Here is a 57,671-nt window from a genome sequence, read left to right as displayed (position 1 = left end):
AGACCCAGAACGACCGTTACCTGGAACGCTACGACACGATCATCGTCGACGAGGCCCACGAACGCAGCCTCAACATCGATTTCCTGCTGGGCTACCTGAAGACCCTGCTGCCGCGCCGTCCGGACCTGAAGGTCATCATCACGTCGGCGACCATCGACCTGGAGCGTTTCTCCAAGCACTTCGACGATGCGCCGATCGTGGAAGTCTCCGGGCGCACGTTCCCGGTGGAGACCTGGTACCGCCCGCTGACCCTGGAGCAGGACGAAGAGGGCAACCGGGTCGAAGACGACTTGACCGTGGACCAGGCGATCCTCGCCACCCTCGACGAAATCGCCGCCTACGAGCGCAGCGAGCGCCGCAGTCCCGGCGATGTGCTGGTGTTCCTGCCGGGCGAGCGGGAGATCCGTGACGCCGCTGAAATGCTGCGCAAGGCCCAGCTCAAGCACACCGAAATCCTGCCGCTGTACGCGCGCCTGTCGCCGGCCGAGCAGCAGCGGATCTTCCAGTCCCACCCGGGCCGGCGTGTGGTGCTGGCGACCAACGTCGCCGAAACCTCGCTGACCGTGCCGGGCATCCGTTACGTGATCGACAGCGGCACCGCGCGCATCAGCCGCTACAGCTACCGCGCCAAAGTGCAGCGCCTGCCCGTCGAAGCGGTCTCCCAGGCCAGCGCCAACCAGCGCAAGGGCCGTTGCGGACGGGTCGAGCCGGGCATTTGCGTGCGCCTGTACAGCGAAGAGGATTTCCTCGGCCGGCCGGAATTCACCGACCCCGAGATCCTGCGCACCAACCTGGCGGCGGTGATTCTGCAGATGCTCCATCTGCGCCTCGGCGACATCACCGCGTTCCCGTTCATCGAGCCGCCGGACGGCAAGGCGATCAGCGACGGCTTCAACCTGCTGCAAGAACTGTCGGCGGTGGACCGCAACAATCAGCTGACCCCCGTCGGCCGCCAGCTGGCGCGCCTGCCGGTGGATCCGCGCATGGGCCGCATGCTGCTGGAAGCGGCGCGCCTGGGCAGCCTTCAGGAAGTGCTGATCGTGGCCAGCGCCATGTCGGTGCAGGATCCGCGCGAACGTCCGCCGGAGCGCCAGCAGGCCGCCGACCAGGCCCACGCGCAGTGGAAGGACGCCGATTCGGACTTCGCCGCGCTGGTCAACCTGTGGCGCGGCTTCGAGGAGCAGCGCCAGGCGCTGACCGCGAGCCCGCTGCGCAACTGGTGCCGCAAGAACTTCCTCAATTACCTGCGCCTGCGCGAATGGCGCGACGCCCATCGGCAACTGAGCCTGATCTGCCGCGACCTCCAGCTGAGCCTGAACAAGGAGCCGGCGGACTTCGCCAAGTTCCACAAAGCGGTGCTGGTGGGCCTGCTCAGCCAGATCGGCCAGAAGACCGAAGAGGGCGATTACCTCGGCGCCCGGCAGCGGCGGTTCTGGATTCACCCGTCGTCCGGGATCGGCAAGAAGCGTCCGCAGTGGGTGATGGCCGCCGAACTGGTGGAGACCACCAAGCTCTACGCGCGCATGGTCGCCAAGATCGACGCCGACTGGATCGAGCCGCTGGCCGGGCACCTGATCAAGAAGAACCACTTCGAACCGCACTGGGAGAAGAAGCGCGGCCAGGTGATCGCGTTCGAGCAGATCACCCTGTTCGGCCTGATCGTGGTCGGCCGCCGCCCGGTGCATTACGGCCCGGTGGATCCGGTGGTCTCGCGGGAGCTGTTCATCCGCGAAGGGCTGGTGCGCGGTGAGATCCAGTCCCGGGCCAAGTGCCTGACGGCGAACAAGCAGTTGCTGGAGCAGCTCGACGAACTGGAGGCCAAGGCCCGGCGCCGCGACATCCTGGCCGACGAAGAGACCCTGTACGCCTTCTACGACGCACGGCTGCCGGCGGAGATCCACCAGACCGCCACGTTCGACAGCTGGTACCGGGTCAACAGCCAGAAGGATCCGCAGCTGCTGATCATGCGCGAAGAGGACGTGCTGGCCCGCGAGGCCAGCGAAGTCACCGCGCGGGACTACCCGGACACCCTGCACATCGGCGACCTGGAACTGGCGCTCAGTTACCACTTCGAACCTAACCATCCCCGCGACGGCGTGACCCTGCGGGTGCCGGCGCCGCTGTTGCCGATGCTGCCGCCGGAGCGTCTGGAATGGCTGGTGCCGGGGCTGATCGAAGCCAAGTGCATCGCGCTGGTGCGCAACCTGCCCAAGGCCCTGCGCAAGAACTTCGTGCCGGTGCCGGACTTCGTCAGGGCGGCGTTGCAGCGCATGACGTTCGCCGAGGGTTCGTTGCCCCAGGCCCTGGGCCGCGAACTGCTGCGCATGACCGGTGCGCGGGTCAGCGACGAAGCCTGGGCCGAAGCCGAGCAGCAGGTCGAAGGGCATCTGCGGATGAACCTGGAAATCGTCGACGGGCAGGGCAAGTTCCTCGGCGAAGGGCGCGACCTGGCCGAGCTCACCGCGCGTTTCGCCGAAGCCAGCCAGGCGGCGCTCGCCGTGCCGCAGAGTGCCAAGAGCCAGCAGCCGGTGGAGGCCAAGGTCTTTGCGCCGGTGGCGGAAAAGACCCAGCAGAAGATCGCCGGGCTGTCGATGACGGTGTATCCGGCGCTGGTGGAAGAGGGCGGCACGGTCAAGGAAGGGCGTTTCTCGACGCCGGCCGAAGCCGAGTTCCAGCACCGCCGCGCGTTGCAGCGGCTGTTGCTGCAACAGTTGGCCGAGCCGGCCAAGTTCCTGCGCGGCAAGTTGCCGGGGCTGACCGAACTGGGCCTGCTGTACCGCGAACTGGGGCGGGTGGAGGCGCTGGTCGAAGACATTCTGTTGGCCAGCCTCGACAGCTGCATCCTCGACGGCGAAGACCCGCTGCCCCGGGACGGCGCCGGTCTGGCGGCGCTGGCCGAGCGCAAGCGCGGCGCCTGGACCGAGCATGCCGAACGGGTGGCACGCCTGGTGCTGGAGATCCTCAAGCTGTGGCACGGCCTGCAGAAACGCTTCAAGGGCAAGATCGACCTGGCCCAGGCCGTGGCGCTGAACGACATCAAGCAGCAGCTCAGCCAGTTGGTGTACCCGGGCTTCGTGCGGGAAACGCCGATGCTGTGGCTCAAGGAGCTGCCGCGCTACCTCAAGGCGGTTGAACAGCGGTTCGAGAAGCTCGGCGCCCAGGTGCAGAAAGACCGGGTGTGGAGCGGCGAGCTGGCCGGCCTCTGGACGCAGTACCAGACCCGCGCCGCCAAGCACGCCCAGGAAGGCAAGCGCGATCCGCAGCTTGAGCTGTACCGCTGGTGGCTGGAGGAATACCGGGTTTCGCTGTTCGCCCAGCAGTTGGGGACGAAGGTGCCGGTCTCCGACAAGCGCCTGAACAAACAGTGGACGCAGGTCGAGGCCTAGCCTTCGGGCGCACGGCTACTGTGCAGGAGCGAGCCTGCTCGCGATGGCGGAGCATCAGGCAACGGATTGATCGATTGTCTGACAGTCCTTCAGCGCGGGCAGGCTCGCTTCCGCAGTCAATCGTCTGTTGTGTGTGGGACAGAGGTCAAAACCTTGGGTTTATGGCACACTTCGCGACCATAAACGCCGGTTTCACGGCCTAGAGCCTCCGGCGCAGGATGCGCTGCGCAATAAAGCGTCACCCGGTTATTGCGTCTACCGGACGGGAATAGACCCTTTGCGTGTTGGCACGTCGGTGCCAGCACTTTCTGCCTGAACAGATCAGAGAAACGACCATGCATAACGTCGTCATCAGCGGCACCGGCCTGTACACCCCGGCCAACAGCATCTCCAACGAAGAACTGGTGAACTCGTTCAACACCTACGTTGCGCAGTTCAACGCCGACAACGCCGATGCCATCGCCCGCGGCGAGATCCAGGCCCTGACCGAATCCAGCGCCGCGTTCATCGAGAAAGCCTCCGGCATCAAGAGCCGCTTCGTCATGGACAAGGAGGGCATCCTCGACCCTGCGCGCATGACGCCGCGCCTGCCGGAGCGTTCCAACGACGAATGGTCGGTGCTCTGCCAGATGGCCACCGCCGCCGCCGAACAGGCCCTGCAGCGCGCCGGCAAGACCGCCGCCGACATCGACGGCGTGATCGTCGCCTGCTCCAACCTGCAGCGCGCCTATCCGGCCATCGCCATCGAAGTCCAGGAAGCGCTGGGCATCCAGGGCTTCGGCTTCGACATGAACGTGGCCTGCTCGTCCGCCACCTTCGGCATCCAGGCCGCCGCCAACAGCGTGCAGCTGGGCCAGGCCCGGGCGATCCTGATGGTCAACCCGGAAGTCTGCACCGGCCACCTGAACTTCCGTGACCGCGACAGCCACTTCATCTTCGGCGACGCCGCCACCGCCGTGGTCATCGAGCGCGCCGACCTTGCGACCTCCAAGCACCAGTTCGACGTGGTCAGCACCAAACTGCTGACCAAGTTCTCCAACAACATCCGCAACAACTTCGGCTTCCTCAACCGCGCGGCGGAAGAGGGCGTCGGCGCCCGCGACAAGCTGTTCGTGCAGGAAGGCCGCAAGGTGTTCAAGGACGTCTGCCCGATGGTGGCCGAGCTGATCGGCGAGCACCTGGAAGAGAACAAGCTCAACGTCGGCGACGTGAAGCGCTTCTGGCTGCACCAGGCCAACCTGAGCATGAATCACCTGATCGTGCGCAAGCTGCTGGGCCGCGAAGCCACCGAAGAAGAGGCGCCGGTGATTCTCGACACCTACGCCAACACCAGCTCCGCCGGTTCCGTGATCGCGTTCCACAAGCACCAGGACGACCTGGCGGCCGGTTCGCTGGCGGTACTGAGTTCGTTCGGTGCCGGCTACTCGATCGGCAGCGTGATTCTGCGCAAGCGTTAAGGGACGCTTCATTTCCTCTTAATCGCGCTGACGTTTCCTACATCCGGATCAGCGCGAGCGCTGTAATTTTCGAAAGTGGCGGCAGGAGAGATCCTGCCGCCATCATTTTCGGAACCGGGACAAGGGGATTGATGGATGGCGGTTGACGACACCCAATTGCTGGCGCGTTTGCTGGCCGGTGAGCAAAAGGCTTTCAAGGAACTGGTCACGACCTACCAGAGCGCCATGCGCGCCGTGGCCTATGCCATCGTCGGCCAGCGTCATGTCGAGGAAGTGGTGCAGGATGCCTGGCTGTCGGTGGTGCGCCATCTCGGCAGTTTCGAAGGCCGCTCCAGCCTCAAGACCTGGCTGCTGACCATCACCGCCAATTCGGCCAAGGGCCGCTACAAGCGCAATCGCCGTGAAGTGCTGCTGGACGACCTGCCGGCGCCGCACGGCACCCTCGATGACGACCGCTTCTCACCGGGCGACGGCCATTGGCGGGTGGCGCCGTTCGCCTGGCACCACGACACCCCCGAGGCCTTGCTGACCGAGAGCGAGCTGCGCGACTGCCTGGAACACACCCTGCAAAGCCTTTCGCAGCTGCAGGGCAGCGTGTTGACGTTGCGCGAGCAGCAGGGACTGGAGCTGGAGGAGATCTGTAATCTTCTGGACATCTCGCTCTCCAATGTCCGCGTGCTGCTGCATCGGGCACGTTTGAAGGTCTTTGCGACCGTGGAACATTTTGAGGAGACCGGAGAATGCTGACCTGCAAGGAGCAAGTGGCGCGATCCAGCGATTATCTCGATGGCCGGCTGAGCTTTCGCGAGAAACTGATGGTGCGTCATCACTTGATGTTCTGCCGCAATTGCCGGCGGTTCATCCGCCAGATGCGGCTGATGCAGGCGACGCTGCGGGCCATGCCGCACAAGCCTGAAGAGGACGTGGACGCGTTGGCCGAGCGCCTGGCGGCGCAACGCCGAAAGGATCGTTCCTGACAAAAAACTGTGGCGAGGGAGTTTGCTCCCTCGCCACAGATAAGTTGAACGGCGACAGTCCGGCGCGGGCGCTGCGAACGGATGATGGGGGATCGCCCCGTCCGCGCCGGACTGAAGTCGGTCAGCCGTCTTAGAACTTCGCTTCCGCGTCCAGCTGCAGGGTGTTGGTGTCTGCGTCGCGCTGGGTGCGGCTGGAGAAGTCAGCCTTGGTCAGGAAGTACGTGGCGCCGATGGCGAAGTTCTTGTCGATGTCGTAGCCGACCTTGAACTTGTGGCCGCGGGAGCCGGTGGTGCCGTTGGCGAAGTCCGAGTCGGTGAAGGCGCCGACCACGGCGTCGCGCTGCACGTCGCGGTAGTTGTAGTCCAGGTTCAGGCCGAAGACCTTCGACTTGGCGCCCACCAGCCATGCGGTGTCCGCATCGGTCACCGCATCGTTGTTCTTCACGTACTGGCCGTAGAACGACAGCGGCATCGGCAGGCCGCCGATGTCGATCTGGCTGAAGCCTTCGTACAGGCGGAACTGGTTGTTGGCCGAGTTGCCGTTGACCGACAGGGCGCACGGGGTGGAGGTGCCGGTGCAGCGGCTGTCTTCGTCGTTCTGATAGGCGTACACGCTGCCGCCCAGGGTCAGTTTCAGGTTGTCGGTGATGGCGAAGCGGCTGCCCAGTTGGCCGGCGGTCAGGCGCAGGTCGTGGCGGAACTGCACGCCTTCGCCGTCGACGTTGTCCTTGAGGGTGTAGTTGCCCAGGCTGCCGAACAGTTCGGCGCTGCTGCCCAGCGGGTATTTGTAGGTGACGGCCAGGCCTTCGGGGTTGATGTCGCTGTCCCAGATCACATCGCCCATGCTGACCCACGGCTGCAGCATCTTGCCGCCGATCACGTGCAGGTTCTTGATGGCGTCCGGGTGGTAGTCGATGTAGCCCAGGTCCAGCCAGATCTGCTTCTTGTCGAAGTAGTTGTCCATGTCCTGGTTGGTGGAGCGGGCGTCGTCGCCGCCGCCGGTGGCGATGCGGATGCCGGTGTCCACTTGCGGGTTGATTTCGCTGTAGGCGCCCAGGCGGGCACGGATGCGCTGACGGTCCTTGTCGCGGCCGCCGTTGTTCGATTCGCCGTCGATCTTCACGGTTTCCTGGCGGATGCGCACGTCACCCTTGAACTGGGTCTTGGCGGCCCAGGCCAGCTTCTGGTCGAAGGCGCTCTGTTCGTTGGCCTTCTTCGCGACGGCGGCCACTTGTTCGTTGGTCTCTTGCTGCGCCTGCTGGGCGATTTGCTGGGCCTTCTGATCCTTGGCCAGTTCGGTCTGCAGTTCGATGTACTGCGCCTGGGTGATCGAACCGTTGGCCTTGAGCATGTCGAGCAGTTTGGCGTCGACCGCGGCACTGGCCGGAACACTCATGGCCAGCAGCAGGCCACCGCACAGGGCCGCCGCAGTTTTCGTGGAAGCAAGACGCATAGCAATCTCCGAAGATGAGAGGGGATGGCGAAGCCATCCTGGGCACAACCGACGGTTTGACGGTCGGAAAACAGTGTCCGGGTAGAACCCGGCGCTCTAAAAACAGGCGCCAGTATCGCGACGGTTTATGACAGAGCAGTGGCACGGTGATGGCAGGTTCGTGACGATACAAAACCGCCCTGAACTATCGGTCTAGAGCGCTGTCGCCGATTCGGGCGTGTGCAACGGCAGGCCGATCGGCGATACTCGGCAGGCTGTCATGCCCCGAACCGGAGAGGAAAATGCCGCTGCAACGCCTGCACGAACTGTCGCAAATCGCATCCGCCGACTGGGATGCGCTGGTGCCGGAAAACCAGCCGTTCCTGCGCCACGGTTTCCTCGCTGCGCTGGAGGACAGCGGCAGCGTCGGCGCGCACACGGGCTGGCAGGCGGAGCATCTGCTGCACGTCGAAGGCGACCGGCTGATCGCGGCGCTGCCTGCCTACCGCAAGTGGCATTCCTACGGCGAATACGTGTTCGACCACGGCTGGGCCGATGCCTGCACCCGGGCTGGCATCGACTACTACCCCAAGCTGCTGGTGGCCGTGCCGTTCAGCCCGGTCAGCGGCCCGCGGCTGTTGGCGGCGTCGGTCGAGGATGGCTTCGAACTGCTCAAGAGCCTGCCGGGCTACCTGGAGATCGAAGGCCTCTCCAGCGCCCACATCAATTTCACCGACCCGTTCACCGACGCGGCCATGGCCGAACAGCCGGGCTGGCTGCAGCGCATCGGCTGCCAGTACCACTGGCAGAACCGCGGCTACCGGGATTTCCAGGACTTTCTCGACGGGCTCAGTTCGCGCAAGCGCAAGCAGATGCGCAAGGAGCGCGAGCAGGTGGCGGGGCAGGGCTTCAGCTTCCAATGGCTGGACGGGCACGAACTGGACGAGGCGCAATGGGATTTCGTCTACGCCTGCTACGCCAACACCTACGCCGTGCGGCGGCAAACGCCGTACCTGACCCGGGCGTTCTTCAGCCTGTTGGCCGAACGCATGCCCGAGGCCATCCGCGTGGTGCTGGCCAAACAGGGTTCAAGGCCGGTGGCGATGGCCTTCAGCCTGGTCGGGGGCGACAGCTTCTATGGCCGTTACTGGGGTTGCCTGGCGGAGTTCGACCGCCTGCATTTCGAAACGTGTTTCTACCAGGGCATGGACTACGCCATCGCCGAGGGCTTTCAGCGCTTCGACGCCGGCGCCCAGGGCGAGCACAAGCTGATCCGCGGATTCGAACCGGTGATCACCCGCTCCTGGCACTACCTGCGCCACCCCGGCCTGAAGGCGGCCGTGAAGGACTTCCTGCACCAGGAGCGCGCCGGGGTGTTGGCCTATGCCGAAGAGGCGCGGGCCGCCTTGCCCTACCGCCAGGCCTAGCTCCCACAGTACTGAACGAAAGGCATCACTGTGGGAGCCAGCCTGCTGGCGATGGCGTCAGCCAAGGCAGCAGGGCAGAGGCTATGTGTCTTCGCTGCCCAGCCAACGGTAGAGCCCGCCGCCGACCACCGCCCCCAGCAGCGGCGCCACCCAGAACATCCACAGCTGCGCGATGGCCCAGCCGCCCACCATCAGCGCCGGCCCCGTGCTGCGGGCCGGGTTCACCGAAGTGTTGGTGACCGGAATCGAGATCAGGTGGATCAGGGTCAGGGCCAGGCCGATGGCGATCGGCGCCAGGCCCGCCGGGGCACGCCGGTCGGTGGCGCCGAGGATGACCACCACGAACAGGGCGGTCATCACCAGTTCGGTGACGAACCCGGCGGCCATCGAGTACTTGCCGGGAGAATGCTCGCCGTAGCCGTTGGAGGCCAGGCCGCCGGCGATGTCGAAGCCTTCCTTGCCGCTGGCGATCCAGGCGATCAGGGCTGCCGCGATGATGGCGCCGATCACCTGGGCGACGATGTAGGCGGGCAGTTCCTTGGCCGGGAACCGGCCGCCGACGGTCAGTCCCACCGACACGGCCGGGTTGAGATGGCAGCCACTGATGTGGCCGATGGCGAACGCCATGGTCAGCACCGTCAGGCCGAAGGCCAGGGCCACCCCCAGCACGCCGATGCCCGTGGGCGAGGACGCGGCGATCACCGCGCTGCCGCAACCGCCCAGAACCAGCCAGAACGTACCTAACAACTCCGTGACCGAACGTTTGAACAGAGACATGGGAATGTCCTTGATAGACGTGCTATCGAAACTGAAACGGGTTGTGAGTCCTTGCAGATTTACGACAGGTTCCACGCCGGAGCCTTGGCTCAGTACAGCAGGGTTTGCGCGGATTTCCAGCGGGCGTGAAAAAACCGGCAGGCCCCGTGGTTGGCGGGCTCTGCCGGTTTTTGGCGGGGCGGAATCAAGCGATTCCCTGTGGGGGCGAGCCTGCTCGCGATGGCGGTGTGTCTGACAGCAATGAGGGTGACTGACACACCCTCATCGCGAGCAGGCTTCCTCCCACGGAACCGCAGGGCTGGCGCGGTCAGTCGATGCCGACGAACCCGCCGGTCTGATGGCGCCACAGCCGCGCATACAGGCCGCCATGGGCCAGCAGTTCGGCATGGCTGCCGCTTTCGGCGATCCTGCCGTTCTCCAGCACCACCAGCCGGTCCATCCGGGCGATGGTCGAGAGGCGGTGGGCGATGGCGATCACGGTCTTGCCCTGCATCAGGGTCTCCAGGCTTTCCTGGATCGCCGCCTCGACTTCCGAATCCAGTGCCGAGGTCGCTTCGTCCATGATCAGGATCGGCGCGTCCTTGAGCAGGACGCGGGCGATCGCGATGCGCTGGCGCTGGCCGCCGGACAGCTTGACGCCGCGCTCGCCGACATGGGCGTCGAACCCGGTGCGTCCCTCGGCGTCGGACAGCAGCGGAATGAACTCGTCGGCCCGGGCCTTGTGCACGGCTTCCCAGAGCTCTTCGTCAGTGGCGTCGGGCTTGCCGTAGAGCAGGTTGTCGCGGATCGAGCGGTGCAGCAGCGACGTGTCCTGGGTGATCATGCCGATCCGTGCGCGCAGGCTTTCCTGGCCGACTTCGGCGATGTTCTGGCCGTCGATCAGGATGCGCCCGGCCTCGACGTCGTACAGGCGCAGCAGCAGGTTGACCAGTGTCGACTTGCCCGCGCCGGACGGCCCGATCAGGCCGATCTTCTCGCCGGGCCGGATGGTCAGGTTGAGGTCGCCGATGATGCTTTTCTTCTTGCCGTAGTGGAAATCCACATGCTCGAAGCGCACTTCGCCACGGGCCACGTCCAGCGGCTTGGCCTGGGCCTGGTCGGTGACGCTGACCGGCTGCGCGATGGTCTGCAGGCCGTCCTGCACCATGCCGATGTTTTCGAAGATGCCGGTGACCACCCACATGATCCACCCGGACATGTTGACGATGCGGATCACAAGGCCGGTGGCCAGGGCGATCGCGCCGACCGTGATCAGCGACTGCGTCCACAGCCACAGGGCCAGCGCCGTGGTGCCGACGATCAGCAGGCCGTTCATGGTGGTGATGGCCACGTCCATGCTGGTGACCACGCGGCCGGCCAGCTGGGCTTTTTCGGTCTGCTCCTGGATGGCTTCGCGGGCGTAGTGCTGCTCGAAGTTGGTGTGGGCGAACAGCTTGAGGGTGGCGATGTTGGTGTAGCCGTCGACGATCCGTCCCATCAGCTTGGAGCGCGCGTCGGAGGCCGCCACCGCGCGGTCCTTGACCCTTGGCACGAAGTAGTAGAGCGCGCCGATGTAGGCGGCGATCCACGTCAGCAGCGGGATCATCAGGCGCCAGTCGGCCTCGGCGAACAGCACCAGCGAACTGATCGCGTAGATCACCACGTGCCACAGCGCGTCCACCGCCTGCACGGCGGAGTCGCGCAGCGAGTTGCCGGTCTGCATGATGCGCTGGGCGATGCGGCCGGCGAAGTCGTTCTGGAAGAAGTTCAGGCTCTGCTTGAGCACGTAGCTGTGGTTCTGCCAGCGGATCAGGCTGGTCATGCTCGGGCTCAGGGTCTGGTGCACCAGCATGTCGTGCAGGGCCAGGAACAGCGGGCGCAGGAGCAGCGCCACCACGGCCATCCAGGCCAGCTCAGCGCCGTGGATCTTGAAGAAGTCGACGTTCGGCGTGCCTTGGGCAAGGTCGATGATGCGGCTCAGGTAACTGAACAGCGCCACTTCGATCAGTGCGCCGAACAGGCCGATGATCAGCAGGGCGGCGAAGCTCGGCCAGACCTGCTTCAGGTAATAGGTGTAGAAGGGCAGGACGCGGTTCGGCGGGGCCGCCGTGGGGGCGTCGCGGAAGATGTCGATCAGTTGTTCGAAACGGCGATAGAGCATTGGATAACTCGCCCGGCGTGCGGGCTCTCCTTTTATCGGTGTGAGCGGCGCGCCGTCGGTGGCGGCCGCTCGTCATGCCCTGTACAGCTTAGTCGATGCGCTTGGCCGACTTGATGATCACAGGGTCGACCGGCACGTTCTGCATGCCTTGCTTGGTGGTGGTGCGGGAGTTGACGATGATGTCGACCACGTCCATGCCCTTGACCACTTTGGCGAACACGGCATAGCCGGCGTCGCGGCCCGGATCGAGGAAGGCGTTGTCGGCCACGTTGATGAAGAACTGGCTGGTGGCCGAGTTCGGGTCGGAGGTGCGCGCCATCGACAGGGTGCCGCGCACGTTGTGCAGGCCGTTGCTCGCCTCGTTCTTGATCGGGGCCTTGGTGTCCTTCTGCTGCATCTGCGGGGTGAAGCCGCCGCCCTGGGCCATGAAGCCCGGGATCACGCGGTGGAAGATGGTGTTGGTGTAGAAGCCGCTGTCGACGTACTCAAGGAAGTTCTTGGTGGTGACCGGCGCCTTGACCGGATCCAGCTCGATCTCGATCTGGCCGTTGGAGGTGTCCAGCAGCACGTGCGGCGCCTTGGCCGGGGTGGCCGCCATCAGGTTGGCGGCGAACAGCACGGAGCCGGCGGCGAGGGCGATTTTTTTCAGCATGGGTCAGAGGTCCTGAGGGTGGTTGTCGGCTGCGGCGAGGAACGCCAGCAGCGTTTGATTGAAGCGTTCGGGCTGATCGAGCGGGGTGGCGTGGCGCGAATCGGCGATCACGGCCAGCTGCGCGTCGGGCAGCAGTTTCACATAGGATTCTTTCAGCGAGACGGGGGTGTAGTCCCGGTCGGCGCTGACGACGAGGGTTGGACAGGTGACCTTCGACAGTCGTTCCTGAACGCCCCAGCCGACGATGGCATCGAAGCTGGCGAGATAAGCACGTTTGTCGTTCCTTGCCCAGCGTTCGGCCATCTTCTGTCGCAATTGCGCCTGCTCAGGCTTGGGGAACAGTTTGGCGCCCAGGGCCTTGCCGATGGTGGCCAGGCTCAGCACGCGCATCAGGCTCCAGCGCTTGAACCACTGCCAATAGTCGTTGCGGCTGCGCAGTTTGACCTGCGGGGCGCTGTTGACGATGGTCAGGCTTTTGAGCCGTTGCGGCTGGTCGACGGCGAACTGGAAGCCGATCATCCCGCCCATGGACAGGCCGACGTAGTGCACCGTCTCCAGGTTCAGGTGCTCGATGAGCGCCAGCAGGTCGGCGCTGAAGCCGGCGATGCTGTAGCGCTCCCGGGGTTTGTCCGAGCGGCCGTGGCCGCGCACGTCCGGGACGATCACCCGGTAGTGCGCCGACAGCACCGGGATCTGCATTTCCCAGTCCAGGGTGCTGGAACCGAGCCCGTGAACCAGCAGCAACGGCGTGCCGTGGCCGTATTCCTCGTAGTGCAGGTTGCAGCCTTCATGCTCGAAATAGGCCATCGGGGGACTCCGTGTCAGGCTTGTTCGGGAGCGGCGAACGGCGCGTCCAGCGGCAACGTGTCGAAGGTGCGCAGCAGTTCGACGAGAATCTGCGAAGCCGGGCCCAGCGGCTTTTCCTTGTTCGAATACAGATAGAAGCTCGGATTGCGGCTGCCGCCCTTGTCCAACGGTAGCAGCTTGAGCACGCCTTCCTTCAGTTCCCGTTCGATCATGTGCCGCGGCAGCCAGGCGAAGCCCAGCCCGCTGCCGACGAACGTCGCGGCGGTGGCCAGGCTGCCGACGGTCCAGCGCTGTTCGGCGCCGAGCCAGCCGACGTCCCGTGGCTGCTGGCGGCCGGAGTCGCGGATCACCACCTGCATCTGGCTTTCCAGGTCCTGGAAACTCAGTTCACGGTTGAGGCGGTGCAGCGCATGTTCCGGGTGCGCGACGGCGACGAACTCGACGTCGCTCAATTCCGTGCCCAGGTAGCCGGGAATGCTGAAGCCGGTGATGGCCAGGTCGGCCACGCCTTCGAGCAGCACTTCTTCCACGCCCGACAGCACCTCCTCGCGCAGGCGCACACGGCAGCCGCGGCTTTGCGGCATGAACGCCGTCAGTGCGCGGACCAGGCGGGCGGTGGGGTAGGCGGCGTCCACCACCAGGCGCACTTCTGCCTCCCAGCCTTGCTCCATGTGATGGGCGAGGTCTTCCAGTTGGCTGGCCTGCTTGACCAGTTGCCGCGAACGGCGCAGCAGCACGCCGCCGGCCTCGGTGAGCACGGCCTTGCGCCCGTCGATGCGCAGCAGCGGCACGCCGAGCTGGTCCTGCATGCGCGCGACGGTGTAGCTCACCGACGACTGCGAACGGTGCAGGGCCTCGGCGGCCTGGGCGAATCCGCCGTGGTCGACCACGGCCTGCAACGTGCGCCATTGATCAAGGGTCACGCGGGGCGCTTTCATCGATAGCTCCTCTTGTCCTAAGCTGGCCGTCCCCATTGGAGACTGCCGAATGAAAAAATTCTGTTGTGTGTTGCTGGCGCTGCTGCCGCTGACGGCGTTTGCGTACCCGATCGAGGTGGAAAAGAACCTCAACGGCCTGAAGATCGACTACAACACCTTCGACACCGACAACGACATCGGCTCCATTCAGGTGAACAACTACGGCGACGTCGACGCGGCCTGCAAGGTGCGCTTTATCAACGGCCCGGAAGCGCCGCGCACCCGCAACATCGACGTGGCCGCCGGCAAGCACAAGAACGCCACGGCCAAGTTCAACCGCACCATCATCAAGCTGCGCATCAATTTGAGCTGCACCCCGAAGTAACGCCGGTTCTTCTTTGCGGGAGCTTCCCTGAAGGAAGTTCCCCTGAGAAAGCTCCCCCTTGCGGGAGCTTATAAACGAATTTATCGATGCATTACAGCAGATATTTGCGCTTTTTCATCGATGCGGCACTGCTTAAGCTTCACTCCATCGACTTACAACATTCTCGGATGGAGGCTACACACCATGTCCCGCGTTCTGATCATCGAAAGCAGTGCCCGCCAGCAAGACTCGGTTTCCCGTCAACTGACCCAGACCTTCATCAACCAGTGGAAATCCGCGCACCCCAACGATCAGATCACCGTGCGCGACCTCGCCGTGAACCCGGTGCCGCACCTGGACAGCAACCTGCTGGGCGGCTGGATGAAACCCGCCGATCAGCGCAGTGACAGCGAACAGGCTTCGCTGGAGCGCTCGAACGCGCTGACCGACGAACTGCTGGCCGCCGACGTGCTGGTGATGGCTGCGCCGATGTACAACTTCGCGATCCCGAGCACCCTCAAGGCTTGGCTCGACCACGTGCTGCGCGCCGGCGTGACCTTCAAATACACCGAAACCGGCCCCCAAGGCCTGCTCAGCGGCAAGCGCGCCTTCGTCCTGACCGCCCGCGGCGGCGTCTACGCCGGCGGCCCTGCCGACCACCAGGAACCGTACCTGCGTCAGGTGATGGGCTTTATCGGCATCCACGACGTGACCTTCATCCACGCCGAAGGCATGAACCTGGGCGGCGACTTCCAGGAGAAGGGCCTGAACCAGGCCAACGCCAAACTGGCCCAGGTCGCCTGAGCCGTTAATCGCCGGATAATCCCCGGATGGTCTATTGATCCGGCGCAACCCTTCAAGGCTCCACGCGCATCGAACCTCCCTTTGCACTTGTGCTCCTGAGTGCTGTAGCCCGATTGAACGCTTTAGCGAGATCGGGCTTTTTTTTGCCTGCGGTTTTTGCGCTGCGCGGGCAGACGCCATCGCCAGCAGGCTGGCTCCTACCGGGAATCTCTGCTGAATGCAGCCTCTGTTTTCACCACAGAAACCTGTGGGTGCTTACCTGCAAGCGATGAGGCCGGCACAGTCGACATCCCTGCTGCCTGACCCACCGCCATCGCTGGCAAGCCAGCTCCCACAGGTATCGCCGGTGTCCGCAAGATCCCGGAACACCACAAACCTGTGGGAGATTGCCTGCAAGCGATGAGGCCGGAGCAGACGCCATCATCAGCAGGTTCCCACAAGGTTTTGTGCGGATTCGGGATTCGCGGCCCGGGGCAAAAACCGCTATCGTCGCCGCCATCCGAAATCGAGGCGAGCATGGGCTATCTACTTTTTGTCACGCTGATCCAGGCGTTTTCCTTCAATCTGATCGGCGAATACCTGGCCGGTCATGTCGACAGCTACTTCGCAGTGCTGGTGCGGGTGCTGCTGGCCGGGCTGGTGTTCATCCCGCTGACCCGCTGGCGTTCGGTGGCGCCGGCGTTCATGCGCGGCATGCTGCTGATCGGCGCGCTGCAGTTCGGCATCACCTACGTGTGCCTGTACCTGAGCTTTCGCGTGCTGACGGTGCCGGAGGTGCTGCTGTTCACCATCCTCACGCCGCTGCACGTGACCCTGATCGAAGACGCCCTGAACCGGCGCTTCAACCCTTGGGCGCTGATCGCGGCGCTGGTGGCGGTGGCCGGTGCGGCGGTGATCCGCTTCGACCGGATCAACCCGGACTTCTTCATGGGCTTTTTGCTGCTGCAACTGGCCAACTTCACCTATGCCGCCGGCCAGGTGCTGTACAAGCACCTGGTGGCGAAACACCCCAGCGACCTGCCGCACTATCGGCGCTTCGGCTTCTTCTACTTAGGCGCGCTGGCGGTGGTGTTGCCGGCGTTCCTGCTGTTCGGCAAAGCCGACTTCCTGCCCGAAGCGCCGCTGCAATGGGGCGTGCTGGTGTTCCTGGGCCTGGTCGCGACCGCGCTGGGGCTGTACTGGTGGAACAAGGGCGCCTGCCTGGTCAACGGCGGCACCCTGGCGGTGATGAACAACCTGCATGTGCCGGTGGGGTTGCTGCTGAACCTGCTGATCTGGAACCGGCACGAGGACCTGGGCCGCCTGTTCTTCGGTGGCGCGGTGATCCTGGGGGCGGTGTGGATCAGCCGGTTGGGCGTGCGCAGGCCGCTGGTCGCGCACTGACGTTTCCTGTGGGAGCGAGCCTGCTCGCGATGGCGGACGGTCAGGCGATGAGGGGCTGACCGACAGGCTGCAATCGCGAGCAGGCTCGCTCCCGCCCGTGTAAGGGGTCACATCACGTGCTTGTCGGCCTCGGGAAGGCTGGCCGAACCCAGCACCGCCGGCAGCAACCCCGCCCGCAGATCCCCGCCGCTCGGCTGCTGGTACAGGCTCAACCCGAACTCCGGCATCACCGCCAGCAGGTAATCGAAAATGTCCCCCTGGATCCGCTCGTAGTCGGCCCACACGGTGGTGCGGGTGAAGCAGTAGATCTCCAGCGGAATGCCGTGGGCGGTGGTCTGCATCTGGCGCACCATGCAGGTCATGTTCGGCTGCACCTCGGCATGGCTCTTTAGGTAGGCCAGCGCGTAGGCGCGGAAGGTGCCGATGTTGGTCATGCGCCGGCGGTTGGCCGACATCGCGACGTTGCCCTGGGCTTCGTTCCAGGCCTTGAGCTCGGCCTTCTTGCGGGTCATGTAGTCGGTCAGCAGGTGCACCTGGGCCAGCTTCGCCTCTTCGTCGTCACGGATGAAGCGCACGCCGCTGGCGTCGATGAACAGGCTGCGCTTGATCCGCCGTCCGCCGGACTGCTGCATGCCGCGCCAGTTGCGGAACGATTCGGACATCAACCTCCAGGTCGGGATCGAGACGATGGTCTTGTCGAAGTTCTGCACCTTGACCGTGTGCAGGGTGATGTCCACCACATCGCCGTCGGCGCCGACCTGGGGCATTTCGATCCAGTCGCCGACCCGCAGCATGTCGTTGCTGGTCAGTTGCACGCTGGCCACGAACGACAGCAGGGTGTCCTTGTAGACCAACAGGATCACCGCCGACATCGCACCCAGACCGGACAGCAGCAACAGCGGCGAACGGTCGATCAGGGTGGCGACGATGATGATCGCGCCGAACACGTACAAGACCATTTTCGCCAGTTGCACATAGCCCTTGATCGAGCGGGTGCGGGCGTGTTCGGTGCGCGCGTAGATGTCCAGCAGCGCGTTGAGCAGGGCGCTGACCGCCAGCATCAGGAACAGGATGGTGAACGCCAGGGCGACGTTGCCCAGGAACACCGTCGCGGCCTTGCTCAGTTCCGGTACCAGGTGCAGGCCGAACTGGATCACCAGCGACGGTGTCATCTGGGCCAGGCGCTGGAACACCTTGTTGTGGCGGAAATCGTTGATCCAGTGCAGCGCCGGCTGGCGCCCGAGCATGCGGCTGGCGTGCAGGATCAGGTAGCGCGCCACCCGGCCTAGCACCAGAGCGATCACCAGCAGCAGCACCAGGGCCAGGCCGGCGTGCAGGATCGGGTGCTGTTCGAGGGTGCCGAAGAGGTCTTGGGCGTTGAGCCAGAGCTGTTTGAAATCCATGGGCGGGGCGATTCTTCTGTAGGACGCGAGGGACGATTAGAGCATTCAAGACGCTGTGTATTACCGTTGGAGACAAATCAGGCAACAAAAAAGCCACTGTTTGCCACCGTTTGTACAAAGAAACTCGGCCTGAGCGCTCGAAACCGGTAACCTATGCAGCTGTTTTTTGCCCATCTTCGAGGTCGCCCCCGTGTTTTCCCAATTCGCCCTGCACGAACGTTTGCTCAAAGCCGTGGACGAGCTGAAATTTGTCGAGCCAACGCCTGTGCAAGCCGCGGCCATTCCGCTGGCGCTCCAGGGGCGTGACCTGCGGGTGACGGCGCAGACCGGCAGCGGCAAGACCGCCGCGTTCGTCCTGCCGATCCTCAACCGCCTGATCGGCCCGGCCAAGATCCGCGTCAGCATCAAGACCGTGATCCTGCTGCCGACCCGCGAACTGGCCCAGCAGACGCTGAAGGAAGTCGAGCGCTTCTCGCAGTTCACCTTCATCAAGTCCGGCCTGATCACCGGCGGCGAAGACTTCAAGGTGCAGGCCGCGATGCTGCGCAAGGTGCCGGACATCCTGATCGGCACCCCGGGTCGCCTGATCGAGCACCTGAACGCCGGCAACCTGGACCTCAAGGAAATCGAAGTGCTGGTGCTGGACGAGGCCGACCGCATGCTCGACATGGGCTTTGCCGACGACGTGCAGCGCCTGGTCAACGAATGCCCCGAGCAGCGCCAGACCCTGCTGTTCTCCGCCACCACCGGCGGTTCGGGCCTGCGCGAGATGGTCGCCAAGGTGCTGAAGAACCCTGAGCACCTGCAGCTCAACGCGGTCAGCCAACTGAACGAAACCACCCGTCAGCAGATCATCACCGCCGACCACAACCAGCATAAAGAGCAGATCGTCAACTGGCTGCTGGCAAACGAGACCTACGCCAAGGCCATCATCTTCACCAACACCCGGGTCATGGCCGACCGCATCTACGGCCGCCTCGTCGCCCAAGACTACAAAGCGTTCGTGCTGCACGGCGAGAAGGACCAGAAGGACCGCAAACTGGCGATCGACCGCCTCAAGCAGGGCAGCGTCAAGATCCTGGTGGCCACCGACGTGGCGGCCCGTGGCCTGGACGTCGACGGCCTGGACCTGGTGATCAACTTCGACATGCCGCGCAGCGGCGACGAATACGTGCACCGCATCGGCCGCACCGGCCGCGCCGGCGCCGAAGGCCTGGCGATCTCGCTGATCTGCCACGGCGACTGGAACCTGATGTCGAGCATCGAGCGCTACCTCAAGCAGAGCTTCGAGCGCCGCACCATCAAGGAAGTCAAAGGCACCTACGCAGGTCCGAAAAAGGTCAAGGCGTCGGGCAAGGCCGCCGGCACCAAGAAGAAAAAGACCGACGGCAAGGGCGACAAGAAAAAAGCCGCCGCCAAGGCGCCGAACAAGCGCAAGATCGTCAACCGGCCGAAGTCGGATTCGCTGGTGAGCAGCGACGGTCTGGCCCCGCTCAAGCGCCGCAAGCCAGCGCCTGCGGCTGAGTGAGCCACCGCGCACAGCCAACGAAAAACCCGGACAGCGTCCGGGTTTTTTTATGCCCGCCGCGGGTCAGCCTCCCAACAGCCCGGTGGTGTCCGCATCATAGTGCTGCCGCGCCTGATCGGCCGCGGGCTTGAGCCGCGCCAGCAGGGCGGCGGCGTCGTACACCTGGGCGGTCGCCAGGGTTTTGGGCGTCGGCGCGATCGGGATCAGCACGTCCTCACCGCTGCCGTGCAGCCAGATCGCCACAACGCTCAGGGCCGACACGAACAGCACCCGCAGTTCGACGGTCTTGCCCTGCAACTGCGCAGACTGCTCCGCCAGTTTCAACGCATCGACCGTGGCGGCCGCCAGGTTGCCGTGGTTCAGCGACGCGAACTCGGCATGGCCGCGCACGTCGGCCAACTGCGCATCGGCAATCGATACGCCGTCGGCGAACACCAGGTAATGCCAGTTGCCGAGCCTGGCGTCCTTCAGTCCCTTGCCTTGGCTCAGATCCTCCAGGCTCAGCGAGTAGCCGCGATAGGCCTCGCTGAGGCTGATCTGGCCCGCCGCGGCATTGGCGAACTGGCGGTTGACGCCGAAACCCTGGGTCTGCAACGCGGCCTGCAAGGCCGGGCGCAGGGTCTGCACGCCGTTGGAAGGCGCTTTCGGATAAGTCAGTTGCATGTCGAGGCCCTCCTAGTTTTTGGCCGTGAAGTAAGTGTGGGTCCAGTTGCCGCCGCCGTTGTAGGAACCGGGGAACGTGTTCAGCGCGCGGGTCGAGTAGCCGTAGATGGAATCCGCGACCAGCACATAGTTGCCGTTGGTGCCGTAGATCGTCAGGAAATGCGCACCGCCGCCGTACCAGGCGCAGCGCAGGCACACGGGACGGCCCATGTTGATCTGGTTCTGGATGGCCGCCATCTGCAGCGAGCCCTGGTTCATGCCGTTGTAGCTGCGGGTGATCCGCAGTGCCGTGTCCAGGTAGCCGTAGATGTTGCACGGCCCCGGCTGGTTGCAGCAGTTGCGGTCCAGCGCGGTGCTGGCCACGGCGCACTGGGTCCAGGAACCGGTGCCGTAGTAGTTGCCGACCGACGCGGACGCGGCGGCCCAGCACCAGTTGGTCTGGGTCTGCTGCTGCACGGTGAAGTTCAGGCTGGCGGCGAGCGGTGCCGCGAGGGCCGCCGCTTCGACCTCCTCCAGCTGCGGGTCGAGCAGACGGCCGGCCAGGCACCTTGGCAGTGCGTCGGCGTGGCGTGATGGGGTTTCTGTGTTCAACATCGTTCAATCCTCCATGAGTGAAGACAAGCCTCCGGCTTGCGTAGGCGTTGCGTTGTCGCAGAGCCCTCCGGCGCACGAGAGGTGCCATGTCCGATGGCAGGTTCCGGTGACGGGCTCAACGTAACCATAGGATGGATATGCGTTAATGCAAGAAAATAATTGCATTTATGCAAATTCGAGGGCTGCGGACGACGACCGGCTGCCGTGTCCGAAGGGGCGCGAGGTGTTTGCAGGCGACGACGGCGGGTCAGCCCTCAGCCTTTTTCTCGGCGGTGTTCAGTTCCTTCAGGCGTTGATCGATCAACTGGCACTTGTCCGGCAGGTCGGCGCTGGCGGTGCCCAGGTCCATCTTCTGCAACTCGTCGTTGATTTCCTTGGCCTTGGCCGGGTTCTGTTCGGTGAGCCGGGTGACTTGGCGGGCCAGCTCTTCGCGTTTGGCGGTGGCTTCTTCAGGGGTGCAGGCCCAGGCGGGCAGGGCGCAGGCGAGGGTGGCGGCGAGGGTCAGTTTGAGCAGGGTTTTCATCGGTCAGGCCTCACGTGGCGGTCAAGGCGGGTTAACCGGTTGAGGCGCCGTCGATGCTGAAAGTTCATTCGCATCGGCCGCCGATTGACCGTCATCGGGGCTTCACCTAGCATGCGCCACTATTTTGATATCTTTCGCGATCCAAAGGACTGCACATGCTGCATAGAGTCGTCACGGCAGGGCTGCTGCTGGCGCTGACCGGTTGCACCAACATCAAGGTCGAGCCGGTCGCGCCTCAATACAAGATCACGAAACTGTGCATCGAAGAGAACCCGCAAGTGGTGGTGGGCGATTTCGTCGCCGGGATGCAGAACCTGCTGCGCCGCCATTCGATCGAGAGTCAGCTCTACGCCGCGCCCGTTCCGGCCAGTTGCGAATACCGCATGAGCTACACCGCGATCCGTTCGTGGGACTTGTCCATGTACCTGTCAGATGCCAGCGTCCGGCTCTACAAGGGCGACCAACAGATCGGCTTCGCCCATTACTACCTGACCAATCAAGGTGGTTTCGACCTGTCGAAACTCGCCACCGTGGAAGAAAAGATGGGGCCGGTGCTCAATCAACTGCTGGGGCAAAACCAATGAACGGCTTCATCAAAGGTCTTTCGGCACTGCTGCTGATGACGGTGTTGACCGCTTGCGGCCACAACAAACCTTCAAAGCCTTATTTCGACCCGCCCCAGCCGCCCCAAGGCAAGGCGCTGGTCTACATGATGCGCACCCAGGTCCTGCAAGGCAGCCTGTACGACAGCGTGTTCAGCATCAACGACAGCGCCGTCGTCGCCCTCAACGACCGCAACTACTCCTGGGTATACGTGAGCCCGGGCCTGCACAAGGTTTCTGCCGGCCAGCAACCGAACCCACGCAATGTGCGCCTGACCTTGCCGGTCGAAGCGGGCAAGGAGTACTTCGTCGAATACACGCAAGAGCGCTCGATGGAATTCATCCGGGTGCGCAAGGCTGAAGAAGGCAAAGCCATGGTGCGTGGTTATGGGTATTTGCCGGTCGAGTGATGCGGCGGCTTAGTGGAGCAGTGGTCAAGTGATTGCTCTACCGCCCCCCAAACCGAAGAGCTTCATGGGCACAACGGGGAAGCCCTCTCCCCGTTCGCGCTCCTGTTCATTCACCGTGGCAGCACGCCGATTTCGCCCCACCCTCATAGCGGTCATGATGCCGCACCCAGTCCATGATCTCGTCCTCATTCCTGCCCTTGGGCGTGAGGTCGTGAAAGTTGTAGGCGCCCACCAACAGGTCCAGGCCCCGCGCATACGTGGAATAGGTATGGAAGATCGCGCCGGCCTCATCCCGGTAGAACACGCTCAGCCCCGGCATTTCTTCCTCGGCGCTGTCGGTCTTTTCGTAGTTGTAGGTGGCCTTGCCGGCGTCGGCGTCTTCGCTCCGGGCGCAAACGCCGAAGTCGTAGTTGAAATCGGAACCGTCTGACGACACCCAATCGAATCTCCAGCCCATCCGCCGCTTGAAGGCCTGGAACTCGGCGAACGGTGCGTGGGACACCGCCACCAGGGCGATGTCGTGATGGGCCAGGTGCAGGTCGGCGCCGTCGAAGTGGTCGGCCAGGAACGAGCAGCCCTGGCAGCCTTCTTCCCAGCCCTTGGCGAACATGAAGTGGTAGACGATCAGTTGGCTGTGCTCACCGAACAGATCGGCCAGCCTCAGTTCGCCGTCGGGGCCGTGGAAGCGGTAGTCCTTGTCGACCTTCACCCAGGGCAGGGCGCGGCGTTGGGCGCTGAGGCGGTCGCGTTCGCGGGTGAAGGCCTTTTCGTCGGCCAGGTGTCGTTGGCGGGCGGCGAGCCATTCTTCGCGCGACACCACCGGATGATTCTGCACATTCATGATGATTTCTCCTGCGGGGGTTGAAACCGTCTGTCTCAGACTAGTCGTTCACTCAGGGGGGAATTCGACAGACCGCCGGTCGGTCGGCGCCGTGAATCCGGCTGAACGGCACCGGACGCCTCCGGTCACACCTTTTGAGAGCGTTTTCACTGACGCACACCGGAGGTTGAATCGGATGACGACTTACAACTGGGATTTGATCGAGCGCTTGCTGCACGAAGCGCAGAACAGCGCCGGCCACAGCTTCACGCCACGGCCCTACGCCGAGCAGCACGCGGCGGAGAAGGCCGCCGCCGGTGAGCCGATAGACAACCTGGATCACCTGAAGACCCTGGCCTGCGAGTACGAAAAACTGCTGCTATTGCGCGGCTACATCGAGCCCCGGCCGGAAGAGGAAGGCGGCACCGGGGAGAACTTCATCCTGACCCCGCGCGGCGCGAGCCTGCTGAGCCTGATCGACAGCAGCATCCCCGGCAACGACCACCCTCGGCAGGTGCTGGACGAGCAGGAAGATGCGCTGGACGAGCGGACGTTCGACGGGGTGGCCTCCAAGGCGCAGATTGCCTGAGCCTTTCGCCAGCGTATTGCGGTGGCCTCACTGACGCCATCGCCCGCAGGCTGGCTCCTACAGGTATCGCCGGTGTCCGCAGGATCCCTGTACACCACACAAACCTGTGGTTGGGCTCAGGACCGGCGGCCACCTCAAACCACTGTGGGAGCTGGCTTGCCAGCGATTGGGCCATCACAGCCGACCTCTCCGGTGGCTGACAGGCCGCCATCGCCAGCAAGCTGGCTCCCACAGGTCTCGCGGATGGACTCAGAACCGGCGGCCACCCCAAACCACTGTGGGAGCTGGCTTGCCAGCGATTGGGCCATCACAGCCGACCTCTCCGGTGGCTGACAGGCCGCCATCGCCAGCAGGCTGGCTCCCACAGGTCTCGCGGATGGACTCAGGACCGGCGGCCACCCCAAACCACTGTGGGAGCCAGCCTGCTGGCGATGGCGCCCGCCCAGGCACCGCTGGCCTAGCTGCTTTGGGCAGCTTTCAGGCATTTGAGGTCGTTGAAGTCCTTGCGCACGCCCTCGATCTTCTTCAACAGCCGCTGACGCTGCTGCGGCGTGCTCTCGGCCATGAGGTCGACGATCAGCGAACGGGCCTGGGCCTCCGTGTTGGCGTAGGCCGTGCGGTAGTCCGGCGTCCATAAGCTCTCGCGGTTGACCAGAAGCGTCTCGATCCTTTGTGGGAACCCGGGGCTCTGCCGCTGCGCCACCGCCGCGCTGAACTGCTTTTGCCAGTGGGCACGGTTGGCGATCCACTGGGTGTTCTGGTCGCCCAGCGCCGTAGACCAGGCCATTACCCGTCGTTCTTGCGTCACGCTCAGGGGCCCGAGCCAGTCGTTCAGGCGCTTGTCCATGCGGGCGCCGCGTTCGGCGATCTGTTGGTTGAGCGGCGGCTTGAGGTATTCCTGCTCGCGTTTGCGCAGATCCTTGGCGAACGCGTCGTTCATCTCGGCGACCTGCCGGTCGTCCAGCCCTTGCAGCAGTTCGACGGCCGACGGGGTGATCTGCCGGGCGGTCTCGGCGATGGCCTGCTTGGCTTCCGCCGTGCGGGCCTGAAGGGCGTCGTCGGTGACCTGGTTGCGCTCGACCATCGTTTGCAGGCGGTCCAGCCAGTCGAGGTAACCCGGCAACTGCGTGGTGCAGTGCCAGCTCAGGTGCGCCTTGAGGCGCTCGTTGAACCAGCCTTTCTGCTCGCCGTTCATGTCCAGGTAGTCGCTGAGCGTCCACGGAATGATCACGTCGAGGTTGCGGTAGGCCAGGCCGATGCGGCTGCAGGCGCCGAGGGCGAGGATGAAGGCCAACAGGACAAAGAGGTGCTTGAACCGGCGAGACATGGGCGAATCCTTGCGAAAGCCAGTCTGATGTTCATGTGAACGCAGCATGGCCCCGCCGGTTCAGCCGATCAATAGAACGCGCGCTCGGCCTTTAGCGTGACCAGCCCGTCGCATTGGCTGTTGTGGCCGGAGTAGGCTGAGCAGTCGCTGCCGCCGAGGCTGGAGTTGCTGTAGATCAGGTTCAGGTCGATGCCCATGAACGGGCGGGAGAACTTCAGCGACCAGTCGCTGAAGGCGCTGACATAACCGCCGTCCACCGACACCGGCGTGTTCAGCCGGTGGCGGGTGTACTTCATGCTGATGCCGATGCCGAACGGCTGGTTGCCGCCGAAGTCGGCGAACAGAGTGTTGTTGCGCTTGTCCGGATCGTCACTGAAGGCCAGGCCGAAACGGCTGCCGAGCAGGGTCAGGCCGCCGAACAGTTCCTGGCTGTCGGGCGTGTCGACGCGGGGATAGCTGTAGCGGATCGTGCCGACTTCGTAGCCCAGGGTCTGGTCGAAGGGTTGCTTGAAGCCCAGGTAAGAATCGACTTCCAGGTCTTTGCCCGGCGTGATGCCCATGCTGGGCGACCATTGGCCGAAGTAGAAGCCGCTGTCGTGGCTCAGGTCGAGGCCGCCGTGGAAGGCGCCGACCGCCGAAGGCTTGACCAGGCCTTGGGCCATGCTGCGGCTGGGGCTGGTGCCGAGCTTGAGGTCGAAGTCGCCGAGTTCGCGCTGGAAGATCTGCGCAACGGCGCCGGGGCAGGCCAGCAGGCCGACAAGCAATAAACAGAAGGGTTTGAACATGCGTCACTCCTTGAACAGCGAGGGCAGGGCGGTAGGACCTGCTGAAACGCTTTATCCAGACGCGTGCAAGGATACCGGCGAATGATCGGCGCCGGGGGCCGTTCGTCGATTGTCGGTGAGGGATTAAACGCGAGAGAGGTGCAGCGAGGGGCCGGTCCAGACGCTTCGAAGCTCAAAGCGCCTGTGGACGGAGGGGTTACTTCTTGCCCAGGCTGATCTGCCGGGAAGGGGCGTAGGTCTGGCCGCTGACGCCTTTGGCGATCTGCTGGATCTCGCCGCCGGACTTGAGGAACGCGGCGATCTGGTCGTTCAGCGATTCGCTGGTTTCAACGGCTGGAGCGGGCTTGGCTTTGCTGGCGGAGGCTTTGACACGCATGGCGGGCATTGACCTGTAAAAGTGGCTCGGCCGGCCAGACTACCGTAATTCCCCGACAAAATCTGGGTGAATGTCCAGGGCAAAGACCAACCTGAAAAGTCGGATATTGTCGCCCGTAGGTTGAAACGACCCGCTAACCTCCTGTTTTGAATCAGAACGCAGGCGGGCACGGAGGCAAGCGCAGCATGCAGCAGGCCCTTTCGACAATCGGACGAACGGCACCGTTGAAAGGAAGCCCAAGCCATGGGCGAATCTGCCTCGCCGGCCGTTCGTGCCGTCAACGCACCGGACAAAACCGGGTAGAATGCCGCCCACGCAAGTGAGGGTATTGGAAATGGCTTTAGTCGGGCGTTACAACAGTTTGCAAGTGGTCAAGCACACCAGCTTCGGCCTGTACCTGGACGGCGGCGCCGACGGCGAGATTCTCTTGCCCAACCGCTACGTCCCCAAGGATGTGCCCAGCGAAGATGAAGACTGGCTCAACGTGTTCGTCTATCTGGACAGCGAAGACAAACTGCTCGCCACCACCGAGAAACCGAAAATTCAGGTCGGCGAGTTCGCCAGCCTCAAGGTGGTCGAGATCAACAGCATCGGCGTGTTCCTCGATTGGGGCCTGCCCAAGGACCTGCTGCTGCCGTACTCCGAGGAAAAGCGCCAGTTGAGCGCCGGCGACTACTGCGTGGTGCATGCGTACCTCGACAAGCGCACCCGCCGCATCACCGCCACCGCGCGGCTGGACCGCTACCTGGACAAGACCCCGGCCACCTACGCGCCTGGGCAAGAGGTCGATCTGCTGGTCGTCGAGTCCACCGACATGGGCTACAAGGCGATCATCAACAACAAGCATTGGGGCCTGATCCACAAGAACGAGATCTTCAAGTACATGCGCTCGGGCATGCGCGAGAAGGGCTTCATCAAGGAAATGCGCGCCGACGGCAAGATCAGCCTCAGCCTGCAACCGGTCGGCCAGGAAGCGGCGGGCAGCCTGAACGCGAAGATCCTCGCCAAGCTGCGCGAAAGCAACGGCACCCTGGCGGTGAGCGACAAGAGCGATCCGGTGCTGATCAGCAGCCTGTTCGGCGTCAGCAAGGGCAACTTCAAGAAGGCCATCGGGGCGTTGTACAAGAACGGCCAGATCGTCATCCATGCCGACCGCATCGAGCTGACCTGAGTTTTACCGCTGTCTGTGCTGCCCGAACCGGCCTCGTTCCCTGTGGGAGCGAGCCTGCTCGCGATGGACGGCGCAGCCGTCATCCATTTGCCCCGGATCCGTCCGGGGCTTTATTTTCAGCGTTGGGGAAATCTGCCATGACCTGTGTGTTCGAGGTGTCGCGATGAGCGCCGAGCGGCGCAACGCCGACGGTTTCGCCCTGCAAGTGATGATCGGCCTGTGCCTGGTCTGGGGCGTGCAGCAGGTGATGATCAAGTGGGCGGCGGCCGACATCGCGCCGGTGATGCAGGCGGCCGGTCGGTCGGGGATCTCGGCGTTGCTGGTGGGCCTGCTGATCTGCGTCAAGGGCGGCTGGGACCAGGTGGGCGCGACCTGGCGCGGCGGCCTGCTGGCCGGTGCCTTGTTCGGCCTCGAGTTCTTCTTCATCGCCGAGGGGCTGCAACTGACCACGGCGGCGCACATGTCGGTGTTCCTCTACACCGCGCCGATCTTCACGGCGCTGGGCGTGCATTTCCTGCTGCCCGGCGAGCGTCTGCGCGCGGTGCAGTGGTTGGGCATCTGCCTGGCGTTCGTCGGCATCGCCATCGCCTTCGCCGGCGGGGTGTCGTGGGACAACCTCGACCGGCGCATGCTGTTGGGCGATGCCCTGGGCGTGCTGGCCGGCGCCTGCTGGGGCGCGACCACGGTGGTGGTGCGCGCCTCGCGCCTGTCCGAGGCGCCGGTGACGCTGACCCTGTTCTATCAGCTGATCGTCGGTTTCCTCGGCCTGCTGGCGATTGCGCTGTTCAGCGGCCAGATCACCCATGTCAGCCTCACCGGCGTGGCGGTGGCCAGCGTGCTGTTCCAGGGCGTGGTGGTGTCGTTCTTCAGCTACCTGATCTGGTTCTGGCTGCTGCGGCGCTACCTGGCGGCCAACCTGGCGGTGTTTTCGTTCATGACGCCGCTGTTCGGCGTCACGTTCGGCGTGTTGCTGCTGGGCGAGAAGCTGAGCCTGAACTTCATCGCCGGCGCGGTGCTGGTGCTGCTCGGCATCACCTTCGTCAGCGCCGAGCAGTGGGTGCGCCGGCGCCTGCGCAAAGCTCTGGGTCAGCCCTGAGCGGTTGCAGGGCCAGGCCGCCGGCGACCAGCAGGCCGCTGCCGGCGAGCACCAGCGCCGGTTGCAGGCCGCCGCCGAAATGGCTGCTCAGCGCCGCCAGCAACGGGCCGCTGAGCTGACCGACCGCGAAGCACGCGGTCAGCAGCCCGGCGTTGCGCTGGGTGGCGTGGGGCGCCAGCTCCCGCGAGCGCTGCATCACCAGTTGCATGCAGGCCAGGAACGGCGTGCCGCACAGGATCACCCCCAGCGCCAGCCCGGCGCCGCTGCCCAACAGACAGGCGAACACCCCGGCCGCCTGCAGCCACAGGGTGGCCAGCAGCCAATGGCGGGTGGTGCCCCCATCGGGCTTGCGCAGGCTCACCAGCACGACGCCGAGGGCCGACGCCAGGCCGAAGCAGGGCCAGAACAGATCCGCCTGCCATTGCCCGTGGAACTGCGCGTTGGCCATCTGCGACAGGAACGTGGCCGGAATGATGTAACCCACCCCGTACAGTGCGTACACCGCGGCCAGCCGGGCGATGCCGCGGGTCGGCGCGCCGCTGGCCTCGGGGGCTGCGGCCGCCGGAACGGCCGGTTGCGGCAGGATCCGCACGATGCCCAGCAGCATCGCCAGCGCCACGGCGGCGTAGATCAGCCACAAGGTGGCGGACGTCTGGTTCAACAGGTGTGAGGCCAGCGCCAGCAGGCCTGTCAGAAAAATCCCCAATCCCGGCCCGGCAAACACCACCGCGCCCAGCCGTGGGCGACCGGCGGCCAACGCCAGCGGCTGGCTCAAGGCCGTGATCATCACCAGCACCCAGGCGCTGGCCACGCCGGTGCCGAAGCGCAGGATCAGGTGCGACCAGAACCCGTCGGCCCAGAACGAGGCCAGGGTCAGCAGCACGCACAGCCACAGGCCGCCGTGCAAGCGGCCGCGCACCTGCTCCGGCCGACGGGAAAACATCGCATCCACCGCGCCCAGCAGGTAGCCGAGGTAATTGGCGGCGGCGATCAGGCCGGCGGCGGTCAGGTCGACCTGGCCTTCGCTGAGCAGGTGCGGCATTTGCGGGGTGAGGGCGAAACGCCCGATGCCCATGGCCATCATCAGGGCGACAAAACTGGCGAGAAGGCGAATCAGCGGTGACATGGTCGCAGTTCCAGGAAGGTTCGATGACCGTCAGGCTAGGACTGATTGACTTTCTTTAAAATTGAATAATAGTGAGTAACTTGTTCTGTTACGGAGAATACTCGTGGAATTCAGCCAACTGCGGATCTTTCAGGCGGTGGCCGAGGAAGGTTCGATCACCCGCGCCGCCGAACGCCTGCACCGGGTGCCGTCCAACCTGTCGACCCGGCTTAAACAGCTGGAGGAGCAGTTGGGCGTCGAACTGTTCGTCCGCGAGCGTCAGCGTTTACAGCTGTCGCCTGCGGGAAAAGTCCTGCTGGACTACGCCGGCAAGCTGTTCGCCCTGCGTGACCAGGCCAGCGCGGCGGTGATGGGCGGGCAGCCGGCGGGGGACTTCGTGCTGGGCACGCTGTACAGCACGGCGGCGATCCATCTGCCGGCGCTGCTGGCCCGCTATCACAAGCGCTATCCGGCGGTGAACCTGCAAGTGCAGTCCGGGCCCAGCGGTGAGCTGCTCGAAGGACTGCTCACCGGTCGGCTCGACGCGGCGCTGGTGGACGGCCCGCCGCAGCTGGCGGGCATCGACGGCGTGCCGCTGTGCAACGAGCGGCTGGTGCTGATCAGCGAGGCCGAGCACCCGCCGGTGCGCAGCGCCAAGGATGTCGAGGGGCGCGCGGTGTTCACCTTTCGCCATGGCTGCGCCTACCGTGCGCGGCTGGAATCCTGGTTTGCCCACTACCACGCGGCCATGGGCCGGGCGATGGAGATCGAGTCGTATCAGGGCATGCTGGCCTGCGTGATCGCCGGCAGCGGGGTGGCGCTGATGTCCGAGTCGATGCTCGCCAGCCTGCCGGGGCGCGAAGGCGTGGCGGTGCACCCGCTGGCCGAGCCGTTCGCCAGCGCGACGACGTGGCTGATGTGGCGCAGAGGGATGGTCGGCGCCAACCTCAATGCCTGGATCGAACAGCAGCGGGCGCTCTATCCCGTGGCCGGTGAAGACACGCGGGAAACGGCTTGAGCGAACGGTCAGGGATTTCGTCCGATTCAGTAACAGATCATTGCGGATTTCACTGCGCATTGCGTAGGACTTCAGACTATTATCAGTGCGAAGCGGCCTCAGAATTCCGGCCGCTCGGCACCACCCTGAAGGGGGCATGACGATGAAAGAGAAAATTCAGAACTGGCTGCACGATTTGGGTGTTGCCCTCGGCTTGATCGAACCGCCTCTGCAACCCGTACCGATCCGCACCGACGACGAACAGCGCCGGCGTCAGCCGCGTCGCCGGTAACCAAGGCGCAATCCTGTGGCGAGGGCGCCTGCTCCCGCCTACGGCTCAGCCGCCACCCATCACAGGGCCGCTTGGCGGCCCGGCGGGAGCAAGCGCCCTCGCCACACAGACCTGCTCTTCGACTCAGCCGGTCTCGTCCTCAAGCACGTATCAGACAACCGTTCTCAATGCCGGCTGATTTCCATCAGGAACCGACTCAAGTCATTCGCCGTTTTCGCGCGCCTGAGCATTCGGTCTTCCTCCGCGGTGAACGCCGTCAGTCCGAATTCATCTTCCAGATGAAAGATCAGATCTTCGATGTCCGCTTTCTCCAGCCCCAATTGCGCCAGGCTGGTGTTGTCGTCGAATTCGCGGTTCTCCAGCAGGCGAAAGATGAATCGGTGCACGGCGGCGCGCACGGCGGCTCTGTTCATGGCAGTCATTCGAAGGTGTCGACCTGATGGAGTACAGCAGGCTTCACCCGTGCCGGCGCAGCCACTGGTCAATCATTCCCCGCAGATGCTCCCCGGAGAAGCTGCCGAAGTGCCCGCCATGCACCGTGCGCACCGGCAGGCCGTGCAGGCGCCGCAGGCTGGCGGCGTAGTCGTCGAGGTCGGAGTGGTAGGCGTCTTCGATCAGCGGGCCGTCGTAGATGATGTCGCCGCTGAACAGGGTTTGGGTCGCCGCTTCGTACAGGCTGATCCCGCCCGGCGAATGCCCCGGCGTGTGCAGCACCTGCAGCGTGCGGTCGCCCAGGTCCAGCACGTCGCCGTCCTCGACGAAGCCGGTGGCCGGCGCTGCCTTGACCCGGTACTCGGCATAGCACAGCGGGCAGTCCGGGTGGGCCTCGAACATGTCGTCGCCGACGAAGGCGCGGCTCAGGTCGTTGTCGCCGTCCGGCGCCGCCAGGATGTCGGCCTCGGCCGGATGCACCAGCCGCTCGGCGAATTCGTGGTGGCCGGCGATGTGGTCGAAGTGGCAATGGCTGGCCACCGCCACCAGCGGCCGCTCGGTGAGCCAGGGCAGTTGTTCGCGCAGGCTGACCAGCCCCGAGCCGCTGTCGAGCAGCAGGTCCTTGTCGCGGCCTTGGATGTGCCACAGGTTGCAGCGGTAGAACGGCCGGATGTACGGCTCGTGGATCAGGCGGATGCCGTCGCCCAGGGACTGGACTTCGAACCACCGGTCGCGGCTGACGATCTTCATCAATCATTTTCTCCAGACGAAAAAAACGGGTGTGGCAACCGACGCCACACCCGCCGAAGAAAGCATCGAGTCGTTATGTGAAGCTTAGATCGCGCTGGCCACCGGGGCAGGGCGACGGGACATCAGGCTCACCACCACGAAGCTCACCAGGCCCACGGCCAGGCTGTAGTAGATCGGGGTGTTGGCGTCCAGACCGTCCTTGACCATGAACAGCAGCGCCGTGGCGAAGCCCATGCCCATGCTGGCGATGGCGCCGGCGGTGGTCGCGCGCTTCCAGAAGATCGCGCCGATCAGCGGGATCAGCATGCCGCCCACCAACAGGTTGTAGGCCAGGGTCAGGGCGCTGATCACGTCGTTCACCACCAGGGCGATGGCCAGCACCACGGCGCCGGTCAGCAGGGTGAACAGGCGATTGATGCCCAGGCTCGACGGCTTGCCGCCGCGCAGCTTGGGCAGCAGATCTTCGGTCAGGGTGGTGGACGCAGCCAGCAGGCCGGCGCTGGCGGTGGACATCATCGCGGCCAGCGCGGCGGCGATCACCAGGCCGCGGATGCCGTCCGGCAGCGACAGTTTGACGATGGCGGCGAAGGCGTTGTTGACGTTGTCCAGGTCCGGGATCAGCACGTGGGCCGCCATGCCGATCAGGGCGCAGGCCAGGCCGTAGAGGATGCAGTAGACCCCGGCGAAGCTGCCGGCGTACTGGGCCACTTTCTCGTTCTTGACGGTGAACACCCGTTGCCAGATGTCCTGACCGATCAGGATGCCGAAGAAGTAGATCATGAAGTAGGTGATGATCGTGTCCCAGCCGATGGTGGTGAAGTTGAACGCCGCCGCCGGCAGCTTCATCACCAGGTCGTCCCAGCCGCCGACGCGGTACAGGCAGATCGGCAACAGGATGAACATCAGGCCCACGGTCTTGATGATGAACTGGACGATGTCGGTCAGGGTCAGCGACCACATGCCGCCGATGGCCGAGTAGACCACCACCACGCCGCCGCCCAGCAGCACCGAGATCCAGAACGGCAGGCCGAACAGCACCTGCAGCACGGTGCCGATGGCCAGGATCGAGGTCACGCCGATCATCAGCGCGTAGGCCAGCATGATCGCCGCGCTCGCCGAGCGGGCCATCGGGTTGTAGCGCTTCTCCAGCACCTGAGTGACGGTGTAGATCTTCAGTTTCAGCAGCGGCTTGGCCAGGAACAGGTTCAGCGCGACGATGCCGCAGCCCAGGGCCGCGCACAGCCAGAAGCCGGAGATCCCGTGCACATAGCCCAGGCGCACGGTGCCGACGGTGGACGCACCGCCCAGCACGGTCGCCGCCATGGTGCCCATGTACAGGCTCGGGCCCAGGTTGCGCCCGGCGACCAGGAAGTCTTCGTTGGTTTTGGCCTTGCGCATGCCGAAGTAGCCGAGCAAGAGCATGCCGGCCGCGTAGATGAGGACGACGAATAAATCCAAAGCCATGATGGCGTGTCTCCGATTGTCTTTTTTATGTTGAGGCCGAGTTCGATTCCCTGTGGGAGCGGGCTTGCCCGCGAAAGCGGTGCATCCGTCGCATCATTGCCGGATGTGCCGCCGTCATCGCGGGCAAGCCCGCTCCCACAGGGGTACAGCGTTTGGTCAGGCGGCTTGGCGCATGGCCGTCTTGCTCTGTGCATCTGTCTGTCGGCTCCGGGCATCCTGCGGGCCGTACACCAGCGCCGGCTCCGGGAACAGGCTCAGCAGCATCAGGTACAGCACCGAGGCCAGGCCCAGGGTCACCAGCAGGCTGATGTCGATGCCGCCGGCCAGTTCGCCCAGCGGGCCGACGAACTGCCCCGGCAGGTTGACGAAGCACAGGCCGACCGCCGCGCTGGGGATCCAGGCGCCCATGCCGCGCCAGTTCCAGCCGTGGTGGAACCAGTAGCGGCCGCCTCGCTCGCCGCGGGTGAACACTTGCAGGTCGTCCGGGCAGTAGAAGCCGCGGCGCACCACCAGGCCGATGATCATGATCACCATCCACGGGGTGGTGCAGGTGATGATCAGCACGGCGAAGGTCGACACGCTCTGCACCAGGTTGGCCGCGAAGCGCCCGATGAAGATGAAGGCGATCGACAGCACGCCGATCAGCAGCGTCGCCTTGACCCGCGACAGCACCCGCGGGAACACGCTGGACATGTCAAGGCCGGTGCCGTACAGCGACGTGGTGCCGGTGGACATGCCGCCGATCACCGCAATCAGGCACACCGGCAGGAAGAACCAGCCCGGCGACACCGCCAGCAGGCCGCCGACGTAGTTGTTGGCCGCGATGTAGTCCGGCGCCTGGATCGCCACGATAGTGGCGGTGGTCAGGCCGAACAGGAACGGGATGAAGGTGGCGATCTGCGAAAGGATCACCGCCGTCATGATCCGCTGCCGGGAGGTGTCGCGCGGGATGTAGCGGGCCCAGTCGCCGAGGAACGCGCCGAAGGAGATCGGGTTGCTCATGGCCACCAGCGCCGCACCGATGAACGCCGCCCAGAAGCCCGGCTGGCCGAGGCTGACAGTGCCGGCGTACTGCGCATCGAAGGGGCCGGCGAAGGCGAACGCACCCAGCAGGAACAGCAGGCTGGCGCTCCACACCGCGATCTTGTTGACCCACAGCAGGAAGCGGAAGCCGTAGATGCACACGGTCAGCACCAGCACCGCGAACAGGCCGTAGGCCAGGCCCAGGGTCAGGTCGGTTTCCGGCAGGCCGATCAGGCGCTTGGCGCCGCCGATCAGCGCATCCCCCGAACTCCACACCGAGAGCGAGAAGAAGGCGATGGCGGTCAGCAGCGACAGGAACGAGCCGACGATCCGTCCGTGCACGCCGAAGTGCGCACCGGACGACACGGCGTTGTTGGTGCCGTTGAGCGGGCCGAACAGGCCCATCGGCGCAAGGATCAGCGAACCCAGCAGCACGCCCGAGACAATCGCCCAGACACCGGCCTGGAAAGACAGGCCGAACAGCACCGGGAAACTGCCGAGCACGGCGGTGGCGAAGGTGTTGGCGCCGCCGAAGATCATGCGGAACAAGTCCACGGGACCTGCGGTGCGTTCGTGGTCCGGGATCTGTTCGACCCCGTGGGTTTCAATCTGCGTAAGGCTTTGGTCGTTGTTCTTGTTATTCATGATCTGCTCCGATCATCAAGGCGCGCCCATCGTGCGTGGTCGTCGCCTGTTTGGCTAAGGGGGTGGCAGCCCTTCCGGCATTGCGGACAAATGTTCATGGCAGGCCAGCCATAGGCCTTGTTGTTCTAGGCTCGACGCGTGTTTCCTGAACACAATCGTCTCGCGCTCCTGGCTGAAGTGTTGCTCCCCTTGCATGCGCAGCTCGGTGGCCACGTCATGGATGAACACCGCCACGTCACCTTGCAGGCTGACGTAGGCGTTGCTTGAGGTGCACGAGAGCACCTCGAAGCCATCCTCGGCGCGCCAGCTGTCCCACAGCGCCTGATAGGCGTCGCGCGACAGCAGGGGCTGTTCGAGGGTGTGGAACACGAAGCTGGCGTCGGCGCTGAAGGCACCGAAGTAGGCTTCGCGGTCGTTGCGGGCGAAGGCGGACACAAGGTCGGCGGCCGCCTGCAGAACCTGATCACGTTCGTTCATGGCGAACCCTCAGCGGTGGACCACGCCAGGCAGTACGCAGAGCATTTCGTACAGCAGGTTGGCGGCCAGCAGCGAGGTGTTGCCGGTGGTGTCGTAGGCGGGCGAGACTTCTACCAGATCGCAGCCGATCAGGTCGAGGCCCTGGCAGCCGCGCACGATCTCGATCGCCTGGATGGTGGTCAGGCCGCCGATTTCCGGGGTGCCGGTGCCGGGCGCCCAGGCCGGGTCGATGCCGTCGATGTCGAAGCTCAGGTACACCGGGCCGCCGCCGACCTTCTCGCGCACTTCGGCCATCAACGGCTCCAGCGACTTGTGCCAGCACTCTTCGGCCTGCACCACGCGGAAACCCTGGTCGCGGCTCCAGTTGAAGTCGTCGGCGGTGTAGCCCTGGGCCCGCAGACCAATCTGCACCACGCGGTCGCAATCCAGAAGGCCTTCTTCGACGGCGCGACGGAAGGTCGTGCCGTGGGCGATCTTCTCGCCGAACATGTGATCGTTCACATCGGCGTGAGCGTCGATGTGCACCAGGCCGACCTTGCCGTGCTTTTTATGGATGGCGCGCAGGATCGGCAGGGTGATGGTGTGGTCGCCGCCCAGGGTCAGCGGGATCACGTTGTGCTCGAGGATGTTGTCGTAGGCTTCTTCGATGATGCGCACGGCGTCGAGCAGGTTGAAGGTGTTGATCGCCACGTCGCCGATGTCGGCCACCGACAGCGAGTCGAACGGGGCGGCGCCGGTGGCCATGTTGTACGGGCGGATCATCACCGATTCGGTGCGGATGTCGCGCGGCCCGAAACGGGTGCCAGGGCGCAGGGAGGTGCCGATGTCCAGCGGCACGCCGACGAAGGCGGCGTCGAGGCCGGCGGCGGTGTCGAGGTGGGGGAGTCGGAGCATGGTGGCGATGCCGCCGAAGCGCGGCATTTCGTTGCCGCCCAGTGGTTGGTGAAGAATCTTGTCCACGGGTAGGGCCTCATCGTCTTTGTTTTAGTTGTTCGGGTACGCCGCTTACGCAAGGTTAGGGCACCGTTGTGGGCGGATTCTGCGAAATGCCGCAGGTCGGAAGAATCGCTGCGGGCAAATACTTAGTTCAGATTTTTCTGAACTAATGGCGAGGCGCGAGATAGACTTCTCGGCCATCCCCAATTGGGATGACGAATACAAAACCCGTGGGAGCGAGCCTGCTCGCGATGACGGACTGGCGGCTAGCGTCAACGTTGACTGAGCCACCGCCATCGCCAGCAGGCTCGCTCCTGCAGGGTTTTCCGTTGTGTTGAGTTGAGCGCTTTACCCGAGTCCGGAGCATTTGTATGGCCAACGCTTTACCCGACCTGAAACTTTTGCGCATCTTCGTCAGCGTGGTGCGCCATCAGGGATTCGCCAACGCCCAGCAGGAGCTCAACCTGTCGACCTCGGCGATCAGCACCTACATGAGCCAGCTGGAGGCCGCCCTCGGCCTGGTGCTGTGCCACCGCGGGCGCGGCGGGTTCAGCCTGACCAGCAAGGGCGAGCTGTTCCATCAGGAGACCCTGCGCCTGTTGGCCGAGCTCGAAGGCTTCGAGCAGTACGCCGCCGCGCTCAAGGGCGAGCTGCGCGGCACGCTCAACCTCGGGGTGATCGACTCCACCGTCAGCGACAAAGCCCTGCCGTTCGCCGAGGCCATCGGCGCCTACAGCCAGGAGCACCCGGCGGTGCACCTGCACCTGTCGGTGATGAGCCCCTACGAATTGCAGCTGGGCGTGCAGGACAACCGCCTCGACCTGGCCATCGGCGCGTTCTCCACGCGCATGAGCGGCCTGGTGTACATGCCGCTGTACCGCGAGCAGCACTGGCTGTACTGCAGCAACCGTCATCCGCTGTTCACCGAGCGGCGGATCCCCGAGCAGGTCATCACCCAGCAGCGCATGGTCGGGCGCGGCTACTGGAGCCAGGCGGAACTGGCCCGCCACGGCTTCAAGCACAGCGCCGCGACGGTGGAAAGCATGGAGGCGCAGCTGATCCTGGTGCTGTCCGGCGCCTACATCGGTTACCTGCCGGAGCATTACGCCCAAGCCTGGGCCGACAAGGGCGACCTGCGTGTGCTGCTGCCGGCGACCTTCGGCTACCAGGCGCCGTTCTCGATGATCATGCGCCGTGGCCGCAGCCGCGAGCCGCTGATCCAGACCTTCCGCGATTTGCTCAAAGCCCAGCTCAATCAGGCCTGAAAATGTCCAGACCCCAATGCTCGCGCTGCCTGCGCCCCCTAACCCATTGCCTGTGCGCGCTGATCCCCCGCCTCGACAGCCGCACGCGCGTGTTGCTGCTGCAGCACCCGAGCGAAGTCAACCATGCGCTCAACACGGCGCGGCTGGCGGCGCTGGGGCTGACCAACGCCGAGCTGATCGTCGGTGAGGTGTTCGAGGATCTGCCGGCGCTGCTGAACCGGCCGGGGTATCAGGCGCGCTTGCTGTTTCCGGCGGACGATGCGCAGCCGCTGCAGGCCTACGGCGCGTCCGACGAACCGCTGCTGCTGGTGGTGCCCGACGGCACCTGGCGCAAGGCGCGCAAGCTGCTGCACCTCAACCCGTTGCTGGCGGCGCTGCCGCGGGTGACGCTGGCCGACGGCGGGGTGTCCCGCTACCGCTTGCGCAAGGCGCCCGGGCCCGGGGCGTTGTCCACGGTCGAGGCGATCGTCCAGGCCTTGCAGACGCTGGAGGCGCCGGCGTCGTTCGAGCCGCTGCTCAAGCCGTTCGAGGCGTTGATCGAGGGGCAGATTACGGCGATGGGGGAGGAGACCTTCCAGCGCAATCATGCAGAAAAATGACCGGTGCCCTTGCTGACCCCATCGCTGGCAAGCCAGCTCCCACAGGTATCACCGGTGCCTGCAAAATCCAGGCACACCGCAAACACTTGTGGGAGCTGCGGTGCGACGACTCGACTTGCCAGCGATGATGCCGGCACTGCCGGCATTTCTGCTGCCTGACCCACCGCCATCGCCAGCAGGCTGGCTCCCACAAAGGATCCAGTCTGTCCGCAGAATCCCTGTACACCCCACAACCTGTAGGAGCTTGCCTGCAAGCGATGAGGCCAGTTCAGCCGACATCTCTGTTGCCTGGCCTACCGCTATCGCTGGCAAGCCAGCTCCTACAGTGTCCCGTCGAACACAAAGTCCGAGCCCGGCGCTGAACCTGTGGGAGCTGGCTTGCCAGCGATGAGGCCATGCCTATCAGCACAAATTCCGGATAATCACTAGCGTTCGCGCATCGCCTCGGTCCGGGCTTTGAGCACCGGCTTGAGCAGGTAGTCCAGCACGGTTTTCTCGCCGGTGATGATGTCCACCGTCGCCACCATCCCCGGGATGATCAGCAGTGGCTTCACGTCCCCGCCCAAATGGTTTTTGTCGGTGCGCACCTGGATCAGGTAGAAGCTGTTGCCCTTGTCGTCGGTGATGGTGTCGGCGCCGATCAGTTCCAGCTTGGCGCTGAGCCCGCCGTAGATCGTGTAGTCGTAGGCGCTGAACTTGACCATGGCTTTCTGGCCCGGATGCAGGAACGCCACGTCCTGCGGACGCACCTTGGCCTCGATCAGCAGGTTGTCCTCCAGCGGCACGATCTCCACCATGTCGCTGCCTGGCTGCACCACGCCGCCGATGGTGTTGACCTTCAGTTGCTTGATCACCCCGTGCACCGGCGAGGTCACGGTGGTGCGGCTGACGCGGTCGTCGATGGCGATGCTCGACGCGGTGATCTTCGACAGGTCGGTGCGTTTCTCGTTGAGCTCCTTGGCCGCTTCGGAGCGGAAGGTCTGCTCCGATTCGTCGATCTTGCTGCGGATCTCGGCGATGGCCGATTCGGCCCGGGGGATCGCCAGGGTGGTGGCGTTGAGCGAGCCGCGGATCTCCACCGCGCTGCGCTTGAGCCGCAGGATCTCCACCGGGGAGACCGCGCCGGTCTTGACCAGCGGTTCGGACATGTTCATCTCCTGATTGACCAGCGCCAGGCTTGAGCTGAACTGCCCTTGCTTGGAGCGGAACTCGGCCAGTTCCTGGGTCTTCTGCCGCAGTTGCTCGCTGAGAGTGCGCTGTTCGCTGGCCAGTCGCCGCTGCCGTTGTTCGTACAGCGAGCGTTCGTCCTCGGCCACCTGCGGGGCCTTGCCGCTGACTTCGGCGGACACCGTGAACGGCCGGCCCTCGGCCTCCGCCGACAGCCGCTCGACCTGGGCCATCAGCGCATAGCGGTCGGCCTCGCTTTCGCCCTTGTTCGACAGGAACCGGGTGTCGTCCAGGCGCAGCAGGGTGTCGCCCTTGTTCACCATCTGGCCTTCGCGCACGAAGATTTCCGTGACGATGCCGCCCTCCAGGTTCTGGATCACCTGCACCTTGCTCGACGGGATCGCCTTGCCTTCGCCCATGGTCACTTCCTGGAGCACCGCGAACCTGGCCCACACCAGCGCGCTGATCAGCAGCGCCGCCGCCAGCCACACGGTGATGCGCGAGGCCCTGGGCGAATCCTGCAGCGAGGCGCCGGCGGTTTCCGGCATGAACTCGGCCTCGGCGCTTTTGCCGAAGCTGTCGAAGTAGCCGCGCTGTTTTGAAGACGAAGAAGCAGACATGGGGCAACTCCTAGACCGCGGCCGAGCCGACCCGGCCCTTGCGCAGCGCATCGATGACCGCTTCCTTCGGACCGTCGGCGACGATCCGGCCGTTGTCCAGCACCAGCAACCGGTCCACCAGGCTCAGCATCGAGGTGCGGTGAGTGACCAGCAGCAGGGTCTTGCCTTGCACCTGTTCGTGGAGCTTCTGGCGCAGGGCGTCTTCGCTGCTGTTGTCCATGGCGCTGGTGGGTTCGTCCAGCAGCATGATCGGCGGATCCAGCAGCAGCGCCCGGGCCAGCAGCACCGCCTGGCGTTGGCCGCCGGAGAGCAGTTGCCCGCGCTCGCCCACCGGCCGGTCGAAGCCTTGCGGGTGCTGGCGGGCCAGTTCGGTGACGCCGGTCAGTTCGGCCACTTCGAGCATCCGGGCATCGCTGACGTAGCGGGCGCCGAGGGTCAGGTTGTCGCGCAGGCTGCCGGCCAGCAGCGGCAGGTCATGGGCGACGTAACCGACCTGTTGGCGCAGGTCGGCCACGTCCAGTTGGCGCAGGTCCAGGCCGTCGAGCAGCAGCTGGCCTTCGCCGGGCTCGTAGAAGCCCATCACCAGCCGTGCCAGGGTGCTCTTGCCCGAGCCGCTGCGGCCGATGATGCCGATCCGTTCGCCGGGCTTGAGGCTGAAACTGATGTGGTTCAGGGCCGGGGCGTTCTGGCCGTTGTAATGGAAGGTCACGCCGTTGACGTCCAGCGCGCCTTGCAGTTGCGTGCGCTCCAGGGGCCGCTGCTTGCCGTCGCGCTCCTGGGGCAGGGCCATCAGGGCGTCGGTGCTTTTCATGGTCAGCTGCGCTTGCTGGTAGCGGGTGATCAGCCCGGCGATCTGCCCCAGCGGCGCGAGCACACGGCTGCCGAGCATGTAGCTGGCCACCAGCGCGCCGACGCTCAGGTTGCCGGCGATGATGCTGTAGACCCCGGCGACGATCGTCGCCATCCCCGAGAACTGCTGGATGAACAGCGTGCCGTTGGTCGCCAGCGCCGAGAGGTTGCGCGCATGGCTGTCGAGGCGGGTGAGGGCGCCGTGGGTGCTTTCCCACTTGTGCTGGCGCTCGCTTTCGGCGCTGCACGCCTTGAGGGTCTCCAGGCCGCCGAGGGTCTCGATCAGCAGCGCCTGGCGCTCGGCGCCCAGGCTCAGGCTCTTCTGCACGGTGTCGCGCAGGCGGGCCTGGATCACCAGGGCGAACACGATGGTGACCGGGAACGCCGCCAGCGGAATCACCACCAGCCAGCCGCCGAGCAGGCCGATCACCGCCAGCATCAGCACCACGAAGGGCAGGTCGATCAGGCTGGTCAGGGTGACGGCGGTGAGGAATTCGCGCAGGCCCTGGAAGTCGTGGATGCTCTGGGCAAACCCGCCGATGGTCGCGGGCCTGGCCTTCATCGCCATGCCGGTGATGCGCTCGAACAGGGTCGCGGACAGGATCACGTCGGTCTTCTTGCCGGCGGTGTCCAGCAGGTGCGCGCGCACAACCCTCAGCACCAGTTCGAAGCCGGTGCCGATCAAAAGACCGATGGCCAGCACCCACAGGGTCGAGGTGGCCTGGTTCGGCACTACGCGGTCGTAGGTCTGCATGACGAACAGCGGCACCATCAGGCCCAGCAGGTTGATCAGGAAACTGGCAAGGACCGCGTCGCTGTACAGCCATTTCGACAGCTTCAGGGTGTCGCGAAACCACGCCTGCACCCGCGGCACCAGCGGCGAGCGCAGGTCTTCCAGCTCATGGCGCGGCCGGGCGAAGAGGGCCTGGCCGCTGTAGTGCCCGGCGAGCTCTTCGTGGCTGACCCACTGCTCGCCGCCGTCGGCCTCGCTGGGCAGGATCAGCGCCTTGCCGTCGTCGGCCAGGCGCCGCAGCACGGCGGTGCGGCCGTTGTTCAACAGCAGCAGCACCGGCAGGTTGAGCGGGGAAATGTCCTTCAGCTCACGGCGCAGCAGGCGCGCCTGCAGACCGGCCCGTGCCGCTGCGCGGGGCAGCAGGTCCAGGCTCAGGCGTTGCTTGTCCAGGGGCAGGCCGGCGCTCAGGCTGGCGCGGCTGACGATGGCGCCGTGGAGTTTGCAGAGGATCAACAGTCCGTCGAGCAACGGGTCGTCGAAACTCAGCCGCGGATCGATCCCGGTGTTGCCGGGTTCCATGCTGGTCATACCGATCGCTCCCCTTGATGAAGGGCCGATGACCTGCGGCGAGGGAGCAAGCGCCCTCGCCGCAGCGAATCACTTCAGACGAGCTACTTCAGTTCGGGCAGACGCGCCTCGTTCTTCACTTCCGTGGCGGCGATTGCGTCGGCGGGCAGCACCACCCGTTGCTTGCTCAGCAACTGGCCCATGTTCGCCAGCACCCGGTACATCGAGAACTCTTCGGTGTAGCGGATCTCGGTGTAGCGGCGGTTGGCGTTGTACAGCTCGTTTTCGCTGTCGAGCAAGTCGAGCAGGGTGCGCTGGCCGAGGCCGAACTGATCCTGGTAGGCGGCGCGCACGCGCTTGGTGGTCTCGGCGTATTCGCGGGCGGTCGGGGTCTGCTTCTTGGCGTTGACCATCGCGTTCCACGCCAGGTGGATGTTCTCGTTGAGCTGGCGCAGGGCGTTGTTGCGGATGTCCATCGCCTGGTTGATCTGGTGCGCGTCGGACGCCAGGCGAGCCTTGTCGCTGCCGCCGCGGAACAGGTTGTAGTTCATCACCACGCCCACGCGCCATTCGTTGTCGTGGCCTTCGTCGCCCTGCACGTTGTTGTTCGCGCCCACGGCGGCTTCGGCATCGAAGCGCGGGTAGAACGGCGACTTGGCGACTTCGTACTGGCTCTCGGCCGATTGCACGTCGGCCTGGGCGGATTTCAGGTAAGGGTTGTTCTCGACCATGCTCTGCTGGGCCTCGCGCAGGTCGGCGGGCATCTCGCCGCGGGTCGAGGGCGGGGCCTCCAGCTCGTCGGGCATGCGCCCGACCACGCTGTAGAAGTTCGACTCGGCGTCGGCCAGGTCCACCTCGGCGGTGTCGAGGTTGTTCTGCGCCAGCGCCTTACGGGCCACCGACTGGTCGGAGTCGGCGGTGCTGCCCACGCCGCGTTCGGTGCGCAGGCCGATCTGGTCGTTGACCCGCAGGTGCGCCTGCAGGTTGTTCTTGGCCAGGGTCACCAGTTCGCGGCGCTTGAGCACTTCGAGGTAGACCTCGATGGTGCGCAGGGCCAGGTCCTGGGCGGTGCCTTGCGCATAGTAGGCGCGGGAGTTGGACACGCCCTTGGTGCGCTCGACCTCGTTGGCGGTGTTGAAGCCGTCGAACAGCATCTGCCGCAGGCGCAGTTCGGACTGGGTGTAGTTGAGGATTTCGGTGTGGTGGTTGCCGAAGGCCCGGGTATTGGTGTTGTCGCTGTAGCCGCGCCCGTAGGCGGCGTTCAGGTCCACCGACGGGTAGAAGCCGCCCTTGGCGACCTTCACCTGCTCATCCGCGGACAGGCGGGCGTCCACGCGCGAGGCCAGTTCCGGGTGGGTGGCGATGGTGCTCTGGATGGCTTCGGTGAGGTTCATGGCCTGAGCCTGGGAAGTGCAAGCCATGGCCAGCAAAACCGCACTGCAGAGGGGGGTCAATACGCGCATGGTTTACATCTCCCTGAGTCCTGATGGTGTTTCACTGTCGCCAATTTATTGACGATTTTTGTTGTAAAAAGCGTTTCATCTCTTTAACAACAGAGCTAAGAACATCCTGAAGCGTAGCTAAGAAAAATTTTTCATATGGGTTATGCCGAAAAAAACTTATGCGCTTGGCCGAAACCGGCACATTGTTCCTCTCGAAAGCCTTTGTTTTATGAGCTTTAGGGAGCACAGAAAGGCTTGAGGAAAGTTCCACTCACTTTGCGACATACGGCGAAGTACTGCTAAAGGGGAGGGACGCGTAGCGGTCAATGGGCGACAGTTTTTTGTCACTCGGGTGATTCACCACCGTTACGTAGCGCTAGTGGGCGTGCTGCAGTGATCAGGGATCACAAGTGCTTGAGGGCACTGACATTTCCCGGTCCTGCGCGACCTGCGAAACGAACTGCCGAGGTGCGAGAGCGTCGCCCCGGCAACCCGCTTGAGCCATGGGCTGCTTCGCGAACCAGCGCCGACGGTGGTCGGCAGCGGAGGAAATGCACATGGCAACGCTCATCGGGATCGTCACTAAGGTCGTGGGTCAGGTTTTTGCGGTGGGGGGCGACGGCAGCCGTCGCGCCTTGGTCGAAGGCGACCGGCTCTACGCCGGCGATCAGCTGGTCACGGGGGCCGAAGGCGCCGTGGCGGTGCACCTGCAGAACGGCCAGGAACTGACGCTGGGCCGCGACAGCAGCCTGACCATGACCGGCCAGTTACTGGCCCATCAGGCCACCCATGTCGACACCCCGGAAGCGCTGACCCCCAGTGAAGCGCAGCTGACCGACGTCGAGCAGATCCAGAAAGCCATCGCCGCCGGCGAAGATCCGACGAAATCCGCTGAAGCCACCGCGGCCGGCCCGGGTGCGACCGGCGGTGCGCCCGGCGAGCTGGGCGGCGGCCACAGTTTCGTGCTGCTGACCGAAGTGGGCGGGCGGGTCGATCCGATCATCGGTTTCCCCACCGCCGGGTTCGGCGGCATTCCCGAGTTTCCCGAAGAGCGCCACAACGCCGTGATCGACAACGGCGACAACACCCCGGCGCCGGTCGTGCCGCCGGTCAACAATCCCGTCACCCTCAGCGGCCTCGACGTGCCGGGGGGCGAACTGACCGTCAACGAAGCCAACCTGCCTGACGGCTCCGCCGCCAATCCGGGGGCGCTGACCCAGACCGGCAGCTTCACGGTCTCCGCTCCCGACGGCCTGACCAGCCTGAGCATCGGCGGCATCAACGTGATCGTCGGTGGCGTGGCCGCAGGTTTCCCGCAGTCGGTCACCACGCCGCTGGGCAACACCTTGACCGTCATCGGCTACAACCCGGCGACGGGCACCGTGACCTACAGCTACACCCTCAACGGCAGCGAGACCCATGCATCGGGCGACGGTGCCAACAGCCTCGGCGAACACTTCACCGTGGTGGCCGGGGACAGCAACGGCGACACCTCGACCGGCTCGCTGGACGTCAACATCACCGACGACGTGCCCAAGGCCGTGGACGACAGCAATGCCTCGACCGCCTCGGAAACCACCCTCACCCTGACCGGCAATGTGCTGCCCAACGATGTTCAGGGCGCCGACCGCATCCCCGTCGGCCCCGACAGCGGGCCGGTGGTGAGCGGCACGTTCGTCGGCACCTACGGCACCTTGGTGCTCAACGCCAACGGCACCTACACCTACACGCTCAACACCAGCGACGCCGACTTCAAGAACCTGCACGGCGGCGGCAGCGGCACCGAGACCTTCACCTACACCCTGCGGGACGCCGATGGCGACACCAGCACGGCGAACCTGGTGCTGCAGGTCCACAACAATGACGATCCCGTCGTCATCGGCGGATTGAACGTCGAAGGGGGCGAAGTGACGGTGTTCGAGAAGAACCTGTCCCTTGGCAGCGCGCCTGATTCGGCGGCGCTCACCCAGAGCGGCACGTTCACCGTCACCGCTTTGGACGGCGTCACCACCCTGACCGTGGGCGGCATTGCCGTGGTCACCAACGGCGTGGCCGCCGGCTTCCCGCAATCGGTCACCACACCGCTGGGCAGCACCTTGACCATCACTGGCTTCAACGCCGCGACCGGCGTCGTGAGCTACAGCTACACCCTGGTCGACAACGAGGCGCATCCCAACGCCAACGGCGCGAACAACCTGCCTGAGCAGTTCGCCGTCACCGTGGTGGACGACAACGGCACCACCGCCAACGGCACGCTGGACGTGAACATCATCGACGACCTGCCGAAAGGCGTGGATGACAGCAACGCGTCGACCGCCTCGGAAACCAACCTCACGCTGACCGGCAACGTCCTGACCAACGACGTGCAGGGAGCCGACCGGGTTCCGGTCGGGGAAAGCACCGGGCCGATCACCGCAGGGACTTTCGTCGGGACTTACGGAACGTTGGTGCTGAACGCCAACGGCACGTACACCTACACCCTCAACACCAGTGATGCCGACTTCAAAGCCCTGCACGGCGGGGGCAACGGCACGGAAACGTTCACCTACACCATCACCGACTCGGACGGCGACACCAGCACCGCCAACTTGGTGCTGAACATCCACAACAACGACGATCCGGTGACCATCAGCGGCCTGGACGTGAACGGCGGTGAGCTGACCGTCTACGAGAAAAACCTCAGCGACGGCAGCGCACCGGACTCGGCAGCGCTGACCCAAAGCGGAACCTTCACCATCACCGCGCTGGACGGCGTTACCACCCTGACCGTGGGCGGCATCGCCGTGGTCACCAACGGCGTGGCCGCCGGCTTCCCGCAATCGGTCACCACACCGCTGGGCAGCACGCTGACCATCACGGGCTTCAACGCGGCGACCGGTGTCGTGAGTTACAGCTACACCTTGGTCGACAACGAGGCGCACCCGACCGCCAACGGCGCCAACAACCTGCCCGAGCAATTCGCCGTCACCGTGGTGGACGACAACGGCACCACCGCCAACGGCACGCTGGACGTCAACATCATCGACGACCTGCCGAAAGGCGTGGATGACAGCAACGCGTCGACCGCCTCGGAAACCAACCTCACGCTGACCGGCAACGTCCTGACCAACGACGTGCAGGGCGCCGACCGGGTTCAGGTCGGGGAAAGCACCGGGCCGATCACCGCAGGGACTTTCGTCGGGACTTACGGCACGTTGGTGCTGAACGCCAACGGCACCTACACCTACACCCTCAACACCAGCGATGCCGACTTCAAGGCCCTGCACGGCGGGGGCAACGGCACCGAAACCTTCACCTACACGATCACTGACTCGGACGGCGACACCAGCACCGCCAACTTGGTGCTGAACATCCACAACAACGACGATCCGGTGACCATCAGCGGTCTCGACGTGAACGGTGGTGAACTCACCGTCTACGAGAAAAACCTCAGCGACGGCAGCGCGCCGGACTCGGCGGCCCTGACCCAGAGCGGCACGTTCACCATCACCGCGCTGGACGGCGTTACCACCCTGACCGTGGGCGGCATCGCCGTGGTCACCAACGGCGTGGCCGCCGGCTTCCCGCAATCGGTCACCACACCGCTGGGCAGCACCTTGACCATCACTGGGTTCAACGCCGCCACCGGCGTGGTGAGCTACAGCTACACCCTGGTCGACAACGAGGCGCATCCGAACGCCAACGGCGCCAACAACCTGCCCGAGCAATTCGCCGTCACCGTGGTGGACGACAACGGCACCACCGCCAACGGCACGCTGGACGTCAACATCATCGACGACCTGCCGAAAGGCGTGGATGACAGCAACGCGTCGACCGCCTCGGAAACCAATCTGACGTTGACGGGCAACGTGCTGACCAACGACGTGCAGGGCGCCGACCGGGTTCCGGTCGGGGAAAGCAGCGGGCCGATCACCGCAGGGACTTTCGTCGGGACTTACGGCACGTTGGTGCTGAACGCCAACGGCACGTACACCTACACCCTCAACCCCAGTGATGCCGACTTCAAGGCCTTGCATGGCGGCGGCAACGGCACTGAAACCTTCACCTACACCATCACCGACTCGGACGGCGACACCAGCACCGCGAATCTCGTGCTGAACATCCACAACAACGACGATCCGGTGACCATCAGCGGCCTGGACGTGAACGGCGGTGAGCTGACCGTCTACGAGAAAAACCTCAGCGACGGCAGCGCACCGGACTCGGCAGCGCTGACCCAAAGCGGAACCTTCACCATCACCGCGCTGGACGGCGTTACCACCCTGACCGTGGGCGGCATCGCCGTGGTCACCAACGGCGTGGCCGCCGGCTTCCCGCAATCGGTCACCACACCGCTGGGCAGTACCTTGACCATCACTGGGTTCAACGCCGCGACCGGCGTCGTGAGCTACAGCTACACCCTGGTCGACAACGAGGCGCATCCCAACGCCAATGGCGCCAACAACCTGCCCGAGCAGTTCGCCGTCACGGTGGTGGACGACAACGGCACGACGGCCAACGCGACCCTCGATGTGAACATCATCGACGACCTGCCGAAGGGCGTTAACGACTCCAACGCCAGCACCGCGTCGGAAACCAATCTGACGTTGACGGGCAACGTCCTGACCAACGACGTGCAAGGCGCCGACCGCGTACCGACCGGCCCCAACGCCGGCCCGATCACGGCGGGCACCTTCACTGGCACCTACGGCACCTTGGTGCTGAACGCCAATGGCACCTACACCTACACCCTCAACACCAACGATCCGGACTTCAAGAACCTGCATGGCGGCGGTAACGGCACCGAAACCTTCACCTACACCATCACCGACTCGGACGGTGATACCAGCACCGCCAATCTCGTGCTTCAGATCCACAACAACGACAACCCGGTCATCATCTCCGGCCTGGACGTGAACGGTGGCGAACTCACCGTCTACGAGAAAAACCTCAGCGATGGCAGCGCGCCTGACTCGGCGGCCCTGACCCAAAGCGGCACGTTCACCATCACCGCACTGGACGGCGTCACCACGCTGACCGTCGGCGGCATCGCCGTGGTCACCAACGGCGTGGCCGCAGGCTTCCCGCAATCGGTCACCACGCCGCTGGGCAGCACGCTGACCATCACCGGTTTCAACGCCGCGACCGGCGTGGTCAGCTACAGCTACACCCTGGTCGACAACGAAGCCCATCCGAACGCGAATGGCGCCAACAACCTGCCCGAGCAGTTCGCCGTGACTGTCGTTGACGACAACGGCACGACGGCCAACGCAACCCTCGACGTCAATATCATCGACGACCTGCCGAAGGGCGTTAACGACTCCAACGCTGGCACGGCCTCGGAAACCAACCTCACCCTGACCGGCAACGTGCTGACCAACGACGTGCAAGGCGCCGACCGCGTACCGACCGGCCCCAACGCGGGCCCGATCACGGCGGGCACCTTCACTGGCACCTACGGCACCTTGGTGCTGAACGCCAATGGCACCTACACCTACACCCTCAATACCAACGATCCGGACTTCAAGAACCTGCATGGCGGCGGTAACGGCACCGAGACCTTCACCTACACCATTACCGACTCGGACGGCGACACCAGCACCGCGAATCTCGTGCTGAACATCCACAACAACGACGATCCGGTGACCCTCAACGGCCTCGACGTCAACGGCGGCGAACTGACCGTCTACGAGAAGAACCTCAGCGACGGCAGCAGCCCCAACGCCTCCGCGCTGACCCAAAGCGGCACCTTCACCGTGACGGCCCCGGACGGTCTGCAAACCCTGACCGTGGGCGGCATCGCCGTGGTCACCAACGGCGTGGCCGCAGGCTTCCCGCAATCGGTCACCACGCCGCTGGGCAGCACGTTGACCATCACCGGCTTCAACGCCGCGACCGGCGTCGTGAGCTACAGCTACACCCTGGTGGACAACGAAACCCACCCGACCGCCAACGGCGCCAACAGCCTCACCGAGAACTTCAACGTGGTGGCCACCGACGGCGACGGCAGCACCGCGAGCGGGCAGATCAATGTCAACATCATCGATGACCTGCCCACCGCCAAACCCGACACCGGCTCGGTGGCGGAGGGCGGCACGGTCAACGTCAGCGTGCTGGGCAACGACGTCAGCGGCGCCGACGGCGCGGCCACCGTGGTGGGCGTGCGGGCCGGCGGCAACACGTCGACCTCGGCCATCGGCGGCCTCAACAGCAACATCAACGGCACCTACGGCTACCTGACCCTGGACGCCGCCGGCAACGCGGTCTACCACAGCAACCCGAACTCGGTGAGCCCGCCCGGCGCCACCGACACCTTCACCTACACCATCCGCGACACCGACGGCGACGAGAGCACCACCACGATCACCATCAACGTCGCCGATTCCAACCTCAAGGCGTCGGTCGACCAGGATGTGACCGTCTACGAAAAAGCCCTCGACCTGACCAAGGACGGCCAAGACCTGGCCGCCGGCACGGTCACCGGCAGCGAGCCGGGCAACACCGGCGAAACCATGTCCGGCACCCTGGTCGGCTCGGTCACCGGCGGCAGCGGGGCGATCACTTACACCCTGGTCGGCAGCGGCACCGGCACCTACGGGCAGATCCTGCTCAACGCCGACGGCACCTACACCTACACCCTGACGTCGGCGCCGAAGACCACGCCCAACGCCAACGACGGGCCGAACGTGCTGAGCGAAAGCTTCACCTACAAGGCCACCGACGCCCTGGGCAACTCCACCACCAGCACCATCGTGGTCAACATCGTCGACGACGTGCCCAAGGCCGTGGCATCCGACCGCTCGGTGGCGGCGGTGGAGATCGACTCCAACATCCTCATCGTGCTCGACATCTCCGGCAGCATGGCTGACGCCTCCGGCGTGCCGGGCCTGTCGCGGCTGGACCTGGCCAAGCAGGCGATCAGCGCCTTGCTCGACAAGTACGACGACCTGGGCGACGTGAAAGTGCAGCTCGTCACCTTCAGCAGCAGCGCCACCGACCGCACCTCAGTGTGGGTCGACGTGGCCACCGCCAAGACGATCCTGGCCGGCCTCAGCGCCGGCGGCGGCACCAACTACGACGCCGCCGTGGCCATGCTGCAGACGGCGTTCAACACCTCGGGCAAACTCACCGGGGCGCAGAACGTCGGCTACTTCTTCTCCGACGGCAAACCCACCACCGGCCAGGAGATCGGCACCGCCGACGAGGCCGCGCTGAAGGCCTTCCTCGACGCCAACAACATCAAGAACTACGCCATCGGCCTGGGCAACGGCGTGAGCAACGCCAACCTCGATCCGCTGGCCTACGACGGCATCAGCCACACCGACACCAACGCGGTGGTGGTCACCGACCTCAACCAGCTCAACTCGGTGCTGTCGGGCACCGTGCAGGGCGCGCCGGTCACCGGTTCCCTGCTGGGCGAGGGCGGTACGTTCGGCGCCGACGGCGGCTTCATCAAATCCATCGTGGTGGACGGCACCACCTACACCTACGACCCCAAAGCCAACAGCGGCCAGGGTTCGCTGACCTTCAGCGGCGGCACCAACCACGGCACCTTCAACACGGTCAACAACACCCTGAGCATCGCCACCAACAACAGCGGCACCCTGGTGATCAACCTCGACTCCGGCGACTACAGCTACACCTCGCAGAAGACCACCACCACGGTCATCACCGAGAACATCGGCTTCACCGTCAGCGACAACGACGGCGACCTCGCCAGCTCGACGCTGACGGTCAAAGTGATCCCCAACTCGCCGCCGGTGGCGGTGGACGACCACATCATCACCAACGTGCTGTCGGGCAACATCGTGGTGCCGGGGGAACTGCTGCTGGCCAACGACAGCGACCCGGACGGCGACACCCTCAACGCCTCGCCCACCAGCTTCAACACCGGCTGGGTGGCCAAGGGCGCGGACTTCACCGGCTCAGGCGCCATCAACTTCTCCGGCACCAGCAACACCGCCGCCAACCAGAGCCTGGCCGACGTGCGCAATTCGTTCGCCGCCAACGCCGCGACCATGACCGCCGTGCTGGTGGTCAGCGGTTACCTGGGCGCAGTGACCAACGCCAACGCCAACGACGAGGACCTGATCACCATCAAGCTGAAACAGGGTGAGACCCTCAACCTGGACCACAACCTGGCGGCCGGGCACATCACCATGGAGTACTCGCTCAACGGCGGGGCGTTCGTCAGCATCGCCGACGGCGGCACGATCACCGCCGGCGCCGACGGCACCTATCAGATCCACCTGACCAACATCACCAACACCAGCGGCGGCAACGCCAACGCGGCGGAGAACTACCAGCTGACCATGACCGTGAACTACGCCGGGGCCCAGAACACCACCCCGGACTACCACGGCACCTACACCGCCAACGACAACCACGGCGGCAACGACACGGCCAACGTGACCATCAGCTACCAGGACGGCCACACCCTCACCGGCACTTCGGGCGATGACGTGCTGGTGGCCGGCAGCGGCGACAACATCCTCAACGGCGGCGACGGCAACGACGTGCTCACCGCAGGTTCCGGCAACAACGAACTGCACGGCGGCGCCGGCAACGACTTGCTCTACAGCGGGCCCGGCAACGACCTGCTCGACGGCGGCAGCGGCATCGACACCGCCAGCTACGCCCACGCCACCGCCGGGGTGACGGTCAACCTGAGCCTGCTCGGTGCGCAGAACACCGTGGGCGCCGGGACGGACACCCTGACCGGCATCGAAAACCTCGTGGGTTCGAACTTCAACGACACCCTCACCGGCGACAGCAACAGCAACGTCATCAACGGCGGCCTGGGCAACGACATCCTCAACGGCGGGGGCGGCGACGACCTGCTGATCGGCGGGATGGGCAACAACACCCTCACCGGGGGACCGGGGGCCGACACCTTCCAGTGGCTCAAGGGCAACAGCGGCCACGACACCGTCACCGACTTCACCCCCGGCACCGACAAGCTCGACCTGTCGCAACTGCTGCAAGGGGAGAACGGCACGGCGGCGTCGCTGGACGACTACCTGCACTTCACCGTCACCGGCAGCGGCGCGTCGGTGGTGACCACCATCGATGTGAGCGCCATGGCCGGCGCCACGCCGAACCAGACCATCGACTTGGCCGGCGTCAACCTGGCCAGCCACTACGGCGTGACGCCGGGGGCGGGCGGGGTGATCGCGGGCGGGGCGGACACGGCGACGATCATCAACGGGATGCTGAATGATCATTCGTTGAAGGTGGATACGGTGTAAGCGGAAGTTGAAACGGCAAACCCGCTTTCCCGAATGCCTGGGTCAGCGGGTTTCCGACTGTGTCTGTCGACTATTCCTCAGGGGACTGTCGTCATTTGAGGCCTACGCCATTGGCTCCTCCTGCATAGGGATAGGTTCCGACCGACCATTGCTCACCCGTGATGATGGACAGCACGTGCTTGCCACCCAGCGGCCAAAAGGCATTGCTATTGTCTGTCGACCAGCAACCGCTGTAATACGCGTCTCCAGGCCATCTGCGGCCAAAAATCGAACTCAATTCCCGCAGTTCTCCAAGGTTGGGCAGTCGGGTTCCCGCATTGCTCGCCGCTTGTTCCATTTCGCCCCATCTCCCCCTTCCGACGAGGATGCAATGAATGACCCCGGAAACCGACACCGTGTAACTCAAGGACTGGTTGCTTGTGTCGCGTACCGTAATGCTGGCCTGGCCACGGCCCCTGACCGTCACATATCCGGTTGAGTCAACGACCGCCACTGATGGGTTGCTGGAACTGTAGGTATAGGGCGGTAGGCCGCCGGAAGCCTGATAGTGCACGGATGTTCCCCCGCCAAACGCCGGCAATATTTGGGGGTATTGCGGCAGGATGTAGCACTTTCCGCTCAACGTCACCGGACTGGTGTTGAAGTTCAACGGCGATACCACGGTAAAGCTCCGCGCATTGGACACCTGCCCGGTGCTGACGGCCTTGGCCGTGATCGAGTGCGCGCCCAAGGCCACATTCAGCGTGGTGCTCCAGATATTTCCCACGGCCCGCACCGTGTGATTGGGCACATTGTTGTCGTGGATCTGCACTTCGTGATTGGGGGTGACGCTGCCTTGCAGGGTCACGGTCGTTCGGGTCGTCCGCCCGCCATTCGGCACTTCACCGTTCGAATCCCTCACCGAGGTGAGCGTCGGGGCAACGTGCTCGGCCACCACGAACGTGCGCGGCGGCGCGGACACCGGGCTGTCGCCGTACAGCGCCAGGGCGGTCAGGCTGTACGCCTTGGCGGTCAACCCGTTGACGACGTGGCTCCAGTCGCCCTGAGCGTTGGCAAGCGGTTCGCCCAGCGCCTGCGTGCCGTCGAGCAGCCGCACCTTCTGGCTCGGGCTGGCCGTGCCCCTGACGGTAACGGTCCGGTCATAGGTGGTGGCGCCGTTGGCGACGCTGCCAAGGGAATCGGTGACGTTGGAAATCACCGGTTTGTTGGCGACGGCCACCGTGAACGCCCACGGCGGGCTGGTCACCGGGTTGGCGTCATACAGCGCCCGGGCGGTGAGGTGATAGGCCTTGACCGTCAGGTTGTTCAGCACCTTGCTCCAGACACCTTCCGAACCGGTGCCGCCCGGGGCGACGTCCGCCGAGCCGTAGGAGTTGGCCCCGTCGAGAATCTCCACTTTCTGCCCACGGGTCGCCGTGCCCGTCACGGTGACCTGGTCGTTGTAGGTCACGCCGCCGTTCGCCACCGTGCCCCATTGGTCGGTGACCCGGGTGATCGCCGGCGTCAGGTAGTCGTAGCGGGTGCGGATCGTCAGGTTCAGCCGGGGAAACTCAATGGCGGTGTGCTCCTGCACGTCGCCGTCGAACGTCACCTTGCACACGACCGACGCCGATGAAGCGTGATCCAGTTTCAGCAGCTCGGAACGGGGCAGGGTTTCCTTCAGACCGGCGCTGACTTGTCCGGTGGTGATGAGCGCACCGTCCAGCAACACAATGCGGTAATCACTGCCGTCCAGCGCCTTGCCTTCCAGGCGCAGCCACAAACGTTGCTCAAGCGCGATGTAAGGCCAGACCTTGACCTGTACATCCGGATCGCCGGCAAATTCCATCAGATCCAGCACCTGATTGACCGCTTGCGGCACCTCCGGGCGCGGCAGCTCGGTTTCCGGTGACTGGAACCGCAGCACGTTGAGCGTCAGCAGCTCCGAGGTGGTCCAGAAGTTGTAGCGCTTGACGTCATAGGTCACCGCCACCGGCCGGCCGATGTTGGGCCCCACCACCGACGCCGGCAGATGGAACTGCACCCGGCCGCTGGCGTCGGCCGGCAGTTCCAGGTCCTCCGACGTACCGGCGCCGGGTGTGCCGCGCCACTTCAGGGCGATGGTGTCGAGCGCCGGATCCATGTTGGCGTACGCCACCGCCACATCCACCCCGCCCAGCGCCTTCATCGGGTCGAGGCTGTCGCCGTCGGCCTGGATCACGTCGGGCGGCGGCAGCTCCCCGACCAACTGCCCGATCAGCAGCTCATACGTGGCCGAATAGCTCAGCAGCCCGGTGGCCGCATGCTTGAGGGTGTAGCGGATCTTCACGTACTCGCCGATGCTGGGCGTGACGAAGCGGGCGTCCACCCGGAAGTTCACCGGCTTGCCGGCCGACACGGTGGTGATGGGCAGCCAGTCGCTGGTGCTGATGTCGGCGCTCACGGCGGTCCAGTAGTAGGTCAGGATGTCGTCCTTCACCGTGCCGGTGTAGCCGACCCGCACCGTCACCTTTTCGTACACCCTGGCCGGGTCGAGAACGCCCTCGATGGCCTCGGGCACGTCTGGCGCCGGCAAGGTCGCCGGAATCGCCTGCACTTTCAGCAGCAGGTGTTCGGACTCGCTCGTGCCGTAGGCTGCGGTGTCGTTGGTCACCCGGTACCAGAGATCCAGGCGGCCATTGACCAGCAAGCCGATGTGCTCGCTCATGACATACAGCGTGACACGTTTCGCCACGGCGTCGTTGCGGCTGATGTCGTACTGCTCCGTGTGCACATAGGGCGCGCCGTTGGCCAGGGTGCCTTCCCAGATCAGCTCGACAGTGTCGCCGTCCGCCATGCCGGGGTAATGGATGTCGACGGTGGCGTGGTTCACGCCCGGCTCAAGGACATCGCCCACCGCTTCGCGCACCACTGGGGCAGGGTGGGCGTACACATCGCCGATCACGTTGGCGAAGGTGTGCTTGGAGGCCAGCGGCGGTTGGCCGTCCTTCTTGGTCAGCATGTAGAACACATCCACCGAGCCGTTGACCAGTGCCCGCACCTCTTCGTAGGGAACCCGCAGTTCGAGAATGCTCGGCACGTTGTCGATGACCGTCGACTGCGTGTGAACCAGCGGTTTGCCGCTCAGCGGTGTGCCGGTCCAGGTCATCGTCACCGTGTCGCCGACGGCGAAGTCTTCGGTGCGCACGTGGATCTGCACGGTGACGGGCTGCTGGTTGAGCTGTTTGAGGTCGATGACGCCATTGAACGATTCCCTGATGATCGGCGCTTCCAGGCGCGAGGCACCGGCCTCGACGTCGACGGTGGTGGTGAGCGACCACTTTTCCGAATAGTTCCAGACCTCGTCGTACACCTCATACGCGATCAGCAGGGCGGAGCTGTCGCCGCCGGCAAGGATGTCGGCCTGCTCGGCGCGCACCACGATGGGCAAGGTGCCGTCGACGTGGGCCTGCATCAGCACCAGCGGTGCCAGGAACACGCTGCCCCACTTCACTTGGATCGTGTCGCGCAACGCGATGTTGGGGTAGCGCTGGATCGTCATCGGCACGCCCTTGGCGGCCCACTCGGCATCGACGCCTTGCTCGATCACCTCCTGGGGCAGTTGCACAATCTTGAGCTCCGAGTGGCCGGGCTTGTGCGGCTCTTTGTCGATGCCGGCCGGGCGGTCGAGCTTGACCCGCAAGCGCAGCGGCACGGAGGGATCGTCCGGTGCCGCTTCCCCTGCGCGGTGCAGCAGGAAATAGCACTCCTCGATCCAGCCCGGCACGAAGCGGGCGGCCGCGACGAAGAAGAACAGCCGCTGATTGACGTCGTTCGCCGTCACCACCTGGTGATAGACCACGCTCTGGTCAAGGAAGACATCCACGGTGTCGCCTTCGGCCATGGAGATCCACGGGTCGATGACGAACATCACCCCTTGCTCATGGTCGCTGACCACCGCAATGCTGATGCCGCCGTCGCCGTCCGTGATCGGCCGGGTCATGCCGGCGATGAACAACGGCTGCAGGGCCAGCACGCCGAAACCGGGCGCGTTGCCGACGAGGGTGAGCGGGGCGGGCAAGTAGGAACGCAAGGCGGTCATGGTCAGCTCCTTGCCGAGGTGGGCATGGATGTGCAGGCGGGTCGTTGACCGGAATTAGGGACTGCGCAGGGGTGTTTGACCACTGTCAGATCTGACAGGGGGAGGGTGATTTCCGATGACCGGCTGCATGCACGAAGCCTGTTTCAGCCTACCGCGAACCCTGGAGCCAGCCTGCTGGCGATAGCGGTGGGTCAGTCGAATGTGATGTTGGCTGACCCACCGCCATCGCCAGCAGGCTGGCTCCCACAAGGGGGTGCGTTTGGTCAAAGGGCGGCGGCGGCTTTCAGCTCCAGGCTGTCCAGCACCCGGTTCACCGCCAGCTCGCCGAGCATGATCAGCTGCGCGATGCCTTGCGCGGTATGCCGGTGCTGGCCGTCCAGCAGCCCCGCAAAGTTGTTGGCCATGACCTTGGCCGAGGTCAGGGTCTCGCAGGCGTCGGCCAGCAGTTCCTCGTTGTCGGCGGCGGGGGCGATGGCGTAGAGCTTGCTGATCTTCAGAGTGGGGTCGGGGAGGGCAATCGGGTTGAGGTAATGGTCGAGGGCGCGCTCGGCGGCTTCGTTGAGCTTGCGCGAGTCGGGGGATTCGTAGGGGGACGTGGGGTCGGTTTCGGG

General features: G+C 64.9%; 45 protein-coding genes (1 of these 45 running past the window's edge). 19 read left to right on the top strand and 26 right to left on the bottom strand.

Features of this window, described 5'->3' with window-relative positions; genetic code table 11:
- The 4 genes from hrpA to CAG31_RS21745 form a co-directional block, all read left to right on the top strand.
- A protein-coding gene (gene hrpA, locus CAG31_RS21760) for an ATP-dependent RNA helicase HrpA (protein WP_085585028.1) crosses the window boundary here: on the top strand, window positions 1-3,386 show its 3' portion. The gene continues 526 nt to the left of window position 1, outside the view; the window shows 3,386 of its 3,912 coding nt (coding positions 527-3,912); the start codon falls outside the window, past its left edge; the stop codon is at window positions 3,384-3,386.
- 335 nt (window positions 3,387-3,721) lie between these two features.
- Entirely contained in the window at window positions 3,722-4,843 is a 1,122-nt protein-coding gene (locus CAG31_RS21755) for a beta-ketoacyl-ACP synthase III (RefSeq protein WP_085585026.1), read from the top strand.
- A 135-nt stretch (window positions 4,844-4,978) separates the two neighbouring features.
- Window positions 4,979-5,590: an RNA polymerase sigma factor gene (locus CAG31_RS21750; protein WP_085585024.1), complete on the top strand. Its 612-nt coding sequence runs from the start codon at window positions 4,979-4,981 to the stop codon at window positions 5,588-5,590.
- Window positions 5,584-5,820, top strand: coding sequence for an anti-sigma factor (locus tag CAG31_RS21745; protein WP_085585021.1), 237 nt, complete (start codon window positions 5,584-5,586; stop codon window positions 5,818-5,820). Before CAG31_RS21750 ends, CAG31_RS21745 begins: the two co-directional genes overlap by 7 nt.
- A gap of 130 nt (window positions 5,821-5,950) precedes the next feature.
- On the opposite strand, the gene CAG31_RS21740 is transcribed toward CAG31_RS21745, so the two are convergent.
- Window positions 5,951-7,273 (bottom strand): putative porin, encoded by a 1,323-nt coding sequence (locus CAG31_RS21740; protein WP_085585019.1) that lies wholly within the window; start codon window positions 7,271-7,273, stop codon window positions 5,951-5,953.
- Window positions 7,274-7,554: 281 nt separating this feature from the next.
- Between CAG31_RS21740 and CAG31_RS21735 the strand changes: the two genes are divergently transcribed.
- The gene (locus CAG31_RS21735) at window positions 7,555-8,679 is read left to right on the top strand and encodes a GNAT family N-acetyltransferase (protein ID WP_085585017.1); all 1,125 of its coding nucleotides are present in this window, start codon (window positions 7,555-7,557) and stop codon (window positions 8,677-8,679) included.
- An 81-nt stretch (window positions 8,680-8,760) separates the two neighbouring features.
- On the opposite strand, the gene aqpZ is transcribed toward CAG31_RS21735, so the two are convergent.
- The 5 genes from aqpZ to CAG31_RS21710 all read right to left on the bottom strand — a co-directional run bounded on the left by aqpZ (window position 8,761) and on the right by CAG31_RS21710 (window position 13,993).
- The gene (gene aqpZ, locus CAG31_RS21730) at window positions 8,761-9,456 is read right to left on the bottom strand and encodes an aquaporin Z (RefSeq protein ID WP_085585015.1); all 696 of its coding nucleotides are present in this window, start codon (window positions 9,454-9,456) and stop codon (window positions 8,761-8,763) included.
- Between the two features lie 307 nt (window positions 9,457-9,763).
- Entirely contained in the window at window positions 9,764-11,596 is a 1,833-nt protein-coding gene (locus tag CAG31_RS21725) for an ABC transporter ATP-binding protein (protein WP_085585013.1), read from the bottom strand.
- 88 nt (window positions 11,597-11,684) lie between these two features.
- Entirely contained in the window at window positions 11,685-12,248 is a 564-nt protein-coding gene (locus CAG31_RS21720) for a peptidylprolyl isomerase (RefSeq protein WP_085585010.1), read from the bottom strand.
- Between the two features lie 3 nt (window positions 12,249-12,251).
- Entirely contained in the window at window positions 12,252-13,055 is an 804-nt protein-coding gene (locus CAG31_RS21715; RefSeq protein ID WP_085585008.1) for an alpha/beta fold hydrolase, read from the bottom strand.
- Window positions 13,056-13,069: 14 nt separating this feature from the next.
- Entirely contained in the window at window positions 13,070-13,993 is a 924-nt protein-coding gene (locus CAG31_RS21710) for a LysR family transcriptional regulator (protein WP_085585006.1), read from the bottom strand.
- 49 nt (window positions 13,994-14,042) lie between these two features.
- Between CAG31_RS21710 and CAG31_RS21705 the strand changes: the two genes are divergently transcribed.
- The 3 genes from CAG31_RS21705 to CAG31_RS21695 all read left to right on the top strand — a co-directional run bounded on the left by CAG31_RS21705 (window position 14,043) and on the right by CAG31_RS21695 (window position 16,523).
- Window positions 14,043-14,357, top strand: a complete 315-nt coding sequence (locus CAG31_RS21705) for a 3-phosphoglycerate kinase (protein ID WP_085585004.1) — start codon at window positions 14,043-14,045, stop codon at window positions 14,355-14,357.
- 183 nt (window positions 14,358-14,540) lie between these two features.
- The gene (locus CAG31_RS21700) at window positions 14,541-15,140 is read left to right on the top strand and encodes an FMN-dependent NADH-azoreductase (protein WP_085585002.1); all 600 of its coding nucleotides are present in this window, start codon (window positions 14,541-14,543) and stop codon (window positions 15,138-15,140) included.
- 516 nt (window positions 15,141-15,656) lie between these two features.
- Window positions 15,657-16,523 carry a carboxylate/amino acid/amine transporter gene (locus CAG31_RS21695; RefSeq protein ID WP_085585000.1) on the top strand — a complete coding sequence of 289 codons (867 nt, stop codon included), beginning with the start codon at window positions 15,657-15,659 and terminating at the stop codon, window positions 16,521-16,523.
- 107 nt (window positions 16,524-16,630) lie between these two features.
- Here CAG31_RS21695 and CAG31_RS21690 read toward each other — a convergent pair whose 3' ends face one another.
- Window positions 16,631-17,926: a mechanosensitive ion channel family protein gene (locus CAG31_RS21690; RefSeq protein WP_085584997.1), complete on the bottom strand. Its 1,296-nt coding sequence runs from the start codon at window positions 17,924-17,926 to the stop codon at window positions 16,631-16,633.
- A gap of 190 nt (window positions 17,927-18,116) precedes the next feature.
- On the opposite strand from CAG31_RS21690, the gene CAG31_RS21685 reads away from it, so the two are divergent.
- Entirely contained in the window at window positions 18,117-19,454 is a 1,338-nt protein-coding gene (locus CAG31_RS21685; RefSeq protein WP_085585253.1) for a DEAD/DEAH box helicase, read from the top strand.
- Between the two features lie 63 nt (window positions 19,455-19,517).
- Here the strand turns inward: CAG31_RS21685 and CAG31_RS21680 are convergent, their stop codons facing one another.
- The 3 genes from CAG31_RS21680 to CAG31_RS21670 all read right to left on the bottom strand — a co-directional run bounded on the left by CAG31_RS21680 (window position 19,518) and on the right by CAG31_RS21670 (window position 21,234).
- Complete coding sequence (locus tag CAG31_RS21680; RefSeq protein WP_085584995.1) at window positions 19,518-20,117, bottom strand: hypothetical protein; 600 nt, start codon at window positions 20,115-20,117, stop codon at window positions 19,518-19,520.
- 12 nt (window positions 20,118-20,129) lie between these two features.
- Window positions 20,130-20,711 (bottom strand): C39 family peptidase, encoded by a 582-nt coding sequence (locus tag CAG31_RS21675; protein WP_085584993.1) that lies wholly within the window; start codon window positions 20,709-20,711, stop codon window positions 20,130-20,132.
- A gap of 247 nt (window positions 20,712-20,958) precedes the next feature.
- On the bottom strand, window positions 20,959-21,234 hold the full coding sequence (locus CAG31_RS21670) for a hypothetical protein (protein WP_085584991.1): 276 nt from the start codon (window positions 21,232-21,234) through the stop codon (window positions 20,959-20,961).
- A 155-nt stretch (window positions 21,235-21,389) separates the two neighbouring features.
- Between CAG31_RS21670 and CAG31_RS21665 the strand changes: the two genes are divergently transcribed.
- Both CAG31_RS21665 and CAG31_RS21660 read left to right on the top strand, forming a co-directional pair.
- Window positions 21,390-21,818: an Sbal_3080 family lipoprotein gene (locus CAG31_RS21665; protein ID WP_085584989.1), complete on the top strand. Its 429-nt coding sequence runs from the start codon at window positions 21,390-21,392 to the stop codon at window positions 21,816-21,818.
- Complete coding sequence (locus CAG31_RS21660; RefSeq protein WP_256575482.1) at window positions 21,815-22,246, top strand: DUF2846 domain-containing protein; 432 nt, start codon at window positions 21,815-21,817, stop codon at window positions 22,244-22,246. The genes CAG31_RS21665 and CAG31_RS21660 overlap by 4 nt, the downstream gene beginning before the upstream one ends.
- 106 nt (window positions 22,247-22,352) lie before the next feature.
- Here the strand turns inward: CAG31_RS21660 and CAG31_RS21655 are convergent, their stop codons facing one another.
- Complete coding sequence (locus CAG31_RS21655; protein ID WP_085584987.1) at window positions 22,353-23,087, bottom strand: thioredoxin family protein; 735 nt, start codon at window positions 23,085-23,087, stop codon at window positions 22,353-22,355.
- A 175-nt stretch (window positions 23,088-23,262) separates the two neighbouring features.
- On the opposite strand from CAG31_RS21655, the gene CAG31_RS21650 reads away from it, so the two are divergent.
- Window positions 23,263-23,655 carry a transcriptional regulator gene (locus CAG31_RS21650; protein WP_085584985.1) on the top strand — a complete coding sequence of 131 codons (393 nt, stop codon included), beginning with the start codon at window positions 23,263-23,265 and terminating at the stop codon, window positions 23,653-23,655.
- A 457-nt stretch (window positions 23,656-24,112) separates the two neighbouring features.
- On the opposite strand, the gene CAG31_RS21645 is transcribed toward CAG31_RS21650, so the two are convergent.
- The 3 genes from CAG31_RS21645 to CAG31_RS21635 all read right to left on the bottom strand — a co-directional run bounded on the left by CAG31_RS21645 (window position 24,113) and on the right by CAG31_RS21635 (window position 26,152).
- Window positions 24,113-24,982, bottom strand: coding sequence for a DUF6279 family lipoprotein (locus tag CAG31_RS21645; protein WP_085584983.1), 870 nt, complete (start codon window positions 24,980-24,982; stop codon window positions 24,113-24,115).
- A 68-nt stretch (window positions 24,983-25,050) separates the two neighbouring features.
- The gene (locus CAG31_RS21640; protein ID WP_085584981.1) at window positions 25,051-25,767 is read right to left on the bottom strand and encodes a TorF family putative porin; all 717 of its coding nucleotides are present in this window, start codon (window positions 25,765-25,767) and stop codon (window positions 25,051-25,053) included.
- A gap of 196 nt (window positions 25,768-25,963) precedes the next feature.
- On the bottom strand, window positions 25,964-26,152 hold the full coding sequence (locus tag CAG31_RS21635; protein ID WP_170929956.1) for a hypothetical protein: 189 nt from the start codon (window positions 26,150-26,152) through the stop codon (window positions 25,964-25,966).
- A gap of 325 nt (window positions 26,153-26,477) precedes the next feature.
- On the opposite strand from CAG31_RS21635, the gene CAG31_RS21630 reads away from it, so the two are divergent.
- Both CAG31_RS21630 and CAG31_RS21625 read left to right on the top strand, forming a co-directional pair.
- Window positions 26,478-27,314, top strand: coding sequence for a S1 RNA-binding domain-containing protein (locus CAG31_RS21630; RefSeq protein WP_085584977.1), 837 nt, complete (start codon window positions 26,478-26,480; stop codon window positions 27,312-27,314).
- A 163-nt stretch (window positions 27,315-27,477) separates the two neighbouring features.
- Window positions 27,478-28,410, top strand: a complete 933-nt coding sequence (locus CAG31_RS21625) for a DMT family transporter (RefSeq protein ID WP_085584975.1) — start codon at window positions 27,478-27,480, stop codon at window positions 28,408-28,410.
- Here CAG31_RS21625 and CAG31_RS21620 read toward each other — a convergent pair.
- Window positions 28,355-29,536, bottom strand: coding sequence for an MFS transporter (locus CAG31_RS21620; RefSeq protein WP_085584973.1), 1,182 nt, complete (start codon window positions 29,534-29,536; stop codon window positions 28,355-28,357). The genes CAG31_RS21625 and CAG31_RS21620 overlap by 56 nt on opposite strands.
- Window positions 29,537-29,639: 103 nt before the next feature.
- On the opposite strand from CAG31_RS21620, the gene CAG31_RS21615 reads away from it, so the two are divergent.
- Complete coding sequence (locus CAG31_RS21615) at window positions 29,640-30,533, top strand: LysR family transcriptional regulator (RefSeq protein ID WP_085584971.1); 894 nt, start codon at window positions 29,640-29,642, stop codon at window positions 30,531-30,533.
- 142 nt (window positions 30,534-30,675) lie between these two features.
- Entirely contained in the window at window positions 30,676-30,804 is a 129-nt protein-coding gene (locus CAG31_RS28770) for a PA1414 family protein (RefSeq protein ID WP_003184145.1), read from the top strand.
- Window positions 30,805-30,968: 164 nt separating this feature from the next.
- On the opposite strand, the gene CAG31_RS21610 is transcribed toward CAG31_RS28770, so the two are convergent.
- From CAG31_RS21610 to speB, 6 genes are all read right to left on the bottom strand, one after another.
- Entirely contained in the window at window positions 30,969-31,217 is a 249-nt protein-coding gene (locus tag CAG31_RS21610; protein ID WP_085584969.1) for a phosphopantetheine-containing protein, read from the bottom strand.
- A gap of 43 nt (window positions 31,218-31,260) precedes the next feature.
- Window positions 31,261-31,986: an MBL fold metallo-hydrolase gene (locus tag CAG31_RS21605; protein WP_085584967.1), complete on the bottom strand. Its 726-nt coding sequence runs from the start codon at window positions 31,984-31,986 to the stop codon at window positions 31,261-31,263.
- An 84-nt stretch (window positions 31,987-32,070) separates the two neighbouring features.
- Window positions 32,071-33,450 carry a sodium:solute symporter gene (locus CAG31_RS21600; RefSeq protein WP_085584965.1) on the bottom strand — a complete coding sequence of 460 codons (1,380 nt, stop codon included), beginning with the start codon at window positions 33,448-33,450 and terminating at the stop codon, window positions 32,071-32,073.
- Window positions 33,451-33,606: 156 nt separating this feature from the next.
- Window positions 33,607-35,118, bottom strand: coding sequence for a cytosine permease (locus CAG31_RS21595; protein WP_085584963.1), 1,512 nt, complete (start codon window positions 35,116-35,118; stop codon window positions 33,607-33,609).
- 54 nt (window positions 35,119-35,172) lie between these two features.
- Window positions 35,173-35,595, bottom strand: coding sequence for a nuclear transport factor 2 family protein (locus tag CAG31_RS21590; RefSeq protein ID WP_085584961.1), 423 nt, complete (start codon window positions 35,593-35,595; stop codon window positions 35,173-35,175).
- Between the two features lie 9 nt (window positions 35,596-35,604).
- Complete coding sequence (gene speB, locus CAG31_RS21585; RefSeq protein WP_085584959.1) at window positions 35,605-36,555, bottom strand: agmatinase; 951 nt, start codon at window positions 36,553-36,555, stop codon at window positions 35,605-35,607.
- A gap of 347 nt (window positions 36,556-36,902) precedes the next feature.
- Here speB and CAG31_RS21580 point away from each other — a divergent pair, with 347 nt between their 5' ends.
- A complete protein-coding gene (locus tag CAG31_RS21580) occupies window positions 36,903-37,796 on the top strand; it encodes a LysR family transcriptional regulator (protein WP_085584957.1) in 894 nt (297 codons plus the stop codon).
- A gap of 2 nt (window positions 37,797-37,798) precedes the next feature.
- Window positions 37,799-38,395 (top strand): tRNA-uridine aminocarboxypropyltransferase, encoded by a 597-nt coding sequence (locus CAG31_RS21575; RefSeq protein WP_085584954.1) that lies wholly within the window; start codon window positions 37,799-37,801, stop codon window positions 38,393-38,395.
- Between the two features lie 425 nt (window positions 38,396-38,820).
- Here the strand turns inward: CAG31_RS21575 and CAG31_RS21570 are convergent, their stop codons facing one another.
- From CAG31_RS21570 to CAG31_RS21560, 3 genes are all read right to left on the bottom strand, one after another.
- Window positions 38,821-40,182: an HlyD family type I secretion periplasmic adaptor subunit gene (locus CAG31_RS21570; protein ID WP_085584952.1), complete on the bottom strand. Its 1,362-nt coding sequence runs from the start codon at window positions 40,180-40,182 to the stop codon at window positions 38,821-38,823.
- A gap of 10 nt (window positions 40,183-40,192) precedes the next feature.
- A complete protein-coding gene (locus CAG31_RS21565; protein WP_085584950.1) occupies window positions 40,193-42,352 on the bottom strand; it encodes a type I secretion system permease/ATPase in 2,160 nt (719 codons plus the stop codon).
- 83 nt (window positions 42,353-42,435) lie between these two features.
- Window positions 42,436-43,794: a TolC family outer membrane protein gene (locus CAG31_RS21560; RefSeq protein WP_085584948.1), complete on the bottom strand. Its 1,359-nt coding sequence runs from the start codon at window positions 43,792-43,794 to the stop codon at window positions 42,436-42,438.
- A gap of 536 nt (window positions 43,795-44,330) precedes the next feature.
- Here CAG31_RS21560 and CAG31_RS21555 point away from each other — a divergent pair.
- Window positions 44,331-53,000, top strand: a complete 8,670-nt coding sequence (locus CAG31_RS21555) for a retention module-containing protein (RefSeq protein WP_085584946.1) — start codon at window positions 44,331-44,333, stop codon at window positions 52,998-53,000.
- Between the two features lie 91 nt (window positions 53,001-53,091).
- Here the strand turns inward: CAG31_RS21555 and CAG31_RS21550 are convergent, their stop codons facing one another.
- Together CAG31_RS21550 and CAG31_RS21545 are read right to left on the bottom strand one after the other, a co-directional pair.
- Complete coding sequence (locus CAG31_RS21550) at window positions 53,092-57,060, bottom strand: Ig-like domain-containing protein (RefSeq protein WP_085584944.1); 3,969 nt, start codon at window positions 57,058-57,060, stop codon at window positions 53,092-53,094.
- 263 nt (window positions 57,061-57,323) lie between these two features.
- Window positions 57,324-57,671, bottom strand: a 348-nt coding sequence (locus tag CAG31_RS21545) for a DUF6124 family protein (RefSeq protein ID WP_085584942.1), incomplete at its 5' end; no start/stop codon positions are given.

This window comes from Pseudomonas sp. R25(2017) (genome assembly GCF_002112565.1).
Classification (GTDB): Bacteria; Pseudomonadota; Gammaproteobacteria; order Pseudomonadales; family Pseudomonadaceae; genus Aquipseudomonas; species Aquipseudomonas ekonensis.
This window is presented reverse-complemented; position numbering and strand designations above follow the sequence as displayed.

What these genes read in the sequence shown, in the direction of transcription:
- CAG31_RS21755 (WP_085585026.1), top strand. Translation starts at nt 3,722, where the DNA reads ATGCATAACGTCGTCATCAGCGGCACCGGCCTGTACACCCCGGCCAAC.
- CAG31_RS21750 (WP_085585024.1), top strand. Translation starts at nt 4,979, where the DNA reads ATGGCGGTTGACGACACCCAATTGCTGGCGCGTTTGCTGGCCGGTGAG.
- CAG31_RS21745 (WP_085585021.1), top strand. Translation starts at nt 5,584, where the DNA reads ATGCTGACCTGCAAGGAGCAAGTGGCGCGATCCAGCGATTATCTCGAT.
- CAG31_RS21740 (WP_085585019.1), bottom strand. Translation starts at nt 7,273, where the DNA reads ATGCGTCTTGCTTCCACGAAAACTGCGGCGGCCCTGTGCGGTGGCCTG.
- CAG31_RS21735 (WP_085585017.1), top strand. Translation starts at nt 7,555, where the DNA reads ATGCCGCTGCAACGCCTGCACGAACTGTCGCAAATCGCATCCGCCGAC.
- aqpZ (WP_085585015.1), bottom strand. Translation starts at nt 9,456, where the DNA reads ATGTCTCTGTTCAAACGTTCGGTCACGGAGTTGTTAGGTACGTTCTGG.
- CAG31_RS21725 (WP_085585013.1), bottom strand. Translation starts at nt 11,596, where the DNA reads ATGCTCTATCGCCGTTTCGAACAACTGATCGACATCTTCCGCGACGCC.
- CAG31_RS21720 (WP_085585010.1), bottom strand. Translation starts at nt 12,248, where the DNA reads ATGCTGAAAAAAATCGCCCTCGCCGCCGGCTCCGTGCTGTTCGCCGCC.
- CAG31_RS21715 (WP_085585008.1), bottom strand. Translation starts at nt 13,055, where the DNA reads ATGGCCTATTTCGAGCATGAAGGCTGCAACCTGCACTACGAGGAATAC.
- CAG31_RS21710 (WP_085585006.1), bottom strand. Translation starts at nt 13,993, where the DNA reads ATGAAAGCGCCCCGCGTGACCCTTGATCAATGGCGCACGTTGCAGGCC.
- CAG31_RS21705 (WP_085585004.1), top strand. Translation starts at nt 14,043, where the DNA reads ATGAAAAAATTCTGTTGTGTGTTGCTGGCGCTGCTGCCGCTGACGGCG.
- CAG31_RS21700 (WP_085585002.1), top strand. Translation starts at nt 14,541, where the DNA reads ATGTCCCGCGTTCTGATCATCGAAAGCAGTGCCCGCCAGCAAGACTCG.
- CAG31_RS21695 (WP_085585000.1), top strand. Translation starts at nt 15,657, where the DNA reads ATGGGCTATCTACTTTTTGTCACGCTGATCCAGGCGTTTTCCTTCAAT.
- CAG31_RS21690 (WP_085584997.1), bottom strand. Translation starts at nt 17,926, where the DNA reads ATGGATTTCAAACAGCTCTGGCTCAACGCCCAAGACCTCTTCGGCACC.
- CAG31_RS21680 (WP_085584995.1), bottom strand. Translation starts at nt 20,117, where the DNA reads ATGCAACTGACTTATCCGAAAGCGCCTTCCAACGGCGTGCAGACCCTG.
- CAG31_RS21675 (WP_085584993.1), bottom strand. Translation starts at nt 20,711, where the DNA reads ATGTTGAACACAGAAACCCCATCACGCCACGCCGACGCACTGCCAAGG.
- CAG31_RS21670 (WP_085584991.1), bottom strand. Translation starts at nt 21,234, where the DNA reads ATGAAAACCCTGCTCAAACTGACCCTCGCCGCCACCCTCGCCTGCGCC.
- CAG31_RS21665 (WP_085584989.1), top strand. Translation starts at nt 21,390, where the DNA reads ATGCTGCATAGAGTCGTCACGGCAGGGCTGCTGCTGGCGCTGACCGGT.
- CAG31_RS21660 (WP_256575482.1), top strand. Translation starts at nt 21,815, where the DNA reads ATGAACGGCTTCATCAAAGGTCTTTCGGCACTGCTGCTGATGACGGTG.
- CAG31_RS21655 (WP_085584987.1), bottom strand. Translation starts at nt 23,087, where the DNA reads ATGAATGTGCAGAATCATCCGGTGGTGTCGCGCGAAGAATGGCTCGCC.
- CAG31_RS21650 (WP_085584985.1), top strand. Translation starts at nt 23,263, where the DNA reads ATGACGACTTACAACTGGGATTTGATCGAGCGCTTGCTGCACGAAGCG.
- CAG31_RS21645 (WP_085584983.1), bottom strand. Translation starts at nt 24,982, where the DNA reads ATGTCTCGCCGGTTCAAGCACCTCTTTGTCCTGTTGGCCTTCATCCTC.
- CAG31_RS21640 (WP_085584981.1), bottom strand. Translation starts at nt 25,767, where the DNA reads ATGTTCAAACCCTTCTGTTTATTGCTTGTCGGCCTGCTGGCCTGCCCC.
- CAG31_RS21635 (WP_170929956.1), bottom strand. Translation starts at nt 26,152, where the DNA reads ATGCCCGCCATGCGTGTCAAAGCCTCCGCCAGCAAAGCCAAGCCCGCT.
- CAG31_RS21630 (WP_085584977.1), top strand. Translation starts at nt 26,478, where the DNA reads ATGGCTTTAGTCGGGCGTTACAACAGTTTGCAAGTGGTCAAGCACACC.
- CAG31_RS21625 (WP_085584975.1), top strand. Translation starts at nt 27,478, where the DNA reads ATGAGCGCCGAGCGGCGCAACGCCGACGGTTTCGCCCTGCAAGTGATG.
- CAG31_RS21620 (WP_085584973.1), bottom strand. Translation starts at nt 29,536, where the DNA reads ATGTCACCGCTGATTCGCCTTCTCGCCAGTTTTGTCGCCCTGATGATG.
- CAG31_RS28770 (WP_003184145.1), top strand. Translation starts at nt 30,676, where the DNA reads ATGAAAGAGAAAATTCAGAACTGGCTGCACGATTTGGGTGTTGCCCTC.
- CAG31_RS21610 (WP_085584969.1), bottom strand. Translation starts at nt 31,217, where the DNA reads ATGAACAGAGCCGCCGTGCGCGCCGCCGTGCACCGATTCATCTTTCGC.
- CAG31_RS21605 (WP_085584967.1), bottom strand. Translation starts at nt 31,986, where the DNA reads ATGAAGATCGTCAGCCGCGACCGGTGGTTCGAAGTCCAGTCCCTGGGC.
- CAG31_RS21600 (WP_085584965.1), bottom strand. Translation starts at nt 33,450, where the DNA reads ATGGCTTTGGATTTATTCGTCGTCCTCATCTACGCGGCCGGCATGCTC.
- CAG31_RS21595 (WP_085584963.1), bottom strand. Translation starts at nt 35,118, where the DNA reads ATGAATAACAAGAACAACGACCAAAGCCTTACGCAGATTGAAACCCAC.
- CAG31_RS21590 (WP_085584961.1), bottom strand. Translation starts at nt 35,595, where the DNA reads ATGAACGAACGTGATCAGGTTCTGCAGGCGGCCGCCGACCTTGTGTCC.
- CAG31_RS21580 (WP_085584957.1), top strand. Translation starts at nt 36,903, where the DNA reads ATGGCCAACGCTTTACCCGACCTGAAACTTTTGCGCATCTTCGTCAGC.
- CAG31_RS21575 (WP_085584954.1), top strand. Translation starts at nt 37,799, where the DNA reads ATGTCCAGACCCCAATGCTCGCGCTGCCTGCGCCCCCTAACCCATTGC.
- CAG31_RS21570 (WP_085584952.1), bottom strand. Translation starts at nt 40,182, where the DNA reads ATGTCTGCTTCTTCGTCTTCAAAACAGCGCGGCTACTTCGACAGCTTC.
- CAG31_RS21565 (WP_085584950.1), bottom strand. Translation starts at nt 42,352, where the DNA reads ATGACCAGCATGGAACCCGGCAACACCGGGATCGATCCGCGGCTGAGT.
- CAG31_RS21560 (WP_085584948.1), bottom strand. Translation starts at nt 43,794, where the DNA reads ATGCGCGTATTGACCCCCCTCTGCAGTGCGGTTTTGCTGGCCATGGCT.
- CAG31_RS21555 (WP_085584946.1), top strand. Translation starts at nt 44,331, where the DNA reads ATGGCAACGCTCATCGGGATCGTCACTAAGGTCGTGGGTCAGGTTTTT.
- CAG31_RS21550 (WP_085584944.1), bottom strand. Translation starts at nt 57,060, where the DNA reads ATGACCGCCTTGCGTTCCTACTTGCCCGCCCCGCTCACCCTCGTCGGC.